This is a genomic window from Streptomyces sp. NPDC001868, from assembly GCF_040297125.1.
GTDB lineage: Bacteria > Actinomycetota > Actinomycetes > Streptomycetales > Streptomycetaceae > Streptomyces.
Window position 1 is genome coordinate 57,257 of record NZ_JBEOYO010000026.1, and the last position, 57,671, is coordinate 114,927.

A 57,671-nucleotide genomic window follows, 5' to 3' on the forward strand; every position below is an offset into this window, starting at 1 on the left:
CCGCCTTCCACGAGGCCGGTGTCTACGACCTGGCCGACGCGGTCAAGGTGGTGGTCCACCGCAGCCGGCTCCAGCAGCGGCTGGCCGGCACGGGCGGCATGCTCGCCGTCGCGCTCACCGAGGCCGAGGCGGTCCGTCGGCTCCGCCCGTACGGCGACGCCGTCTCGGTGGCCGCCGTCAACAGCCCCAGCTCGCTCACCCTCGCCGGGGACGTGGCCGTACTGTCCGAGCTGGCCGCCGTACTCACCGCCGAGCAGGTCTTCTCCCGACCGCTGGCCGTCGAAGTGCCGTACCACAGCTCCCGGATGGAGCTGATCAAGGACGAGCTGCTGGAGTCGCTCGCCGATCTCAAGGCACGTCCGGCCGTGGTGCCGCTGTATCTCACGGGGCGTGAGGGCACCGCGCACGGCACCGAACTGGACGCCGGCTACTGGTGGCACAACGTCCGGGACACCGTCCGCTTCCGGCAGGCGGCGGAGCGGCTGGCCGACGACGGGTACCGCCTGTTCCTGGAGATCGGCCCGCACCCGGTGCTCGGCCGGTCGATCGTCGAGACGGTCGAGTCCCGAACCGCCCACCCGACCGGCGCCGCCCGTCCCAGTGAGGCGCGGCCCGCTGACACACGGCCCGCTGACACACGGCCAGTTGACGCCCGCCCCGGAGGGACCGGTCTCCCCTCGGTACGCACACTGCCCTCGATCCGTCGCCAGGAGGACGAACAGGCCACGTTCACCGCGTCGTTGGCCGCCCTGCACAACCTCGGGGTCGAGATCGACTGGTCGGTGCTCCAGCCCGCCGGGCGGGTGATCCCGCTGCCGCGTCACCCGTTCCGGCGGGACCGGCACTGGGTCGAGCCGAGGCCGGTCGCACAGGTCCGGCGGGGCCTGGTGGACCACCCGCTGCTCGGTCGCCGGCTGCCCGGCGCCGAACCTGCCTGGGAGGCACGCTGGGACGCCGAGGCCCTGCCGTACCTGGAGGACCACCGGATCCAGGGCACCGTGGTCTTCCCCGCCGCCGGCTTCCTGGAGATGGCCGTCCAGGCGGTCCGCACGCTGACCGGCGGCACCGACGCCGCGCTGGCGGGCATCGAGCTGCGCAAGGCGCTGTTCCTGCCCGACGGGGAGAGCCGACCCGTCCAGCTCACCCTGTCCACCGAGAACGGCGGCTTCACCGTGGCCACTCCCGCCGGGGAGGGGGCCGAGCGGACCGTACATGTCGTCGGCACCGTACGGCCCGGCCAGCGCCGCCGCCCCGCCCGGCCGCTGGACACCGCGGCGATCCGCGAACGGGCCGCCCGCCGACTGCCCGGCCCGGACTGCTACGCGGAACTGGCCGCGCTCGGCTACCACTACGGCCCGGCGTTCCAAGGCATCGAGGACGTCTGGATCGGCGCAGGCGAGGCGCTGGCCAGGGTCCGCCCGACGGAGGCGATCGCCGGCCGGGGCGCGGACCACCAGGTGCACCCGGTGATGATGGACGCCTTCTTCCAGACCTTGCTGACGCCTCAACTGTCGGCACCGGACCCCGGCGACACCGCTCTCCGGCCCCGCACCGCTATCCGACCCAGCTCCGGCATCCGGCTGCCGGTCGCCATCGACGAGGTACGGCTGGACGCGGTCGGCGACCGGCCGCTCTGGGTGCACGCCACCGTCGTCCGGGACACCGGCGCCGAACTGGTCGGCGACCTCGCGGTGTACGACGAGGAGGGCGTGCCGCTCGGCGGGATCATCGGCTTCCGTGCCGCCGACGTCGAGCGGGCCGCCACCGCCGTCGGCCCGGCGACCATCGACGGCTGGCTCGCCGAGCCGGTCTGGACGGAACTGCCGGACATCCCCGAGCCGACGGCCCGACACCCCGACGACTGGCTGCTGCTCGCCGACCGGCAGGGCGTCGCGGAGGCGCTGGCCGAGCGGATCGCCGCGCGCGGCGGCAGCAGTCTGCTGGTCCTGCCGGGCACCGGATACCGACCCGCCGAGGGCGACCGCCCGGCCGTAGTCGACCCCGGCTCCCCCACCGACCTCACCCGACTACTGGCCGACCGCCGGGCCTCCGGCGCACCCGACCCGGCCGCCGTGGTCCACCTGTGGAACCTCGACCACCCGAACCTGACGACCACCGCCCACACCGACGCGTACGACCACACGGGCCCGGCCGACGGCAGCACCACGCCCCGCCACCCCAACACCGCCCACACCACCCCGCCCACCCACGTCCCCACCCCCACCACAGTCACCTACAGCCTCATCCCCCTCGCCACCCTGCTCGCGGACGAACTCCCCGGCTGTCGGCTGCACATCGTCACCCGGTCCGCGCAGGCCACCACCGACGGTGAGCCGGTGGAACCGCTCGGGGCGCCCGCCTGGGGAATCGGCCGAGTGCTGCGTCACCAGGAGCTGCCCGGTCACCCCGGCAAGCTGGTCGACCTCGGCCCGGCCGGGCGAACCGGGCACGCCGGGGACGCCGCCGGCGAGGCGACCGCGTTGCTGCGCGAGTTCGCGCTCGCCGACGAGGACGAGATCGCGCTGCGCCCGGGCCGCAGGCTCACCTGCCGGCTGCGCCCGGCCGAGGGGCTGAGCCGACCGCTGCCGCCCAGCCTGCGCCCGGACGCCGCGTATCTGGTGACCGGTGCCTTCGGCGCGCTCGGCCGGCTGCTCTGCCGGACCCTGGTCCGGCGCGGCGCCCGGCGGCTGATCCTGGTCGGCCGGAGCCCGTTGCCGCCGCGCGAACGGTGGCGCGACCTCGACCCGGCCGGACCGGAAGGACGACGCACGGCCTTCCTGCGCGAGCTGGAGGCGCTCGGCGCCGAGCCGGTCCCGGTGACGCTGGACATCACCGACGAGTCCGCGCTCGCCGCCTGGCTGGCCGCCCACCGGCGCCTGGACCGGCCGCCGATCCGCGGGGTCTTCCATCTGGCCGGGCAGGTCCGCGACACCCTGGTGGGCGATCTGGACCGGGAGACCTTCGACGCGGTGCACGACCCCAAGGTGCTCGGCGCCCTCGCCCTGCACCGGCAGCTGGCCGCCGAACCCCTCGACCACTTCGTGCTCTTCGCCTCGATCGCCTCCCTGCTGACCACCGCGGGGCAGACCAACTACGCCGCGGGAAACGCCTTCCTGGACGCGCTGGCCCACCACCGCCGGGCACTCGGCCTCCCCGCACTCAGCCTCGACTGGGGCCCCTGGGCCACCGGAATGATCGAGGAACTGGGGCTCATCGACCACTACCGGAACAGCCGGGGCATGAGCTCGCTGGCCCCGGGGACCGGGATGGCCGTACTGGAACGGGTGCTCGGGCAGGACCGGGCCCAGCTGCTGGTCGCCACCGTGGTGGACTGGCCGGTCTTCCTCTCCTGGTACCCGGCCCCGCCGGCGCTGGTCGCCGACCTGGCCGCGACCGCCGGTGAGGCGGCCCCCGCGACCGAGCGGACCGGTCTGCTGGAGACACTGCGGGCGGCCGGGGAGACGGAGCGCCACGCGCTGCTCACCGAGGTGTTCACCACGCTGGTCGCCACCGTGCTCCGTGTGCCGGCCGAGCAGGTCGACCCGAGCGCCGGGCTCGGCGGCATCGGCCTGGACTCCCTGCTCGCGATGGAACTGCGGGCCCGCCTCACCACCGAACTCGGCACCACCCTCCCGGTGGTGGCGCTGCTGAGCAATGAGCCGGTGGCCGACCTGGTCACCCAACTGCACGCGTCGCTAGCCGAGTTGCTCGACGAGGAGGAGGCCGACCCGGGCGGGGCCGAGGTCGAACGGTACGAGGACGAGACGGCGTACCCGCTGACGCAGAACCAGAAGGCGCTCTGGTTCCTCAAGCAGCTCAACCCGGACGGCTTCGCCTACAACATCGGCGGCGCGGTCGAGGTCCGGGTGGAGCTGGAACCCGAGCTGATGGCCGTCGCGTTCCGGACCATGGTCGAACGGCACCCCAGTCTGCGGGCCAACTTCGTGCTGGACGGCGGCCGGGCGGTGCAGCGGATCTCCGCCGAGGCGGAGCCGGACTTCGGGGTCCTCGACGTCGAGCACCTGGAGTGGGACGAGATCCACGCGCTGATCGTCCGGGAGTACCGCAGGCCCTACGACCTGGAGCGCGACCCGCTGGTACGGTTCCGGCTGTTCCGGCGCGGCCCCGCCCGTTGGGTGATCATGAAGGCCGTCCATCACATCGTCTCGGACGCGATCTCCACCTTCACCTTCATCGAGGAACTGCTCGCGGTCTACGAGGGACTGCGGCGGGGCCGGGCGCCCGAACTGCCCCCCGTCACCGCGCGCTACCTGGACTTCCTCAACCGGCAGACCGAGTTCCTGGCCGGGCGCGAGGCGTCCAGGATGCTCGACTACTGGCGCTCGCACCTGCCGGCCGAGGTGCCGACCCTCAATCTGCCCCTCGACAAGCCGCGCCCGGCGGTGCAGACCCACAACGGGGCCTCCGAGTTCTTCGTCCTGGACGAGGAACTCAGCGCCCGGGTCCACGCACTGGCCCGCGAGCACAACGTCACCGTCTTCATGGTGCTGCTCAGCGCCTACTACCTGCTGCTGCACGCCTACTCGGGCCAGGACGACATCATCGTCGGCAGTCCGGTGACCGGCCGGACCGACGAGCGGTTCGCCGGTGTCTACGGCTACTTCGTCAACCCGCTGCCCCTGCATGTCTCGCTGGCCGGCGAGCCGACCGTGGCGGAGCTGCTGGACCGGGTGCGGACCACCGTACTGGGCGGGCTGGACCACCAGGAGTACCCGTTCGTGCTGCTGGTGGAGAAGCTCGGGCTGCAGCACGACCCGAGCCGCTCGGCGGTGTTCCAGGCGATGTTCATCCTGCTCCACCACAAGGTCGCCACCGAGAAGTACGGCTATCGCCTGGAGTACATCGAACTGCCCGAGGAGGAGGGGCAGTTCGACCTCACCCTGTCCGCGTACGAGGACGAGTCGGAGCGCCGGTTCCACTGCGTCCTGAAGTACAACACCGACCTCTTCCGGCCGGAGACCATGACGCGGCTGGCCGGTCATTACGTCAACCTGCTGGCGGGGCTGACCACGGCCGGCCCGGAGCGCGCGGCGACCGGCCTGGAGCTGCTCGGGCGCGAGGAACGGGCCCTGGTGCTCGGCGGCTGGAGCGGCGCGGACCGGCGGGTGCCGTACGGGGAACCGGTGCACGAGCTGATCCTGCGGGCGGCGGCCACCGACCCGGCGGCGCTCGCGGTGGCGATGCCGGCCGGGTCCGGCCCGACCGCCCGGCTCAGCTACGGCGAGCTGGCCGAGCGTTCGCGGCGGGCCGCCGCCCGGCTGCGGGCCCTGGGCGCCGGGCCCGGCACGGTGGTGGCACTCTGCCTGGAGAAGTCGCCGGAGCTGATCGTCACCCTGCTCGCGGTGCTCCGCACCGGCGCCGCCTACCTGCCGCTCGACCCCGGCGACCCACCCGACCGGCTGGCGTACCTGATCGAACACGCGGGCGCCGGCCTCCTGATCACCGAGGACCGGACCCGTCCCGGGCAGCTACCGGCCCGACTGATCACCCCCGCCGAACTCGGCGCGGTCGAGTGCACCGCGCCCGAACTCGACGCGGGCGAACTCAGCACGGCGGACGGCGAGTTCACCCACGAACCCGACGAACCAGACGAACCCGTGGCCCTGGACGCCCCGGCCTACGTCATCTACACCTCCGGATCCTCCGGCCGCCCCAAGGCCGTCCGGGTCGCCCACGGCAACCTGTCCTCGGCCTACCACGCCTGGCGCGCCGAGTACCGGCTGGACACCGACGCCAGGGTCCACCTCCAGATGGCCGGTCCCTCCTTCGACGTCTTCACCGGGGACGTCGTGCGCGCGCTCTGCTCGGGCGGGACCCTGCTGCTGGTCGGCCGGGAGGTGCTGTTCGACACCGCCCGGCTCCACGAGGTGATGCTGAGCGAGCGGGTGGACGCCGCCGAGTTCGTCCCGGCGGTGGCCCGGCTTCTGGTTGAGCACTGCGAACAGGCGGGGCTGCGGCTGGATTTCATGCGGTTGCTGGTGGTCGGCTCGGACCTGTGGAAGGTCGAGGAGTACGAGCGGCTGCGCGCCCTCTGCGGACCCCGGACCAGGCTGGTCAACTCGTACGGTCTCACCGAGGCCACGATCGACAGCGCGTACTTCGAGGGGCCGGTGGACGGGCTGGAGCCCAGCCGGACGGTGCCGATCGGGCGGCCGTTCCCGAACAGCGCCTGCTATCTGCTCGATCCGCACGGCCGTCCGGTCCCGCCCGGTGTCACCGGCGAGCTGTGGATCGGCGGCTCCGGGGTGGCGCTCGGCTACGTGGCCGACGAGGAGCGGACCGCCCGCCGGTTCGCCGCCCTGCCGCTGGGCGGCGCCGACGGCACCGAACCGGTCCGGCTCTACCGCACCGGCGACCTCGCCCGCTGGGACGCGGACGGCGGGCTGCATCTGCTCGGCCGGGCCGACGCGCAGATCAAGGTGCGCGGCCACCGGATCGAGCCGGGAGAGATCGAGAGCCGGCTCGCCGAGTGGCCCGAGCTGCGGCGGGCGGTGGTCACCGTCCGTACCGACCACGGTGGCGAGAACGTGCTCTGCGCCTACTGCGTACCGGCCCCCGGCCGGACCCTCGACCGGCGCGAACTCCGCCGCCGGCTGGCCGGCTCGCTGCCGACCTTCATGATCCCGACGCACTTCACCGAGGTGCCCGAGCTGCCGCTCACCGCCAACGGCAAGGTGGACCTCGCCGCGCTGCCCGCCCCCACGGCGGACACCGCGCAGCGGACCGCCGAGCCACCCGCCACGCTCTACGAGATCCGGATGGCCGAGCACTGGCGGGCCCTGCTGGGCATCGAGAAACCCGGGCTCCAGCACGACTTCTTCGAGTGCGGCGGTTCCTCGATCAGGCTGATCGAGCTGATCCACGGCCTCCAGGCCGAGTTCAACATCACCGTCCCGGTCAGCCGGCTGTTCGAGATCACCACCCTGCACGGGATGGCCCGGACCGTCGAGCACATCATCACGGGCCGGATCGAGGGCGGCCGACCGTACCTCTGGTTCAACCGGGAGCAGGGGCGGACCCTCTTCTGCTTCCCGCCGGCCGGCGGCCACGGTCTGGTCTACCGGCGGTTCGCGGCGCATCTGCCGGAGTACCGGCTGGTCGCCTTCAACCATGTGCCGGGGGACGACAAGGTCGACCGGTACGCGGACCTGGTCGAGTCGCTCCAGCCGGAGGGGCCGTACGCCCTGCTCGGCTACTCCCTCGGCGGCAACCTCGCGTTCGAGGTCACCAAGGAGCTGGAGCGGCGCGGCCGGACGGTCTCCCATGTGGTGATCGTCGACTCGCATCGCATCCCGGAGTCCTTCGACCTCGCCGACGAGCACATGGAGGCGTTCGAACGCGAGCTGGCCGACCATCTCGGCCGTCACACCGGCTCGGCCGTGGTCGCCGAGGAGACCCGCGCACAGGCCCGGGACTACCTGCGGTTCTGCGGCAGGACACCCAACGTCGGGGTGGTCACCGCCGTGATCGGGGTGATCGCCGACGCCGAGAAGGTGACCCTCCACGAGCCCGGCCGGCCCGGCGCCTGGCACGGCAGTTCGGCCACCCGGACGGCGGTCGTCCAGGGTTCCGGCACCCACGCAGAGATGCTCGACCCCGAGTTCATCGCCCACAACGCCGGCCTCACCCGGTCGATCCTCGACGGAGCCCCCCATGCGTCCTGAGAACGCCCTGCCCTACCCCTTCGCACCGAACGGACTTGAACTCCACCCCGTCTACGCCGAGTTGCGTGAGCGGCCGCCGGCCCGGATCCGGATGCCGTACGGCGACGGCGCCTGGCTGGTCACCCGGTACGAGGACGTCCGGGCGGTGCTGGCCGACCCCCGGTTCAGCCTGGCCGCCGCGATGGGCCGGGACCAGCCGAGGATGCGGCCCGTGGCCCGTACCGGCGCCGGTCTGTTCTCCACCGAGCCGCCCGAGCACACCCGGCTCCGCTCTCTGGTGGCCCGGGAGTTCGGCGCCCGCAGGGTCGAGCGGCTGCGTACCCGGGCCGTGGAACTGGCCGACGAACTGCTCGACGGGATGATCGCGGCGGGCCGACCGGCCGATCTGGTCGAGGACTTCGCCATCCCGATGCCGACCACCATCATCTGCGAGGTGCTCGGGCTGCCCGCCAAGGACCACCGGATGCTCTGGCACTGGGCCGAGACGGTCCTCTCCGCCATCACCCCGGGCGAGGTGCTCGCCGCCGAGGGCCTGGCGTTCATGGACTACATGGCGGGCGTGCTGGAGCTGCGCGGTCGCGAGCCGGGCGACGATCTGCTCACCACCCTGGTCCGGGCCTGCCGTGAGCAGGGCCTGATCAGTGAGGAGGAGCTGCTCTCGATCGCCTGCGACCTGCTGATCGCCGGCTTCGTCTCCACCACCAACCAGATCGGCAACTTCTTCCATCAACTGCTCTTCAAACCCGAGGAGTTGGTCCGCCTGAGGGAGCGGCCTGAGCTGATCCCGAAGGCCGTCGAGGAGCTGATGCGGTACGTGCCGCTGCTCACCGGTTTCAGCCTGCCCCGGTACGCGACCGCCGACGTCGGGCTGGGCGGGGTCACCGTCCGGGCCGGTGAGGCGGTGATGATCGCCACCGCCGCCGCCAACCGCGATCCGGCGGTCTTCCGGGACCCGGAGCGCCTCGTCCTGGACCGCCCGGTCAACCCGCACATCGGCTTCGGGCACGGCGTGCACTACTGCGTCGGCGCCCATCTGGCCCGGCTGGAGCTCCAGGTGGCGATCGAACGGGTCCTGGCCCGGCTGCCGGGCCTGCGGCCGGCCGTCCCCGAGCACGAACTGCGCTGGAAGGAGGACGCGATGGTCAACGGCCTCCAGGCGCTCCCGGTCACCTGGTGAGCGGGGGCCCGGACCACCGCTCGTACGACAACCGAGGACGACGCGAGACCAGAAGGGCGAGGGAATTGGCGCGACGGAACGACGCTGCCCACCGAAGCACTGATCGCCGAAGTACCGATCACGGAAGTACTGATCGCCGAAGCGCCGGCCGCCGACGAGAAACGATGATCATCATCGGCGGCGGTCTCGGCGGTCTGTCCACCGGGTGCTACGCCCGGATGAACGGCTACCGGACCCATGTCTTCGAGATGCACGAGATCCCCGGCGGCTCCTGCACCGGCTGGGACCGCAGCGACTTCACCTTCGACTGGTGCGTCAGCTGGCTGCTCGGCAACGGTCCGGGCAACGAGATGTACCAGATCTGGCTCGAACTGGGCGCGCTCCAGGGCAAGGAGATGCGGCACTTCGACGTGTTCAACATCGTCCGGGGCAGGGACGGCCGAGCGGTCCGCTTCTACTCCGACCCGGACCGGCTGGAGGCGCATCTGCTCGGGATCTCGCCGTCCGACGCCGCGCCGATCCGTGAGTTCTGCGCCGGTGTGCGGACCTTCCGCAAGGCGCTGGCGGTCTACCCGTTCCTCAAACCGGTCGGGCTGATGGGCCGCCTGGAGCGGTGGCGGATGATGGCGTCGTTCGTCCCGTACTTCAACACGGTCCGCAAGTCGATCGCCGTCCTGATGACGGACTACGCGCAGCGGTTCCGCGACCCGCTGCTGCGCGAGGCGTTCAACTTCATCCTCTACGAGAAGCATCCGGCCTTCCCGGTGCTGCCGTTCTACTTCCAGCTGGCCTCGCACGCCAACCGGGCGGCCGGTGTGCCCGAGGGCGGTTCGCTCGGGCTGGCCCGCTCGGTCGAGGAGCGGTACCGGGGGCTCGGCGGTGAGATCACGTACAACGCCAAGGTCGAGGAGATCCTGGTCGAGCGGGACCGCGCGGTGGGCGTACGACTCAGCGACGGCCGGGAGCACCGCGCGGACATCGTGGTCTCCGCGGCCGACGGCCACACCACGGTGATGAAGCTGCTCAAGGGCCAGTACCTGAACGACACCTACCGCAGGCTCTACACCTCGCTGATCGACCAGCCCGGCCAGCTGTCACCGGGGTACGTGTCCCTCTTCCTGGGCCTGCGCAAGCCGTTCCCCGAGGGCGACCCGTGCACCACGTATCTGCTGACGGAACGGCAGGCGAGCGAGCTGACCGGGATCCGCTGCCCGTCCATGAACGTGCAGTTCCGCACCCGGCACTATCCGGAGCTGGCGCCGCGCGGGTCCACCGTGGTGTTCGCGACGTACTTCTCCGACATCGGCCCCTGGCGGGAGCTGCACCAGGGGCCGGAGCAGTCCTCCCGGGTGCGGCGCGGGCAGGAGCTGCACACCCTGCCGGTCCGGCACGGCAAGGAGTATCTGACGGCGAAACGGCGGGTCCGCGGCGGCATCGTCTCCTTTCTGGACGAGCGGTTCCCCGGCTTCGCGGACGCGGTGGCCGTCGCCGATGTCTCGACCCCGCTCACCCAGGTCCGCTACACAGGCGTCCACGACGGCGCCTTCCCGGGCTGGAACCCGTTCGTGGAAGGCGCGGAGACGCTGGAGGAGGAGATCAGGCGGAGCGGCCCGGTGCTGCCGGGACTCTCCGACTTCTATCTCTCCGGGGTCTGGGCGACCATCGGCGGCCTGATCCGCGCGGCGGCCGCCGGACGGCATGTCACGCAGTTCATCTGCCGGGACGACGGCCTGGAGTTCACCGCCGACATCGACCGGAGCGCGCCACCGCCGACCCATCGGGTCATCCCGGTCGGCGAACCGTCGCGGCGGCCCCGGCCGTCCGGCGGGGACGGCGACGCCTCGGGCACGACGACCATCGAGACGGGAGCCCTGACATGAGGATCGAGAAATGGGTCGTCCGCGAGCACCTGGGCGGGGTGCCGGACGTCGACCGCGTCTACGAGAAGGCGGTCGAGGAGGTCGAGATCGACCTCCGCCCGGACGAGATGCTGTTCCGGACGCGGTACGTCTCGGTCGACCCGTACCAGAACGGGCTGGCGCTGGAGACGCCGGTCGGGCACCACATGGGCGCGGACTCGATCATGGAGGTGCTGGAGGCGGGCCCGGAGGCCGCGTTCCAGGTCGGCGACCTGGTCCAGGGCTTCGGCGGCTGGCGCAGCCACGTCGTGCACAACGGCGCCGAGGAGTTGTGGCGGACCGGTGCCTTCCCGATGGTCTTCCCGGCCTATCGCCGGCTCGACCCGAGCCGGTACGACGAGCGGCTGCCGCTCTCCACCGCGCTCGGCATCATGGGCGCGCCCGGGATGACCGCCTGGGGCACACTCACCACGTTCCTGGCCGTACGCCCCGGGGACACCGTGGTGATCAGCGGCGCGTCCGGCTCGATCGGCACCCTGGTGGGCCAGTTGGCGAGGCGCGCGGGCGCCGGCCGGGTGGTGGGCACCACCTCCTCACCGGGCAAGGCCGGCTATCTGCGCGGGCTCGGCTTCGACAAGGTGGTGCTCTACGACCGGGCCGACGACGCGGAGAAGGTCCGGCAGGAGCTGCTTCTCGCCGCCCCCGACGGGGTCGACCGGTACTTCGACAACCTGGGCGGGACCCTCACCGACGCGGTGTTCACCATGCTCAACGTGGACAGCCGGGTGGCCGTCTGCTGGCAGTGGGCGACCACGGTGAACGGCGAGCTGACCGGCCCCCGGCTGCTGCCGTACATCATGTTCCCGCGCACCACGATCCGTGGGATCTTCGCCCAGGAGTGGTTCACGGAGCCGCTGTTGGCGCGGATGCACGAGGAGCTGGGCGGGCTGGTCCGGAGCGGGGAGATCCGCTACGACCAGACCGTGCACCACGGCTTCGACGCGATCCCGCACGCGTACCGGACCCTCTATCTGGACCGGGAGGGGAACCGGGGCAAGGTGCTGGTCGAGGTCTGAGCGGTCTCCGGTGGCGCGTCGTCAGTCGGCCCGTAGCGGATGGGTGAGGTTCGCTCCGGTCGCCGGGTCGAACACATGGGCCTTGCCCATGTCGACCCGCAGTTCCACGGGTTCGCCCTCGCGGGCCCGGCTGGCGGCGTCCAGGCGGGCCACGATGTGATGGGTGTCGGCGCCGGTGTCGCGCAGGCCCGAGTCCTTGGCGAGCTCCTCCAGTTCGGTGGTCGTCGCGGGCCCGCCCTCCGCGGTGAAGTAGACGTACACATCGGAGCCCAGCGACTCCAGTACCTCCACGGTGGGGGTGAAGACGGGACCCGTCCGGCCCTGGTCGTGCGCCAGGGCCACATCCCCGAACGCCTCGGGTCGCAGCCCGACGATGACCTCGCGGGGCGCGTTCTGGCGTTCCAGCGCCTGCCTCGTACGGTCGTCGAGGGTCAGGTCGCCCAGGGGCGAGCGCAGGGCGCCCTCCTCCAGGGTGGCGTTGAGGAAGTTCATCGCCGGGGAGCCGATGAAGCCGGCGACGAAGATGTTGCGCGGCAGGTCGTACAGCTCGGCGGGGGTGCCGATCTGCTGGACCAGGCCCTGTCGCATGACCACGACCCGGTCGCCGAGCGTCATCGCCTCGGTCTGGTCGTGGGTGACGTACACGGTGGTGGTGCCGAGGCGGCGCTGCAACCGGGAGATCTGGGTGCGCATCTGCACCCGGAGCTTGGCGTCCAGGTTGGACAGCGGCTCGTCCATCAGGAACGCCTTGGGATCACGGACGATCGCCCGCCCCATGGCCACCCGCTGGCGCTGGCCGCCCGAGAGGTTGGCGGGCTTGCGGTCCAGGTGCTCGGTCAGGTCGAGGACGCGGGCGGCGTCCGTCACCTTGGCGTCGATGGTGGCCTTGTCCACCTTGGCCAGCCGCAGCGGGAAGCCCATGTTCTCCCGGACGTTCATGTGCGGGTAGAGGGCATAGCTCTGGAACACCATGGCGACGTCGCGTTCCTTGGGAGCGAGGTCGTTGACGACCCGGCCGCCGATGCGCAGGGTGCCCTCGGTGATGTCCTCGAGCCCGGCGATCATGTTCAGGGTGGTGGACTTGCCGCATCCGGACGGACCGACCAGGATCACGAACTCGCCGTCGGCGATGTCGAGGTCCACGTCCTTCACGGCGAGGGCCCCGTCGGGGAAACGCTTGGTGACTCCCTCGAGGATGATCTCGGCCATGGGTGGTGCCTCCTTGCCTTCCCCGTTCAGCCCTTGACTGCCCCGGAGGTCAGTCCGGCGACGATGCGCCGCTGGAAGAACAGGACGAAAACGATGATCGGGATGGTGATGACCACAGCGGCGGCGGCGATCGACCCGGTGGGCTGTTGGAACTGGGAGCTCCCGGTGAAGAACGCGATCGCGGCGGGCACCGTGCGCGCGGACTCGGTGGACGTCAGCGAGATCGCGAACAGGAAGTCGTTCCAGCAGAAGATGAACACGAGGATGGCCGTGGTGAAGACTCCCGGCGCGGCCAGCGGCACGATGACCAGCCGGAACGCCTGCGCGGGCGTCGCCCCGTCGACCTTGGCGGCCTTCTCCAGATCCCAGGGGATCTCCCGGAAGAAGGCCGACAGGGTGTAGATCGCGAGCGGCAGCGAGAAGGTCATGTACGGGATGATCAGCCCGATCCAGGTGTCGAAGATCCCGATGATCCGCTCGATGTTGAACAGCGGTGACACCAGGGAGATCGGCGGGAACATGGCGATCAGCAGGGACATACCGATGAGCACCCGCTTGCCGGGGAAGCGGAGCCTCGCCACCGCGTAGGCGGCCATGGTGCCCAGCGCCACCGCGATCACCGTGGCGATCAGGGCGATACCGATCGAGTTGATCAGCGCACGGGTGAACTCGGCGGTCTCGAAGATGCCCCGGTAGTTCTCCCAGGTCCAGTCCGTGGGGATGTAGTTGCCGTCGGTCAGGGTGGCGGGGTCCTTGAACGACAGCGCGGCGATCCACCACACGGGGAACAGCGCGTACAGCACCACCACGACGTTGATGACACCCCAGCGGGCGGCGTGCGACTTCCCGACCGCGGCCATCAGCGCTTCACCTCCGCGCCGGGCGCCGCCGTGCCGAACAGTTTGACGAAGGTGAAGGCGATGATCCCGACGCAGAGGAAGATCAGGACCGAGATCGCCGACCCGATGCCCAGGTTCAGCGCGGTGAACAGGTTGTCGTACCCGAGGATCGACAGGGAGCCGGTGTTCTGGGCGCCCGCGGTCAGGATGTAGATGTTGTCGAAGATCCGGAACGCGTCCAGGGTGCGGAAGAGCAGGGCCACCAGGATGGCCGGTTTCATCAGCGGCAGCATGACCTTGGTGAAGCGCTGCCAGGCGGTGCCGCCGTCCACCATGGCCGCCTTCAGGGTCTCCTCGGGGACCAGCGCGAGGCCCGCGAGCAGCAGCAGTGCCATGAACGGCGTCGTCTTCCACACCTCGGCGAGGATGATCAGCCAGAGGGCGGGCCACTGTTCGGTCAGCGGGGCCTCTCCGCTGGGCAGCAGTTCGGCGAGGTATCCAAGATCCGGGGTCCAGGCGTACTGCCAGGAGAAGGCGGCGACCACGGTGACGATCCCGTACGGGACGAGGACCGAGGTGCGGACGACGCCGCGCCAGAAGATCGTGCGGTGCATCACCAGGGCGAGCCCCATTCCGAGGACCAGTTCGATCGTCACGGACACGGCGGTGATGAACAGCGTGACCCAGAAGGCGTCCCACCAGAACGGGGAGGACAGCACCGCCCCGTAGTTGCTCAGGCCCACGAACTCGGCCCGTCCGGGAAAGCGCAGGTCGTATCGCTGGAGGGAGAGATAGACGGCGTACCCGATGGGGTAGGCGGTCACGGCGATCATGACGACGACGGCGGGTGCGCAGAGCAGCCAGCCGAGCCGCCGCTCCTGTCTGGCGCCGGCCGAGAGCGCCGCCCGGTCCGGCTCCGTCGGTTCCTTCTGCTCCGCTTGCTCCGTCTGGTTCACGGGATCACACCCTCGGATCGCAGGGCATCGTCGATCTGGTCCCTGATGGTGTCGACCGAGCTCACCGGCTCGATCCCGGACGGCGGGGACAGCGTGTGGGAGACCGCGATCGACACGTTCTGGTAGACCGGCGTGATCGGGCGCACGCTCGCCGACTCCAGGGCGGCCAGCACGTCCTTGGAGAAGGGGTACTCCTTCATGAACGCGGGCTCGTCGTACAGGGCGCGCAGGGTGGGCGGCAGGCCGCCTTCGAGCGCGGCGGTGAGCTGGTTCTCCCGGTTGCGCAGACACAGCGCCGCCTCGAAGGCCAGGCCGGGGTGGCGCGAGTAGGCGCTCACCGCCAGGTCGATGCCGCCGATGGTGGGCCGGGCCGGACGGTTCGCGTCGACGCGGGGGTACGGCGCCCAGCGGAAGTTCTTGAACAGTGCCGGGTTGTTCGCCTTCATCGACGGATAGACGAACGGGTAGTTGAGCTCGAACGCCGCCGTCCCCGACTCCATGGCGAGCCGGTTCTGGTCCTCCATCTGGTTGGGCAGGGAGGGGTCCGCGGCCGGGGACTTCGCCAGGTCACGCATGATCTCGGCGGCCCGCACCGCGGGAGGCCCGAGGGAGGGCTCGGTCGCGCTCGCGTTGAGGATGGAGCCGCCCGCGCTGTTGATGAGGGTGTTGAACCAGACGGTCAGGCCCTCGTACTGCGCGCCCTGGATCTCCACGAAGTGCGGTTTGCCGTCCCGGGCGAGGGCTTCGGCCATGTCCAGCATCTCGGCCCAGGTCCTGGGCGGGGTGGGCACCAGGTCCTTGCGGTACCACAGGAGCTGGGTGTTGGTGTTGTACGGGACGGCGTAGAGCCTGTCCTTCCAGGTCGAGGTCTGCAGCGGTACGCGCAGGGTGCCCTCGACGGCCTGCCGCTTGGCCTCGCCCGTCCATTCCCGGATCCAGCGCGCCTCGGCGAACTCCGCGGCCCAGGTGACGTCCAGGCCCAGGATGTCGAGCGAGTCGTCCTCGGCGGCGAGTCTGCGGACCATCTGCTGACGCTGGCCGTCGGCCGCGCGCGGGAGCTTGTTGTAGCTGATCCGGTAGCGGCCGCCCGACGCCTGGCTGCACCGGTCGGCCGCCTTCTGCAGCGCACCGGAGTCGTCGGGGAAGTTGTACCAGTTGAGCGTGGGCCTACCGGAGTCGTCGTCACCGCCACACCCGGCGAGCGCCGACGCCAGCAAGGGCAGTACGGCGAACGCCCGCAGCCATCGCGTCCCTCGGGGACTCGCGTGCACGCGCTCCACACCTCGTTTCCGGACGGTGGGACGGGAGTCGAACCAACAGCGTTTCTCTCCCGGCGAACACTAAAGACCGCATAAAGGAACATCAAGGACATATCGCATCGAATCACCCATCGGAGGGTCACCCCCGAGAATGACGAAGAGGTCATTCCCGGTTACCCGGAAATGACCTCCGACCTGCTACGACCTGCTACTTCGCAAGTCGGGACGACAGGATTTGAACCTGCGACCCCTTGACCCCCAGTCAAGTGCGCTACCAAGCTGCGCCACGTCCCGTTGCCCGTCTGACCTGGTGTTTCCCCTGGTTGAACGCGCACGGAAACAATACCGCACTCGGGCCAGTGGTCGCGCACCCGTTTATCGGGGGTGGAGGGTCACGGGCCGGGTCAGTCGGCCGCCGGGAGCCCCAACTCCGGGTAGGAGTCGAGGAGTCGGGTCGGGGCCGCCTGGCGCCAGGAGTCGGCGAGGATGTCGCGCAGCTCCGGCTCGCCCTCCAGGGCGGACAGCCGCACCCGCACCCAGGCGAAGCCCGCCTCGTGGTCGGCGATCCAGAACTTGTCGGGCTCGGCGAGCACCAGCTCGTCGCGCTCCTCCTTGGGGCAGCGCACGGCCATCGACGTCTCGTCCTCGGGCAAGGTCGCGAACATCTTTCCCGCCACCCGGAAGGTGGGCATGTTCCAGGCGACCTGCTCCGTGGTGTCGGGCAGGGAGAGGGCGGCACGGCGTACGTCTTCTGCGTCGGACATGAAACGCACGGTAGCGCCGACCACTGACAATCATCCGCCGGTTCGGTCACCCACCTGCTTGTAGTAAAGAGACGTCGGCCGCAGCGTCCCCTGCGGGTCGGCCGCGTAGTCCGGGATCGTCCCGATCCGGGTCCATCCGGCGGCGCCGTAGAGGCGCTCGGCCGGGCTGTCGGTCTCGGTGTCCAGGTGGAGCAGGGTGACGCCCGCGTCGGCTGCGGCCCGCTCGGCGGTCGCGAGGAGCGCCCGGCCGAGGCCCTGTCCACGGCCGTCCCGGTGGACCATCAGTTTGACGAGCTCGGCCCGGTGGCGGCTGTTCGGCTTGTCCGGGAAGGCCAGGCTGACGGTGCCGGCCACCCGGTCGCCGTCGCGAGCCACCCAGACAGCGAGCCCACCGGCCGCCACCGCGTCGACGCGTTCATGCCACCAGGCGACGGCCACCGCCCGGTCGAGCGGCGCGAGGAAGCCGATCGAGGCACCGCCGTTCACGGTGTCGACCATCAGATCCGCCAACTCCCCGACCAGGGAACGGAGTTCCGGGCCGTCGGGCCGGGAGATCACGGCCCCGGACGCGGGCGAGGACGCGGACACAGGCGAGGTCCCGGGCGCGGGCGCGGACACAGGCGAGGCCCCGGGCGCGGGCGCGGACGAAGGCGCGGGCACGGACCCCGCCACGGACTCGGGGCGGGATCGGGGATCGGTCATGGATTCGGTCATGGATTCGCTCACGGCTTCACCACCACCAGCGCGTACCGCGCGTCCTCGGGCCCCGGGCACCGGAACCGCGTCGCGCCCCACACCCGCATCCGCAGACAGTCCCCGGCCGCCAACCGGTGCTCGACCTCCCGGTCGGTGACGTGGAGGGTGCCGTCCAGGACCCAGAGGTGCTGTTCGAGGCCGGGTACGGACGGCCCGTCGTAGGCGAGGTCCGCGCCCGCCGTGAGCCGTCCCTCGACGAGTTCGCCACGCAGCCCGGCCGCCGGCGGTGACACGGAACGCCGTACGAATCCGGAGGCCGGGTCCTCCCAGACGGCCTGCTCCCCCGCGCGCACGACGGGGACCGGCTCGGACTCGACCTCGCTGAGCAGCTGGGACATCGTCCTGCCGTACACCCGGCAGAGACGGTTCAGCAAGGCGGCCGTGGGGCTGGTCTCCGCGCGCTCGGCCCGGGAGAGGGTCGAACGGCTCGCACCGCTGCGGTCCGCCAACTCCCCCAGGGACCAGCCGTGTTCGGCCCGCAGCTCGCCGAGGCGGGCGGCCAGACGGAGGTCGACGGAATCCAGTACGGAATCCAGTACGGAATCCAGTGCTGTCACTTCTTCGGCCACTTCTTCGGCGTCTCCCACATCCGGGATGCTATCCCGAATACGGGACGCACTCCCTACGGTGTGCGCCGGCTCACTCCGCCGCCTCCCCCAGCGCCTCCAGCGCGTCCAGCACCGGCCGGATCAGCGGATGCCCCTCCGCGCCCCGGCGTACGGCGGCGAAGACGCGGCGCGTGGGGGCCACGCCGTCGACGGGGCGTACGACCACGCCCGTGAGGTCCGTGCCGCGCAGCGCCGAGCGGGGTACGAGGGCGACGCCCGCGTCGGCGGAGGCGAGGGCGACGACGGCGCGGAAGTCGTCGGAGGAGTGTTCGAGGCGGGGCTGGAAGCCGGCGTTCTCGCAGGCCAGGACGACCACGTCATGGCAGGGGTTGCCGGGGTAGGGGCCGATCCAGGGGTCCTTGGCCAGTTCGGCGAGCGGCACCTCGGCGGCGTCGGCCAGACGGTGGGTGACCGGGACGACCGCGTCGAAGGGCTCGGCGTACAGGGAGACGTGGGTCAGGCGGGGGTCGTCGGCGGCCGGGGCGCCCCGGTACTCGACGGCGACGGCGATGTCGACCTGCCGGTCCAGGACCATCGGGAGGCTGGCGTCGCCCTCGGCGTCCTGGACGCGGAGACGGATGCCGGGCGCGGACCGTGCGAGGCGGGCCAGCGCGGGCGCGACGACCTGGGCGATACCGGTGGCGAAGGAGGCGACCGTGACGGTGCCGGCCGCGCCCGAGCTGTACGCGGCCAGTTCCGCCGCCGCCTGCTCCAGCTGGGCGAGGACCGCGTGGGTGTGGCCGAGGAGGATCTCGCCGGCCGGGGTGAGCCGTACGCCCTTGGCGCCGCGCTCGACCAGACGGTGGCCCGTCTCCTGCTCCAGGGCGGTCAGCTGCTGGGAGACGGCGGACGGGGTGAGATAGAGCGCGGCGGCAGCCGCCGTCACCGTGCGGTGGTCGGCCACCGCACGGAGGATGTGGAGCCGCCGCGCCTCGATCATGTGACCGATTCTCTCAAATGCGCGCTTTCCCTGACCGGGGCGGGCTCGGACGATGGGGGCGGGCTCGGACGATGGGGGCGGGCTCAGGCCTCCAGCTCGGCCCGCGCCGCCACGAACGCGTCGACGGCCCGGTCGACATCCGCCGTCGAGTGCGCGGCGGAGAGCTGGACGCGGATCCGGGCCTTGTCCTGCGGGACGACCGGGTAGGAGAAGCCGATCACGTACACGCCGCGCTCCAGGAGCAGTTCGGCGAGACGGGCCGCCTTCGCCGCGTCGCCGATCATGACGGGGGCGATGGGGTGGTCGCCGGGGAGGAGGTCGAAGCCCTCCTCGGTCATCCGGCGGCGGAACAGCGCGGTGTTCTCGGCGAGGCGGACCCGCAGGTCGTCGGCCGACTCCAGGAGGTCGAGCACCTTCAGGGAGGCCGCCGCGATCACCGGGGCGAGCGTGTTCGAGAAGAGGTACGGGCGGGAGCGCTGGCGCAGCAGGGCGACGATCTCGGCGCGGGCGGCGACGTAGCCGCCGGAGGCGCCGCCGAGGGCCTTGCCGAGGGTGCCGGTGACGATGTCGACGCGGTCCATGACGCCGTGCAGCTCGGGGGTGCCGCGTCCGCCGGGTCCTGTGAAGCCGACGGCGTGGGAGTCGTCGACCATGACCATGGCGTCGTGGCGGTCGGCGAGGTCGCAGATCTCTCGGAGCGGGGCGACATAGCCGTCCATGGAGAAGACACCGTCGGTGACGATCAGCTTCCGGCGGGCGCCGCCCTCGGCGGCCTCCTTCAACTGCCGTTCCAGGTCGGCGAGATCACGGTTGGCGTAGCGGAAGCGGCGGGCCTTGGACAGGCGGATGCCGTCGATGATCGAGGCGTGGTTGAGGGCGTCGGAGATCACCGCGTCCTCGGGGCCGAGCAGGGTCTCGAAGACACCGCCGTTGGCGTCGAAGCAGGAGGAGTAGAGGATCGTGTCCTCCTGGCCGAGGAACGCCGACAGCCGCGCCTCCAGCTCCTTGTGCACCTCTTGCGTACCGCAGATGAAGCGGACGGAGGCCATGCCGTAGCCCCAGCGGTCGAGGGCCTCGTGGGCGGCGGCGATCACCTCGGGGTGGTCGGCGAGGCCCAGGTAGTTGTTGGCACAGAAGTTGAGGACCTCACCGGGACGGCCGCCGGCGGTGACGGCGACCGTCGCCGACTGCGGGGTGCCGATGACCCGCTCGGGCTTGTGCAGGCCGGCGGCGCGGATCTCGTCGAGGGTGGTGCGGAGGTCGTCGCGCACGGAGTCGAACATCAGAAAGCTCCTAGGAATACGGGTGACTTGAGCGGTCCGGCTGGCTTACACGGTCCAGTTGGCTTGCGCGGTCCGGCTGTCCTATGCGGTCCGGTTGTCCTACACGCTCCAGTCGAGGATGACCTTGCCGCCGGTGCCGCTCGCCGCGTCCGCGAACGCCGCCTCGTGGTCGCGGTAGCCGTAGCGGCCGGTGATCACGGGGGCGAGGTCGAGGCCGCCCTCCAGGAGGACCGTCATCGCGTACCAGGTCTCGAACATCTCGCGGCCGTAGATCCCCTTGATGGTGATCATGGAGGTGACGATCCGGGACCAGTCGACGGCGAACTCCTCGGACGGCAGTCCGAGCATCGCGATCCGGCCGCCGTGCGTCATGTTGGCGATCATGTCGCGCATCGCGACGGGGTTGCCGGACATCTCCAGGCCGATGTCGAAGCCCTCCCGCAGGCCCAACTCCCGCTGGCCGTCGGCTATATCGGACTCCGCCACATTCAGGGCGAGGCTCACACCGATCTTCCGGGCCAGCGTCAGCCGCTCCTCGCTGACATCGGTGACCACGACATGCCGGGCGCCCGCGTGACGGGCCACCGCCGCCGCCATCAGACCGATGGGGCCCGCCCCGGTGATCAGGACGTCCTCGCCGACCAGCGGGAAGGACAGCGCGGTGTGCACGGCGTTGCCGAACGGGTCGAAGATCGCGGCCACGTCGAGGTCGACGGGGACGCGGTGCACCCAGACATTGGTCGCGGGCAGGGCCACGTACTCCGCGAAGGCCCCGTCGCGTCCGACCCCGAGGCCGACGGTGGCCCGGCACAGATGGCGGCGGCCGGCGAGACAGTTGCGGCACTTGCCGCACACGAGGTGGCCCTCGCCGCTGACCAGGTCTCCCGCCCGGATGTCGGCGACGGCGCGCCCGGTCTCCACGACCTCGCCGACGAACTCGTGGCCGGCCACGAGCGGGGTACGGATGGACTGCCGGGCCCACCCGTCCCAGGACCGGATGTGCAGATCGGTGCCGCAGATCCCGGTCCGCAGGACCTTGATCAGTACGTCACCGGGGCCGATCTCCGGCTCCGGGACGTCGACGAGCCACAGCCCGGGCTCCGCCTTCTCCTTGACCAGCGCCTTCAACGCTACGGCTCCTGTGGGTGCGCCCCCGGCGCCGGGCATGACGAACGGCCCCGTACCGGGGAGAGGGGTGGGATCGCCGATCAATCTGCCGTACGGCGGCACCCCGGGTCCATCGAGGTTTTCTTAACCTCCGCCGCAGCTTTCCTTCACACCCCGCCGGGCCAGGGGATCCGCCCCGACGCACCGGCCGCGTCCCGCCTCACGCGTCACGCGTCACGCGTCACGCGTCACGCGTCACGCGTCACGGGAACGTCTCACGCCCCTCGATCCGCGCGGCCAGCTCCGCCGCCATCGACTTGATGGTCTCCAGGCCGGCCCTGCCCCAGGGGCGCGGCTGGACGTCGAGGACGCAGACCGTGCCGAGGGCGATGCCCGTGCGGTCGAGCAGGGGGGCGCCGAGGTAGGAGCGGATGCCGTGGTCGTCGACGACGGGGTTCCCGGCGAACTTCGGGTATTCGCGTACGTCTTCGAGGACGAGTCCCTTGCGGCGGACCACGACGTAGGGGCAGAAGCCGTGGTCACGGGCGAGGTGACGATCGACCCCGAGCACCGTGGTGTCCGCCGTGGGCTCCGCCGACACATGCAGGCCGGCGAAGAACTGCCGGTTCTCGTCGATGAAGTTGACCATCGCGTACGGCACCGAGGCGACCTCGGCGAGGCGGTCCGCGAACGCGTCGAAGGCCGGTTCGGCGTACTCACCGAGGCCCAGCAGCCGCAGCCGTCCGACGCGCTCGGGTGCGTCCCGGTCCTCGGGGGTGAGCAGCAGCCGGCCGACCGGACGCGGCGGGTCGTACGTCACGTGTGGGCTCCGTGGCTCGGGAGCTGGGCCGGGGTGTGGTCGAGGAGGTGCCGTACGAGGGTGAGCAGGGTCTGGACGCCCGAGCTGGAGATCCGGGCGTCGCAGCAGACGACGGGGATCTCGGGGTCGAGGTCGAGGGCCGCGCGGACCTCGTCGGCGTCGTAGCGGAAGGAGCCGTCGAACTCGTTGATGGCGACGATGAAGCCGAGGCCGCGCTGTTCGAAGAAGTCGACGGCGGCGAAACAGTCCTCCAGACGACGGGTGTCGGCGAGGATGACGGCGCCGAGGGCTCCCTCGGAGAGTTCGTCCCACATGAACCAGAACCGCTGCTGTCCGGGTGTGCCGAACAGATAGAGCACATGGCGCTGATCGAGGGTGATGCGGCCGAAGTCCATCGCGACGGTCGTCTCGACCTTGTTCTCGATGCCGTCGAGATTGTCGGTGGCGGCGCTCACGGTGGTGAGCAGTTCCTCCGTGCTCAGCGGCGCGATCTCGCTCACCGCGCCGACGAAGGTCGTCTTGCCGACCCCGAACCCTCCCGCCACCAAGATCTTCAGTGCGGTGGGGAAAGGGTCAGAGCTGTCGTCGTAGTCCATCGAGCACTGCCTCCAGAAGAGACCGGTCTGTCGGGTTGTGGTGGAAAACCGGGGGCTTGGTGGTGAGGGCCCCGCAGTCGACGAGGTCGGACAGCAGCACCTTGGTGACCGCCGCCGGCAGCTTGAGGTGAGCGGCGACCTCGGCGACCGAGACGGGTGCCCGGCACAGGTCGAGCGCCTGTGCGTGCTCGGGGCCGAGATAGCCGAGGGGGGTCGCCCCGGTGGCCATCACCTGTGAGAGGAGATCGAGCGCGGTGGTCGGCCGGGTCCGGCCGTTGATGACGGTGTAGGGGCGTACCAGACGCCCGGCGGCGTCGTCGTACAGAGGTCCGTCGCCGGCCGCGGACACGGTCAAGGCCTCATCGCTGAGGGTTCGACGGCTTGGCGGGGCTGGGTGACCAGGTAGGGGCGGACGCTCTTGACGAGCATGGCCATCTCGTAGCCGAGGACGGCGGCGTCGGCCTCGCGTCCGGCGAGCACGGCGAGGCAGGTGCCGGAGCCCGCGGTGGAGACGAACAGCAGGGTCGAGTCGAGTTCGACGACGACCTGGCGGACGTCGCCGCCGTCACCGAAGCGGACGCCCGCGCTGCGGCCGAGGGAGTACAGGCCGGAGGCCAGGGCCGCCATGTGGTCGGCGCTGTCCGGATCGAGGCCGTGGACCGACTTCACGAGGCCGTCGCAGGAGAGCAGCACCGCGCTGGAGGTGTGCGGTACACGCTGGACGAGGCCGCTCATCAGCCAGTCGAGATCGGATACATGGCCGGTCGGCGCATCGCTCGCCATGGTGGATCGACTCCTTGGGGTGCGTTGGTCTGCGGGAGCGCAGGGGGTGGGGACCGTGGTGGGGGTGGTGAGGGGGGCGGTCATCCGGCCGGTGTGCTCCCGTCCTGCCGGGGCGTGAGGTCGTGTGCCGCGTCGAGTGCCGACGGCGGTACGGCTATGGGGGCGACGCCCCTGGGGTGTCCGCCCAGGGGTTGGGCGGCGTCCTTGTGGGGCGCGTCCATGGGGGCCAGTTCCATGCGGAGCGCGTCCGGGCGGAGCGCGTCCGGGCGGTCCGTGCCGCCGGGTGACATCGGGGCGGGGTGGCCCGTGTTCAGCCGGCCCGTGTTCAGCTGCCCCGTGTTCAGCTGTCCCGTGTCGATGCGGGACGCGGCGTCGGGGGCGGGCGGTGCGAGGTCCGCGGTGGCCGTGTCCAGCGTGGAGGTGTCCCAGTCGGAGGTCTCCATCTGGCGGGCCTCGGCGAGTCCGATGCCGCGCTGGAAGGCGGCCATCAGCCCGGGGTCGTGGCCGATGTAGTGGTCGGGGTCCTGGCGGGGCGTGGGCGCGGGGCCGCCGCGGAGCTGGGGCACGATGTGCTGCTGGGCGCGGCGGCGCGGCAGTTGGGGCTTGCCCATGGTGCCGCGCACGGCGCCGCCGACGCGCGGGGTGGGGGGCGTCCCGGCGTTCTCGGCGACGGTCCGCCGGTCGTCGGGCCGGATGCCGGGGACGGCCTCGGCCGGGTTGGGCCGCGCGTCCCGGGCGCCGCGCACCGGCAGCGGGGTCGGGCCGGAGCCGCCTCTGCCCGGACTCTGCTGGCCGCTGCCCCGGCCGGGGCCCTGCTGCCGGGGCACGGAGGCGCGGGCCGGGGTGGAGCGGTGGCCAGGCTCGGGGCGCGCGGGCTGCGCGGAGGACGGGCGGCCGGGTTGCGCGGGGGCGGGCCGGCCGGTGGTGGTGCGGCCGGGCCGCTCGGTCGTCGGGCGGTCGGCGGGGCCGGGTGCGGACGCCCGCTGTGGAGTGGCGGGCTGGACGAGGCGGGGCCCGTCGGGGCGGCGGGCGCCGGTGTGCTGCTCGGTGTGGGGCTGGGTCTGCGGCAGATCGCCCGGGTCGTTGCCGAGCAGGCCCTGGGGGACGACGAACGCGGCCTGGACGCCGCCGTAGATGTTGCTCTGGAGGCGGACCTGGATGCCGTGGCGGCGGGCCAGCTGGGAGACGACGAAGAGACCGATGCGGCCGTCCTGGAGGAGGCTGGCGACGTTGACCTGGTCGGGGTCGGCGAGCAGGGCGTTCATCTTGTTCTGCTCGGTGACGGGCATGCCGAGGCCTCGGTCCTCGACCTCGACGGCGAGCCCGGAGGTGACGAGGTTGGCGCGGAGCAGGACCTGGGTGTGCGGGGCGGAGAACACCGTGGCGTTCTCGACGAGTTCGGCGAGGAGGTGGATGACGTCGGCGACGGCGTGCCCGCGCAGGGTGCCGTCGACCGGGGGCACCAGTTTGACCCGGGAGTACTGCTCGACCTCGGCGATCGCGGAGCGCAGCACCTCGGTCATGGAGACGGGGTTGCTCCACTGGCGGCGGGAGACGGCGCCGCCGAGGACGGCGAGGTTCTCGGCGTGACGGCGGATTCGGGTGGCGAGGTGGTCGACGTGGAAGAGGCCCTTGAGGAGATCGGGGTCCTCGATCTCGTTCTCCAGGTCGTCCAGGATGGAGATCTCGCGCTGGACCAGGGACTGCAGCCGGCGTGCCAGGTTCACGAAGACTTCGAGCTTCTGTTCGCTGCCCGCGTGGCTGGAGAGCTGGGAGGCCTGGACGACGGCGGTGACGGCGCTGTCGTGGGCGCGGGCCAGGTCGGCGGTGAGCAGCTCGAAGTCGTCGGCGTCCGCGGCGGGTTTGGCCCGGGGGCCGCGCGCGGGCGGCTGGTCGCCGCGCCGGAGCGCGTCGACGAGGGCGCGCAGATCGTCCTCGCTCTTGGTGCTGATCTGCCGCAGGGCGCCCAGGCGTTCGCGGACGGACCTGGCGGTGCGGCCGGCCGCGACGGCGGCGATCGCGATGCCGGCGAGGGCCACCGCGGCGGCTCCGGCGAGGACCGCCCACAGGGTGAGGCTGGGGCGGGCGCCGCCGGCGCGGAAGGTGAAGAGGACGGCGGCGCAGGCGCTGAGGGCGACCGCGGTGGGGGGCAGGACCGCGAGGCGCACCAGCTGTGGCCGTATGTGGATCTCGGGCAGCGAGGGGACGGCACGGGTGGCCGATCGCCCGTGCCGCCCGCCCTCACGGCGGTCTGCGCGTGCGGCCGGTGCGCGAAGGTGAGACATCAGCGTCCTCGTACTGGTCCGTCTGGGCGTGGGGGGTGCCGCGTCTGGGCGACTTGGGCATGCGCCATCGCGTGTCGGTCGCGAGAGTCGAAGAATTCAGCCCTGCGTCGTCCGACGGCAACTCACAGTAGTCGCCAACGCGTCATGTGCGGTGCGCAGTTGACAAAGACCGCCGTAATGCGTCCCGCTCTGGTATGAGGCTTCGTGCGACAGTCCGATAATTCTTCGGACGCTTGTTCCTGCCGGCTTCTCTCTCTGCCCGAATTTCGATCAGAGCTGTTCAGAAAAGGTCGACAATATGCATCGAGGGCCGGGGAGCGCATTGCTCCCCGGCCCTCGACGTCAATCGAAAAATCACCCTGTCGGGAGAATTCTCGATCGGCTCTCGATCGGCTCTCGATCGGTTTCTCAGCTCTCCGCCACCAGGTCCAACCGCTCCCCCACGGGCGGCCAGGCGGGCCAGCCGCCGACCGGTCCCTGGGACACCGCACGCCACCACGGGTCGACCGGCGGCGTGTTCTTCGGCTCGAACGGCTCCCCCGGGCGCGGCGCTGCCATCGTGACCCCCGCGCCGTGCGTGGCCCACAGCATCCGCTCGCCCGGCTCGGCCCAGGCGTGCATCGCCAGGTTGAACGTCGCCCAGTGGATGGGCAGCAGCACACCGGTGGGCTCGCCGCCCTGCAGATCGAGGTGGGTCCGCAGCCCCTCGTCGGGCGTCATGTGGATGTCGGGCCAGAACTCCGAATAGGCGCCGACCTGGATCATGGTGATGTCGAACGGGCCGTGCTCGGCTCCGATGTCCTTGAAGCCGTCGAAGTACCCGGTGTCGCCGCTGTGGTAGATCCGGTGCTCGTCACCGGCGACGACCCAGGAGGCCCACAGGGTGTGCTGGGTGTTGCGCAGACCCCGGCCGCAGAAGTGCCGGGCGGGGGTGGCGGTCAGGGTGAGACCGCCGACCTTCGTGGTCTCCTGCCAGTCCAGCTCGCGGATCCGGTCCGCGGAGACACCCCAGTGCTCCAGGTGGGCGCCGACGCCGAGCGGCACGGCGAAGACCGTGTCCGTCCCCGCCAGCTCCTTGATCGTGGGCATGTCCAGGTGGTCGTAGTGGTCGTGGGAGATGACGACGACGTCGACCGGGCCGAGCGCGGCCAGCGGCAGCGGCACGGGGTGCAGCCGCTTGGGCCCGGCGAAGGCGAACGGGGAGCAGCGCTCGCCCCAGACGGGGTCGAAGAGCACCCGGTGCCCGTCGATCTCGGCGAGCACACTGGAGTGGCCCATCCATGTGATCCGCAGCCCGCTCGCCGGGGGCCGGGCCAGGTCGGCAAGGGTGGTGGAGTGCACGGGAATCAGCCCCGCCGGGGTCCGCCGCGCCCTCTCGTCCTTGCGGAAGTAGCTCTTCGCCATCTCCACGGCGGCGCTGCCGGAGGGACGGACCTGCGCGCTCTCGGGGTTCACGAAGACCCCGTTCGCGAAGTGCGGGGATCTACGGATCCGCTCCAACCGGGCACCGCTCGGATCCGCGCCGAAGGCGGCGGGCCGCGCTGCGCGCAGCCCCGAGCTCAGAGAACGGGAACCGGAACCGGACACGGCACCTCCTGGTTGATTCGCTCAGGCATCCCATTATGGTCCGCCCCTCGGACAGCGCCGGGCCCAACCCGTCACCGGCCGATGTCATACTGCCCAACCATTCAGTAGCCCCGTCTGTTCCCGCCGCCTCCACCCCCCTCAACCTCTCCGCCCGGCCTCACCGGGCCCTCCGAGGAGCCCCATGACCAGCACCCCCTTCATGTCCCTCACCTGGACCGACCACGTCACAGGTCGGCGGGGCTTCCTCGTCGTGGACCGGCTGGTGCGCGGGGTCTCCAGCGGCGGCCTGCGGATGCGCCCCGGCTGCACCCTGGACGAGGTCGCCGGACTCGCCCGCGGCATGACCATGAAGGAGGCGCTGCACTACGCCCCCGAGGGCCGTTACGTCCCGCTCGGCGGCGCCAAGGGTGGCATCGACTGCGACCCCCGGGACCCGGAGGCGTACGGCGTCCTCGTCCGCTATCTGCGTGCGACGCGCCCGTACATCGAGACGTTCTGGACCACCGGCGAGGACCTCGGGCTCACCCAGGACCTGGTGGACCGCGCGGCCGCCGAGGCGGGTCTCGTGTCGACGATCCAAGCGGTGTACCCCCTCCTCGACGACGAGGACACGGCCCGGCGGCGCCTCGCGGACGCCTTCGCGGTGCGGGTGGACGGCATCGGCCTCGACGAGCTGGTCGGCGGCTGCGGTGTCGCCGAGTCCGTGCTCACGGCCCTGGACCGGGCCGGCGCGCCGTACGCCGGGACCCGGGTCGCCGTCCAGGGGCTGGGCACCATGGGCGGGGCCACCGCCCGTTTCCTCGCCAGCGCCGGCCTCACGATCGTCGCCGTCGCCGACATCAAGGGCACGATCACGAACCCGGCGGGTCTGGACGTCGAGACGCTGCTCGCCGCCCGCGACCCGCACGGCACAATCGACCGCTCCGTGCTCGGCCCCGACGACCACGAGGCCCCCGGAGACGCCTGGCTGGCCGCCGAAGCCGACGTCCTGGTCCCCGCGGCCGTCTCCTACGCGATCGACACCACCAACCAGCACCACATCACCGCCCGGCTGATCGTCGAGGCGGCCAACATGCCCGTCCTCCCGGCCGCCGAGCAGTCGCTCGCCGCGCGCGGGGTGACCGTCCTGCCCGACGTCGTGGTCAACTCCGGGACGAACGCCTGGTGGTGGTGGACGCTGTTCGGCGACATCGGCCCCACCGCCGCCGAGGCGTTCGCCCACACCCGCCGCTCCATGCGCGCCCTCGTGGACCTGATGCTCGCCCGGGCCGAGGCCGACGGCACGACGCCCCGGGCCGCCGCCCACGCGATCGCAGCGGACCGCCTCCCGACGATCACGGACCGGTTCGGCTGGCACCGCTGACACCGGAGAGGTGGCTCGAACACCACGGCGGCCGTCCGGGGCGTGGGTAGGGTTGCCGCGTGGGCAGGGTGCGGTTGAGTGTGGCCGAGCGGCGTACGGAGCTGCTGCGGGCCGCCATCGGGCAGATCGAGGCGCGGGGCGTGGCGGCGGTAAGGATCGCCGACGTGGCCGCCGTCCTCGGGGTGAGCAACGCCCTGGTGCTCTACCACTTCTCCACCAAGGAGAGACTGGTCGCCGAGGCCTTCCGGTACGCCGCCGAGGACGACCTCGCCCATCTGCGCAAGCTGCTCGGCCGCCGCACCACGGCCCTGCGCCGGCTCCGGGCGGCGGTCCGCTGGTACGCCCCGACGGGCCAGGCCAAGGGCTGGCGCCTGTGGATCGAGGGCTGGGCGGCCGCCCTGCGCGAACCGGCTCTGCGCGAGGTCACCCGCGACCTGGACCGGCAGTGGAAGGCCGCGCTCACCGAGGTCATCGAGGCCGGCGTGGCGGCCGACGAGTTCCACTGCCCGGACCCCTCGGCGACGGCCCTCCGCCTCACCGCCCTCCTGGACGGCCTCGCCGTCCAGCTCACGGCCTACGACGGAGCCGTCTCCCGCACCCGCGCCCACGACTGGGCCGAAGAGGCCCTGGCCCACGAACTGGGCCTGACCCGGGCCTCGTTGACAGCGGCAACCCGCTGACCGCGCCCTGTCAGCAGCGCTGGGCACCGCGCCCCGTCAGAGCGCCGAGGAACCGCGCCCCGTCAGGGGCGCGGGGAACTGCGCGAGAAGCCCCACCGGACCGCACCCGCCAACGAACCCGAACCCCCGAGCTACTAGGCGCCCACAGCCCCGGCCGCCCCATGTCCCGGCCCCCGCACTCGAACCGGCCAACCGCCGGAGGCCACGCCCTCAGGCCACCGACCCGATCCGCATCTTGATGTCCCCCGGCGACAGATGCCCCTTCGCCGACACATGATCCCCGGACGACTCCCCCCGCAGCCGCCGCCCGATCCACGGCACCAGATACTCCCGCGCCCACTGGATGTTGTCGCGCCGCATCTCCAGCGTGCCGCGCGGCGGCAGCGGAGGCCACGGCTGATCGGGATCGGCGGGTATGTCGACGCCCAGCACCTGCCCGGCCCGCAGAGCGACCCGCGTGTGCCCCTCCGGCGACAGATGCAGCCGGTCGAGGTCCCAGGCCCGCCGGTCCTGCACCGTCTTGAGGGACCACAGATCCAGGACGGGACACCCGTACCGGTCGGCGATGGCCCGTACATGCAGGTTGTACGTGGCGATCTTGCCCCGCAGATGCCTCAGCACCGGCACGTCACGCGTGTCGAAGCCGGTGGTCACCAGCACGGTGCCCACGGCCGAAGTGAGCTGGGACACCGCCCGCTCGAACCGCTCGGCGACCTCGTCGGGATCGGTGCCCGGCCGGATGATGTCGTTGCCGCCCGCGCAGAAGGAGATCAGGTCGGGCGCGAGCTCCAGCGCCCGCGGCACCTGATCCTCCACGATCTGGTCGAGGAGCTTCCCCCGCACGGCCAGGTTGGTGTAATCGAAGTCGCCCTCGGGCACCCGGTCCGCGAGGAGCACCGCGAACCGGTCGGCCCAGCCGACGAACCGCCCATCGGGCCCGGGGTCGCCGACGCCCTCGGTGAAGCTGTCCCCCACCGCCACGTACGACCCGATCATTGATCTGCTGTCATTCTTCGAATCGTCTGCCACATCGGCCCATGATTCACCTTCGGATGTGACCTACGCGACCGTAATAAAGGGTTGACGGACGGTGAGATAGACCACGCGTCAAGTGTTGGTCAACCCGGAATACGCCAGGTCGAGCCGGCCGGTCGCCACACCCGGAAGTTCTCGATCCGGAAGTGACTCCATGTGGTCCGGAAGGCGAAATGCCCGCTGGTGTACGGCTGCGGGTCCGTGTGGTCGAACACGAGCCGCCCGTTGTTCCACCACCGCACGGTGGAGCCGTCCGAGAGGATCCGGACGCGGTGCGGCTCGTTCGCGACGAGCAACGGCTCGGTGTAGTCGTAGATCAGCGGCCGTACGCCCGCCTCACCGACGTACCTGCGCAGCCTCGTCGTCGTATTGGTGTTCGCGCCGTATCCGACGTAATACGTCTTCAGATGGTCGTACTCGGCAAGCGCGCCCCCTCGTGGAGTGGCGAAAAGATCATCGGGCGACCGCACATCGACGGCGTTCCAGAAGTTGTTGAGGTCCGAGACGCGGTCGTTGACCCCGCCCGCGGAGACCGGGGTGGCCGTGTACTCGATGACGTACGGCCCTTCCAGCTTCCTCCTGAACCACACCGTGGCCCCGGCCGGTACGTCGACCTCCAGCACCCCGCGCGAGGCCGTGACCGTACCGCCCCTCTCCAGCTCGACGGCCCACTGCCGGAGCCCGTGCCGGAAGTCGTCGGCGGCGATCAGCCGGCCGCGGCGCCGGTGCGGGGTCGCGGACGCGGGCCCCGCCGGGGCGAGCGCCCCGAGGGCGGCACCGGCGGCGAGGGCTCCGAAAGCTCTGCGGGTGGTCATGACGCTCCTTCTGTTCGGCCTGTGCGGTGGGGTGTCGTGATGGCCGGCGTGGGGATGCGGCGGGTCTCGGTGCCGAGGTAGTAGTCCGTGTACGTCGACTGGAGGTAGCCGCGGACGGTCCAGCCCAGCCGGTACGCGGGGTTCTGGGCGAGCGTGTAGAGCCGGGTCCCGGTGGGCTCGGTGGTGGTGTACAGCCGCAGGGCGGTGTGGTCGGCGGTCTCGGCGAGGATCTCCTCACGCCAGTCGCCGACGATGTCGCCGTAGAAGGGGGTCGCGTTGCGTGCCCCGGAGACGACACCGGCCGGGTCGAAGATCTTCGTGCTGGTCTCCGTCGCCGGGTCCCACTCGGAGACATGGGTGAAGTCCAGCAGCTCCGAACCCTTGTCGCCGTCCCACCAGATACGGAAGTTGACGCTCGGGGTGGTCGTGGCGACCTTGCCGTCCTGGACGTTGTAGACGCCGGCGCCGGGCGCGGTGACGTCGGCGGTGGAGGTCCAGTACTCGTAGCCGGGGTGCTCCGGGTCGATGTCGCCGGTGCTGCCCCGGCCGACGTCGATGTCGGTGTCGTTCTCCCAGTCCGCCGGGTGCCGGCCGGTCACCAGGCGCTCGCCGGTGTCGGCGTCGTAGTAGTACCAGGGGAACTTCGGGATGACGCCCAGCTCCGCCTGCTGAATCGCGAAGCCCTCCAGACCGGGGCGGTCGGGGTCGAGGTCGGCGATGTGGAAGCGGTCGCCGTGTCCGGCGCCGTCGACGACGTACCGGAGCGTGCCGTCGCCGTTCACCACGTAGTTGCCGTCGGCGATCTCGTCCTTGCCGTCGAGGTCGACGTCGACGGTACGGATCTGGTGGAAGCTGGTCGCGCCGCTCGCGGCGGGGACGACGTACTTCCAGCGCCGGTTCAGGTTCGTGCCGTCGAAGTCCCAGGTCTGGAAGAGGACGCGGAAGGCGCCGCGCCGGGCGCCGACGCGGGTGACCAGCTTGGTGACGAGGCTCGGGCGGACCCCGTCGAGATGGGCGATGCCGAAGTGGCCGCCGGACGGGCCGTCGGCGACGAAGTCGTCGGGGACGGGCTGCCGGGTGCGCTCGGCGCCGGTCGCGCCGTCGATCACGGAGACGAACTGACTCGCGGGCGAGTCCGCGGTGACCCGTGTCCCGTCCGCGAAGGTCGTCCCGGCGGCCGTGTGCACCAGCACCTCGGCCCGGCCGTCGCCGTCCAGGTCGAACACGGTCACGTTGTCGTCGTTGCGGTAGCCGCCGATCGCCGTCGAGCCGCTGATCGCGGCGGGCGCCGGATCGTTGGCGCCGTTCCCGCCGGCCTGCGTGTACGAGCCGGGGCCGAGGTCGACGCGCCACAGCCGCTCGCCGGTCAGTGTGTACGTCTCCAGCAGGTCGGGCCGGTCCCGGGTCCCCGAGAGCCGGCTCACGACCAGCTCGTACCGCCCGTCCCCGTCGAGGTCGCCCGGCCAGGCATGCTGCACGGTGTAACCGTCGGCGGCGGCGAGGGGAATCTCGGCGTACCCCCGGCGGAAGTCCAGCCCCGAACTCGGCTTGCTCTCCCGCCCGTTGACGACGGCCCGCACGCTGTACGCGCCCGTGCCACGGCTGTTGTCCTGGTACGTCGTCGACCGGGTGACCGGCGCCCGGTTCAGCCTCCTGCCGCCCTTGTAGACGTTGAACGCGATCGCGTCGCCGTACCGGGCGTACTCCGTGCCGAGCAGCCGCCAGCTGAGGAAGGTCCCCTTTCCGGACGGCACCGCGACCAGGCCCCGGTCCAGGTTCTCCACGACCCTGCGCGGTGTCCCGGCGGCGTGTCCGGCGGGTACGGAGAAGAGTCCGGCCAGCAGGGCGGTCGCGGTGAGGATGACGGTTCTTCGGCGTCGGGCGGTACGCACAACACTCCTTCGACGAGGCAGAAAGCGCTTGTGCGGATCACTCTTCCCGCGCCTCGCGGACGTGTCGAGGTATTGATCGGCCATGCCACAAGACCGCAACACGGTGATCATGAAACGCCGAAGGCCGGCCCCCGATCACGGGAACCGGCCTGCGCCGCGGACGGCGGGCGGAGGTGCCGTCAGACGCTGACGCCCTTCGAGCGAAGGTAGGCCAGCGGGTCGATGTCCGAGCCGTAGTCGGGGCTGGTGCGGATCTCGAAGTGGAGGTGCGGGCCGGTGACGTTGCCGGTCGCGCCGGAGAGGCCTATCTGCTGGCCGCCGCTCACGGACTGGCCCGCGGAGACGGAGAGCGAGGACAGGTGGGCGTACTGGGCGTAGTAGCCGTCGGCGAGCTTGATGACGACCTGGTTGCCGTACGCGCCGCCCCAGCCGGCGGAGACGACGGTGCCCGCGCCCACAGCCTTGAGGCTGGTGCCGGTCGGGGCCACGAAGTCGACGCCCGTGTGGTAGCCGCTGGACCACATGCTGCCGGCGGTCTTGTACGCGGTGCCGACGGTGGCGCCCTGGATGGGCACACTGAAGCCGGAGCCGTTGGACGACGAGGCCTTGTCGCTCGACGTGGAGGTCGAGGCCTGGGTGTCCTTCGCCTCCTGCTTCGCGGAACCGGAGGACTTCGAGGACTGGGACGAGTCAGACGACTCGGACGACTTGGCGGACTTCGAGGACTGCGACAGCTGCGGCTTCGACGACTGCGACGTACCGCTCGACGGGGCCTGCCCGCCGATCGACAGCTTCAGCCCCGGGTGGATCAGCGACGGGTCCGACCCGATGGCCTCACGGTTGTCCGAGTAGAGCTGCTTCCAGCCCCCCTCGACGTCCTGCTCGTCCGCGATCTTCGCAAGGTAGTCGCCGACCTTCACCGAGTAGGTCTCGGTCGCCGTCTTCTTGGTGGCGGTCTTCTCCGCCTGCGCGGCCTTCTCGACGGTGATCGTGGCCGTCTTCTCGGACACACCGGAAACGGCGGTCGCCGGGGTCGCGGCCTGGGCGCCGGCGGCTCCGATCAGCGGCAGCGCGAGCGCCGCGCCACCGGTCCCGGCGGCGGCGATGGAGCGGGTGAAACGCTGGGACTTCGGACGGCGGTGCTTACCCTTCGCGGGCATGGCGAATTCCTCTCCGGCGCCTACGAGGTGAGCTGTCGGGTGCGGACTGGAGATGTCCGGCCGTGTTTGCGCACGGCTTTACCCCTAGCCTGTTCCGGAGACCGGAACAGGCGGTGATTCCTGTGGGTCCCCCGCTCCTGCCGTGGATCGGGTCGGTATGCGGCTCCGGTCGGCGGCAGGATTGGGCGTCCGTCCGGATTGACGCCGAACGTAAGCGACTTGTGCCCACAGAGACAACCATTGGGACTTCCTGTGCGTCTTCCTACCTGATCCTTACATCAATCCACCCTCACGCTCCGTAAAAGACCGGTCCTGATTGTTTTCCAACCGCCCTGGAAACGCCTAAGAATTACGTGAACATGGCGACAGCGGAACGTCACGAATATGACGCTGCTCACGCGGCTACGACCCAGTAGGCTTTATTCCAGGGCTTGTTGGAATTACAGCTCCATTTCGGACAGTTCGCTCAAGTGCGACGCAGGCGGATAACTGCCGCATCAAAGTCACCACGCAGCCCCGTCCGCACCCCGTGATGCAACAGCACCGCCCCTCGGTACCGTTCGCCCGTTTCACGGCATTCGTACACCCCTGCCGGGTCGAGCCCGCGCAGCCGGAGCGGGGCGAGCGGCTCGCCGTACCGCTGGGCCTGGAGCCAGGCGAGGACGACGACCTCGTCACCATGGACGTACTGGACGGCGCTCAGCCCGCCCGTGGGAGGCCGCAGCCGGTAGAGATCGCCGCGCTGCACGACCGGCCGGATCTCCTTGTACCGCTCGACCCACTCCCGCGCCTCGGCCAGCTCCTCCTCCGTCCACCGGGTGAGGTCGCCGCCGACGCCGAGCACACCCGCCATGGCGCTGACGAAGCGGAACCGCAGCGAGCTGACCCGGCCGTTGAGCTGGTTGTTCGGGCTGTCGGTGACCCAGGCCGCCATGACCCGGGCCGGATGGATCTGGCTGAAGCCGTGCTGGATGGCGAGCCGGTCGAGTGGATCGGTGTTGTCGGACGTCCACACCTGGTCCGTCCGCGCCATCACCCCGAGGTCGATACGGCCGCCGCCGCCCGAGCACGACTCGAACGCCACCCCCGGATGCGCGGCCCGCAGCCGGTCCAGCAGGGCGTAGAAGGCGCGCACGTGCTCGACCCACAACTTCTGCGGATACTGCTCCCCGGGCCAGCCGGCATCCGTGAAGCAGCGGTTGAAGTCCCACTTCACATAGTCGATCGGCGCGCTGGAGAGAAGCGAGTCCAGTCGCTCCCACAAATACTCCTGGACGTCCTCGCGCGCGAGATTGAGGACGAGCTGATTACGCAGTTCCGTCTGCTTTCGTCCCGGTTGGAACTGTGCCCATTCGGGGTGCGCCCGGTACAGCTCGCTGTCCGGATTGACCATCTCCGGCTCCACCCAGATGCCGAAGCGCATACCGAGGGCGTGCACCTGGTCGGCAAGCGGCTTGAGCCCCTCCGGGAAACGGTTCGGATTGGGCGTCCAGTCGCCGAGGCCCGCCCGGTCGCTCGTCCGCGCCCCGAACCAGCCGTCGTCGACGACGAACAGCTCGACCCCGATGGCCGCCGCCAGCCGCGCGAGCGTCCCCTGCTGCTCCTCGGAGATGTCGAACTCGGTGGCCTCCCAGGAGTTGAAGAGCACCGGCCGGTCCTGGTCGGCGTCCGGGATGACGTACGCCCGCTGGTACGCGTGCCAGGCCCGGCTCGCCCCGCCGTGACCGCCGTCGCTCCACAGGCCGGCGAAGACGGGCGTGGTGAACGTCTCGCCCGTGTCCAGCCGCAGCAGACCGGACTCGTCGTATCCGGCGCCGCCGGTGATCTGCACGCGCGCGTCCGGGAGTTGGGCGACCGCGATCCGCCAGGACCCCGACCAGCCCAGCGCGCAGCCGTAGACCTCGCCGCGTTCCTCGGTGGCGTCGGTGTCGAGGGCGACCCAGGGCAGGTGCTGGTGCCCGGTGTGCCCGCGCCGGCTGCCGATGACCTTCTCGCCGTAGGTGAGGTCCCCGCGCACCAGCCGCGACTCGGCCGCCCACCGCCCGTGCAGCTGGGACAGCCGCCAGGGCTCCTCCGCGCGCGACGGCAGCGTCCAGGTCGCCGAGTCGGCGCGCAGCAGCTCCACCGCCGGCCCCTCGTTGGTGAGGGTCACCCACCGCTCGATCACGTCGTCGCGCATCCGGTAGTGCAGGGTGATCCCGAGGCCGTCGTCCGTGAACCGCAGCCGCAGCTCCTCGCCGTCGGCCTCGTGCCCCTGGAAGGTCCACTCGGTGCCGCGCCGCTCGTCCGTGCGCACGGAGAGGGCGGGCCGGGTGAAGCGGGGGCCGCCCTCGACGGGGTACTCCTCGTGCCCGTCGACCGGGGCCTCGAACGGCCAGTACGGCAGCTGCTGCCGGGCCGCCAGCTCCTCGGCGTCGGCGAGCGTGATGCCGGGGCCCCAGTGCAGGTGCAGCAGCTCGTCGTTCTCCGTGAGCCGCAGGGCATAGCTGCTCCTGGGCCCCGTAAGAAGCCAGGTACGGCCGTCGGCGCCGATTTCCAACATCAGGTCCCCACAGATTCGAACAGGTGCGATCGGGCTCCGACATCATGGCAGGTCGTCACGGGCGCTCGCGGACCCTGTGGACAACTCCGGACGGGTCGTCCGCGACCCCCTGTGGACAACCGCCTCGGGCCCGCGCAACGGCCCCTGTGGACAACTCATTGGTGTACGCACCCATGTCGTATCGTCGAGTGCGCGCCTCGGTGTCGAGTGCGTGTCCGTCGACGAGCGGCGCCGACGGCCGGAGGGGAGGAGCCCCAGTGACGCAGCAGATCCCGTCGACCGAGCCCGAGCTGACCGGAGTGCGCAACTTCCGCGATGTGGGCGGCCTGCCGACCGTGGACGGTCGCCGGGTGCGGCACGGGGTCCTGTTCCGCAGCGGCCACCTCGCGCACGCGACCGACGAGGACGCCGCGTTCCTTGCCTCGCTGGGTCTGCACACGATCTTCGACTTCCGCAACGCGGCCGACCAGAAGCTGGAGGGCCCGGACGTCGAGCTGCCCGGCGTCCTCAATGTGAACCTGCCGCTGAGCGACCCGGCGGACGGCGCCGAGTTCTGGAAGATGGTCCGGGACGGCGATCTGGACCAGCTGCGCGCCCTGCTGGACGACGGCAAGGCGGCCGGCCGGATGATCGCCTCCTACCGGACGATCATCAAGCACCGCACGTCCGAGCACTCCCGTGTGCTGCACGCCTTGGCCGAGGACAGCGTGCCCGCGCTGATGCACTGCGCGGCGGGCAAGGACCGCGCGGGCCTCTCCATCGCCGTCACGCTCCTCGCCCTGGGCGTCGAGCGCGAGGCCATCGTCGCCGACTATCTGGAGTCGAACGCCAAGCACCGCCGCTACAAGGTGCATCGCAGCAGCACCTCCGCGAGCGCCTACTCCCCGGAGGTCATGGAGCTGCTGAGCCCGCTCTTCGACGCCCGCGCCGAGTACCTCCAGATGGCCTTCGACACCGTCGACGAGACCTGGGGCGATGTCGACACCTATCTGGAGCGGGGTCTCAAGGTGACCCCGCAGATCAGGGAGCGGCTGCGCGAGCGCCTGCTCGACTAGACGATCTGGACGACCGGGCCCGCCCCCGGCCGCGCGCTCACCGCTACTGCTTGGCGCCCAGTTCGAACAGCAGGTAGATGAAGGCCGCGAAGACATGGCCGACCGCGATGTAGATGATGAGCCGCACCCACAGGGCGCGGGGGAACTTCTCTTCCAGGTCGGTCACGGTGTCTCTCCGGGGGTGGTCGGCCCGAGGCACAGCGCGGCGGTCGGGCTCTGCAGCAGGGTGTGGACGAACAGGAGGTCGGCGCCGTCGTGGTCGGCGGCGGCGATGCGGTGCGGGGTCAGCGAGTCGAAGTGCGCGCTGTCCCCGGGCGCGAGGAGATGCGCGGTGTCCCCGAGGCGCAGCCGCAGCCGCCCCTTCAGGACGTAGAGCCACTCCTCGCCGGGATGCACCCGCACGATGTCGCCCTGCGAGCCGTGCGGCACATGGACGCGCAGTGCCTGCATCCCGCGCCCGGACGCGCCCGCCTGCCAGTACGTCCAGCCGCCCGCCCGGGTCGGCTCCATGTCGGGGGCGCGCAGCACGGCGTCCCGCTCGGCGACGGTCTCGCCGAGCAGCTCCGAGACCGTCGTACCGTAGACGCGGGCCAGCGCGAGCAGCATCGGCAGCGAGGGCTGGCGCTGCCCGGTCTCCAGCCGGGAGAGGTGTGCGGGCGACAGCCCGGCGGCGCGGGCCGCGGCCTCCAGGGTGAGGGCGGCCCGGCGGCGCAGGGCCCGCAACCGCGGGGCGACGGCGGGCAGTGGCTCGTCCCTCGGGGACGCGGGCGGTGGCTCGTCCGGTGGGGGCTCGGGAGGGTGCGTACCCTCGGAGGGGCTCATGCCTCCATTCAGCCTCAGCTTTGCCTCTGCGGCAAACTTCTTGCCTCAGAGGCAAAGCCACGCGCCCGCGCTGCCGTGGGCTCCTCTATCGGTTGGCGACCGCCTGCTTCACCAGCGTCTTCCCGAAGTCCCACATCAGTCCGCCCCCGCTGTGCGCGTCGTCCATCACCTCCGTGAAGGCCGCCACGAACCGGTCCACCTCCCGCTCCCCGATGACCAGCGGCGGGATCAGCTTGATCACCTCCAGATGGTCGCCGGAGACCTGGGTGAGGATGCGGTGCCGCTGCAGCAGCGGGACGACGACCATCTGCGCGAACAGCCCCTTGCGGGCCGCCTGGAGCATGGTCCAACGGCTGCGCAGCTTCAGCGACTTGGGGCGGCCGAACTCGATGCCGATCATCAGGCCCCGGCCGCGTACCTCGCTGAGCAGCTCGTACTTGTCGATCAGTGCGGTCAGCCGGGTCTTCAGCAGCTCACCCGTGGCCCGGGCGCCCGCCACGATCTGCTCGTTCTCCATGACCGAGAGGACAGCGAGCCCGGCGGCCATGGCCTGGGCGTTGGAGCCGAAGCTCGCCGAGTGGACGAGGACGCGGTCCATCGACGAGTAGACCTTCTTGAAGATCCACTCCTTGCCGAGGGTCGCGCCGACCGGGACATAGCCGCCGGAGAGCGCCTTCGCCACGCACACCAGGTCCGGCTCGGCGCCGTCCTCGTGCTGGTAGGCGTAGAAGTCCCCGGTCCGCCCGAGCCCGGTCTGCACCTCGTCGACGATCAGCAGCGCCTTGTGCCGGTGCAGCAGCTCCTGGGCGGCGCGCAGATAGCCGGGCGGTGCCTCGTGCACGCCCTTGCCCTGGATGGGCTCGACGACGAGGGCCGCGACATCACCCTTCTTCAACTCCCTTGCCAGCGCGTCGAGATCACCGAGCGGTACGGCCGTGTCGGGCAGCAACGGCGCGAAGCCGTCCCGGAAGCCGTCCTCGCCGTTGACCGAGAGCGAGCCGGTGGTGAGCCCGTGGAAGGCGTGGTCGCAGTACAGGACGCGCGGCCTGCCGGTGGCGTACCGGGCGAACTTCAGCGCGGTCTCGACGGCCTCCGTACCGCTGTTGCCGAAGAACACCCGGTCCAGATGCTGACTGTGGGCGAGCAGCTTCTCGGCGAGCAGTCCGGGCAGCGGCTGGCAGTCGAAGCGGGTCAGGTCGGCGAGCTGTGCGTCGAGCACGTCGTGCAGCGCCTTGCGGACCACGGGGTGGTGGCGGCCGAGCCCCATCACCCCGAACCCGGCGAGCATGTCCAGGTAGTCGGCGCCGTCCGCGTCCCAGAAGTACGCGCCCTCGGCCCGCTCGTAGACCTTGTCGAAGCCGATGGTGTGCAGCATGCGCGGGAGTTGGTGGTTGAGGTGCCGGGCGTGGAGTTCGTAGCGCTCGGCGCCGCGCTCGGCCAGGAGTCTGCCGAGGTCGAACTCCCCGGTGCCGGCGGCGGGTTCCACGGTGGTCATCTACGGTTTCTCCTTGGACGGTTCGGCCTCGGACAGGTCCCCCTTCACGGACTCGTCCCGGGCGGCCAGTGAGGCGCTGATCCGTCCGGCGATCTCGACCGGTGTCAGCCCGATGTCCGCCAGCACCTCCCCGCGCTTGGCGTGCGCGAGGAACTGCTCCGGGATCCCGAACCGCCGTACGGGTACGTCGATCTCGGCGTCCCCCAGCGCCAGGGCCACCGCCGAACCGACCCCGGCCGCCCGGCTGTTGTCCTCCACGACGGCCACCAGCCGGTGTTCGTCGGCGAGCCAGGGCAGTGCCGGATCGACCGGCTTGACCCAGCGCGGGTCGACGACGGTGCAGCCGATACCCCGTGCCTCCAGCAGCTCGGCGGTCTGGAGGCACACCGACGCCATGACGCCGACGGCGACGAGCAGCACCGCCGGGCCGTCCGGGGAGGAGGTGCGGTGCAGGACGTCCATGCCGCCCACCCGCTCCTGGGACGGGATCTCGGGCCCCACGGACTCCTTCGGGAAGCGGATCAGCGTCGGGGCGTCGTCCACGGCGACCGCCTCCCGCAGCTGTGTCCGCAACTGCTCGGCGTCGCGCGGCGCGGCGATCCGCAGCCCCGGCACGACCTGGAGGATCGACATGTCCCACATACCGTTGTGCGACGCGCCGTCGACACCCGTCACACCGGCCCGGTCCAGGACGAAGGTGACCCCGCACCGGTGCAGCGCCACATCCATCAGCAACTGGTCGAAGGCCCGGTTGAGGAAGGTCGCGTAGACCGCCACGACCGGGTGGAGGCCGCCCGTCGCGAGCCCCGCCGCGGAGACCGCCGCGTGCTGCTCGGCGATGCCGACGTCCCACACCCGGTCCGGGAACTTCTCCGCGAACCTGCCGAGCCCGACCGGATGCAGCATCGCCGCCGTGATCGCCACGACGTCCTCGCGCTCGTCGCCGATCCGGACGATCTCGTCACCGAAGACCGAGGTCCAGGAGGGTCCGCCGGAGGGAGTGAGCGGCTCGCACGTCAGCGGGTCCATCACACCGACCGTGTGGAAGTGGTCCTCCTCGTTGGCGAGCGCGGGCTCGTACCCCCTGCCCTTCTGGGTCAGACAGTGCACGAGGACCGGCCCGTGGAAGCGCTTGGCGCGGCGCAGCGCCGACTCGACGGCCTTGGTGTCGTGCCCGTCGATCGGGCCGACGTACTTCAGGCCCAGGTCCTCGAACATCCCCTGCGGTGCGAACGCGTCCTTGAAGCCCTTCTTCGCCCCGTGCAGCGCCTCGTAGACCTCCTTGCCGACGACGGGGGTGCGCAGCAGGACCTCCTTGCCCCAGGCGAGGAACTGCTCGTAGCCGTCGGTGGTGCGCAGGGTGGCCAGGTGGTTGGCGAGGCCGCCGATGGTCGGGGAGTAGGAGCGTTCGTTGTCGTTGACGACGATGATCAGCGGCCGGTCCTTGGCGGCCGCGATGTTGTTGAGGGCCTCCCAGGCCATGCCGCCGGTCAGGGCGCCGTCGCCGATGACCGCGACCACATGGCCCTTCTCCCCCCGCACCTGGCGGGCCTTGGCGAGGCCGTCCGCCCAGCCGAGGGCGGTGGAGGCGTGGCTGTTCTCGACGATGTCGTGCTCGGACTCCTCGCGCGAGGGGTAGCCGGACAGGCCGCCCTTGCCGCGCAGTTTGGAGAAGTCCTGACGCCCTGTCAGCAGCTTGTGGACATAGCTCTGGTGACCGGTGTCCCAGACGATGCGGTCGACGGGTGACTCGAAGACCCGGTGGAGCGCGACGGAGAGTTCCACCACCCCCAGGTTGGGCCCCAGGTGACCACCGGTCCTGGCGACCGCGTGCACCAGGAACTCCCGGATTTCTTCGGCCAGTTCACCGAGTTCCGCCTCGGTCAGCGCCTTCAGGTCGCGCGGTTGCCGGATGCTCTCCAGAATCGTCACGTCGGGCCCCCTCTCGATCCGTGCTCTCTCAGCCCGTTGTCAACTCACGGTGACCGCCGGCTCCCCCGACGCGACGCCGTCCTTCTCCATCCGCTCGGCGATCTTCATCGCCTCGTCGATGAGGGTCTCCACGATCTTCGACTCGGGCACGGTCTTGATGACCTCGCCCTTCACGAAGATCTGCCCCTTGCCGTTGCCGGAGGCGACCCCCAGGTCCGCCTCCCGCGCCTCCCCGGGCCCGTTGACGACACAGCCCATGACAGCCACCCGCAAGGGCACCTCCATGCCCTCGAGACCGGCGCTGACCTCGTCCGCGAGGCGGTACACATCGACCTGCGCCCGCCCGCACGAGGGGCACGAGACGATCTCCAGCCGCCGCTGCCGCAGGTTCAGCGACTCCAGGATCTGGATGCCGACCTTGATCTCCTCGACCGGCGGGGCGCTCAGCGAGACCCGGATCGTGTCCCCGATCCCCTCGCTGAGCAGCGCCCCGAAGGCCACGGCGGACTTGATCGTGCCCTGGAACGCCGGACCGGCCTCGGTCACCCCCAGATGCAACGGGTAGTCGCACTGAGCGGCCAACTGCCGGTACGCCTCGATCATCACGACCGGGTCGTTGTGCTTGACCGAGATCTTGATGTCCCGGAAGTCGTGCTCCTCGAACAGCGAGGACTCCCACAGCGCGGACTCCACCAACGCCTCGGGCGTCGCCTTCCCGTACTTCTGCAGGAGCCGCCTGTCGAGCGAGCCGGCGTTGACCCCGATCCGGATCGGGGTCCCGTGGTCCTTCGCCGCCCGCGCGATCTCCTTGACCTTGTCGTCGAACTGCTTGATGTTGCCGGGGTTCACCCGCACCGCCGCGCACCCGGCCTCGATCGCCGCGAACACGTACTTCGGCTGGAAGTGGATGTCCGCGATCACCGGGATCTGCGACTTGCTCGCGATGGTGGCGAGGGCGTCCGCGTCGTCCTGCGTGGGGCAGGCGACACGGACGATCTGGCAGCCGGACGCGGTGAGTTCGGCGATCTGCTGCAGCGTGGCGCCGATGTCCGACGTACGGGTCGTCGTCATCGACTGCACCGACACCGGGGCCCCGCCCCCGACCGCCACCGACCCGACCTGGATCCCCCGCGACACGCGCCGCTCGGCGATCGGCCGGACCGGCAGCGCGGGAACGCCCAGCGACACGGCGGTCATCCCATCACCCCTGGTTCCCGGAGACGGTCTCGCGCAGGGCGCGCAGGGACTCCTTCAGCGATCCCATGGTGGCGAGGACGGCCGTCGGCTCGTAGCCGCAGTGCGCCATGCAGTTGGCGCAGCGCGGGTCCTTGCCCCGGCCGTAGGCGTTCCAGTCGGTGTCCTCGATCAGCTCCCGGTACGTCGTGACGTACCCGTCGCTCATCAGATAGCAGGGCCGCTGCCAGCCGAAGAGCGAGTAGTTGGGGATCGCCCACGCCGTGCACGGGAAGTCGACCTTGCCCTCCAGGAAGTCGAGGAACAGGGGCGAGTGGTTGAGCCGCCAGCGTCGCCGGTTGCCGCCCGCGAAGGCCTTCTTGAACAGCTCGCGGGTCTGCTCGACGCCGAGGAAGTGCTCCTGGTCGGGCGCCTTCTCGTAGGCGTAGGCGGGCGAGATCATCATCTCGTCGACCTTCAGGTCGTCGTTGAGGAAGTTGAGGACCTCGATGATGGTCTGCGGGGTGTCGGTGTTGAAGAAGGTCGAGTTGGTGGTCACCCGGAAGCCGCGCTTCTTGGCCTCCTTGATGGCGGCCACGGCCTCGTCGAACACCCCCTCCTTCGCCACCGACTCGTCGTGCCGCTCCCGCAGCCCGTCGATGTGCACGGCGAACGCGAAGTACGGCGAGGGCTTGAACTTCTCCATCTTCTTGCGCATCAGCAGGGCGTTGGTGCACAGGAAGACGTACTTCCTCTTCGCCACCAACTGCCGCACGATCTCGTCGATGTGAGGGTGCATCAGGGGCTCGCCGCCGGCGATGGACACCATCGGCGCACCGGACTCCAGGACGGCGCCCACGGCCTGCGCCACCGGCATGCGCTGCTTGAGCACGCCCGCCGGGTGCTGGATCTTCCCGCAGCCCTCGCACTTCAGATTGCAGGCGTAGAGCGGTTCCAGCTCGACGATCAGCGGGAACTTGTCCCGCTTGCGGAGCTTCTGTTCAGCGAGATACGTCGCCACCTTGATGGACTGGCGGAGCGGCATGGCCATCTGGCTCACCTCCTGGGGAGCAGCAAGGAACGGTGCCATTCGTAGTAAGCGGGAAGGACGGCACGAAGAACGCGGAAGGCTGATATTCCACCGCGTACCGTGCCGATCCGGACCAGTTCATGTTCTGGAGCGTCCACGACCACCCGGACGGCCGCAACCGGGCGTGCGCCGGATCGCACGGCGCAGTGGAGCGTGACGGCGGACTCCATGTCGACGGCGAGTGCGCCCGTCGCGAAGAGGCCGGACCGTTCCTGGCCGCGTACGACGTGATCGGATCCGATGAGCGGGCCGGTGTGGACCGTGCGCCCGGGCACGGCACGCTCCAGCTCCTTGACCAGACGTGCGGTGGAGACGCACGGTGTGACGACACCGCCGGGCCCCCGCGTCTCCTCGGCGACCACCAGGTCACCCGGGTGCATGCCCGGGGCGAGTCCGGCGCAGAACCCGGTGGCCAGGACGGCGGCGTCCCGCAGCTCCGGGTCGGCCAGCAGCCGGGTGACGGACCGCTCGGCGGCCCTCGGCCCCATGCCGGTGCGCAGCACGGTGACCGGGCCCCCGGCGCCGCCCCGGTCGCCGCTGCGCAGGGCGAGCTGCTCGATGCCGAGCGCGCAGGCGATCAGCAGCGGGGCCGGGGCGGCGGACGCGGTCATCGGCGTCCCTTGGCTTTCAGGACGGCCGGCTCGCCGTGGACGTACCGGCCGAGCGCGGTGAGCGGGAAGACCTGCCGGTAGAGGTGGTAGTTGATGGAGAAGTCCCAGGGGAAGCCGGTCCCGGTGAAGTACGGCTCGTCCCAGCCGCCGTCCTCCCGCTGGGTCCGGGCCAGCCACTCGACGCCGCGTTCGGTGGCCTTGGTGTCCCGCTCCCCCGCCGCGAGCAGCGCGAGCAGGGCCCACGCGGTCTGGGAGGCGGTGGAGGCGCCCTTGCCGCCCCATTCGGCGGGGTCGGGGTAGGAGCGCAGGTCCTCGCCCCAGCCGCCGTCGTCGTTCTGCACGGTCTCCAGCCAGGCCACGGCCCGGCGGATCGCGGGGTGCGCGGCGGGCAGTCCGGCGGTCACCAGCGCGGGGACCACCGATCCGGTGCCGTAGACGTAGTTGACGCCCCAGCGGCCGAACCACGCGCCGTTCGGCTCCTGTTCGGCGAGGAGCCACTCGATGCCGCGCCGGGTGCGCGGGTCGTGGGCGAGGCCCTCGACCGCGAGCATCTCCACCACATGCGCGGTGACGTCGGCGGACGGCGGGTCGATGACCTCGCCGAAGTCGCAGAACGGCAGCCGGTTGGGGAACGGGCTGGTGTTGTCGACGTCGAAGGCGCCCCACGCCCCGTTCCTCGACTGCATGCCGACGGTCCAGCGCACCCCGCGCCGGACGGCCTTCTCCACCCGCTCCGGGTCGTGGTGTCTGACCCGGCGCAGCGCGAGGACGACCTCGGCGGTGTCGTCGATGTCGGGGTAGTTGTCGTTGTGGAACTCGAACGCCCAACCACCCGGCGGGAGTTGGGGCCGCTTCACGGACCAGTCGCCGGGGCGGACGATCTCCTCGCCGAGCATCCAGTCGGCGGCCCTGACGAGTTGGGGATGGTCGGGGGGCAGGCCCGCGTCGGCGAGCGCGATGGTGGCGAGGCAGGTGTCCCACACCGGGGACTGGCAGGCCTCGATCATCCGGGCCCCGTCCTCCCGCCACACGGCGAACCGGTCGAGGGACTCCAACCCGGCCCGCATCACGGGGTGGTTGAGGTCGTAGCCGAGCAGGTGCAGCGCGATGATCGAGTACACGGCCGGCGGCTGGATGCCGCCCCAGCAGCCGTCGTTCTCCTGCCGTTCGACGATCCAGCGGGCGGCGCTGTTCATCGCGGCCCTGCGCAGCCGCTTCAGTGCCACCTTGTGGTAGCCGTGCAGCAGCTTGTCGAGCCGCTGGAAGGCGCCTTCCCAACTGCCCAGTGGATCAAGGGGCCTGGGCGGGTTGGGCCGCCCGGGGTCGGTGTGCAGCTCGTCGAGGGGGAACGGCGCCGGCCGTACCGGGCGCTTGGCGGAGACGACGGTCAGCGGCACGATCGTCTGCCGGGCCCAGCATCCGAAGTCGTAGATGTTGAGGGGCATCCACTTCGGGAAGAAGACGATCTCCGGCGGCATCTCCGGCAGGTCGTCCCACTTCCACCAGCCGAACAGCGCCAGCCAGATCCGGGTGAAGACCCGGGCGGCGGCGATCCCGCCCCGCTCCCTGATCCACGCGGACGCCTTCGCCATGTGCGGCTCGTCCGGGTCGTCCCCGGCCAGCCGCAGCGCCACGTACGCCTCGACGGTGGCGGAGAGGTCGGGCGGGCCGCCGTGGAAGGTGGCCCAGGTGCCGTCCGGGCGTTGCTCGCCTCTGATGAACAGGCCCGCGGCCCGGGTGGTCTTCTCGTCGCGGATGCCCAGGAACTGACGGAGCAGCAGGTCCTCGGCGTCCATGGTGACGTTGGTCTCCAGGTCGCCCTTCCACCAGCCCTGGACGTCCTGGAGGGAGAGCAGGAAGTCGGTGGCGCGCCGGACGGCGTGCGCGGCGGCGCCCCGGCCCCCTGCCGTCACCGGGGTGTCGTGGTCGGTGTCGCTGGCCGCGGCAGCGCGGGGCGGCAGAGCCCCGGTGCTTCCGTCGGTCGTCGCTGTCATGGCTTCCCCTTCGTGCAGTGGACGGATCTCTCTGCGGTGGGTCAGCCGTCGGCCGGTGCGTGTCCGGTGACGGGCACCGGCCGGCGACTACGCGAGGGCTATTCGACCGATGTCGGCCGGCTCCTGGGTGATGGCGGTCATCTCTTCCGTACGACGACGAAGTCGGCGAGCGCCGCGAACTCGTTCCGCACCCGCTCGGGCATCCGGATCGAGTCCAGCGCCTCGATGGCGATGGTGTGCTGGCGGCGGGCCTCCTCGGCGGTCCACCGCCGGCCGCCCGCCTCCTCGATGAGGGCGGCGCGCGCGGCGAACTCCTCCTCGGAGAAGTTCTCGAAGTCGTTGCTCTTGGCGTCGGCGGCGAGGAGTTCACCGAGCTGCTCGGAGGCCGGGCCGCCCGCCGCGAGCGCGGCCACGACCGGCAGGGACTTCTTGCGCTGGCGCAGGTCGCTCCAGGTCTGCTTGCCGGTGGAGACCGGGTCGCCCCAGATGCCCAACAGGTCGTCGACCGCCTGGAAGGCGAGGCCCAGGTGGTAGCCGTACTTCTCCAGCGTGTCGGCGGTGCGGTCGTCCGCGCCGCCGAGGACCGCGCCGATGGAGCAGGCGCAGGCGAGCAGGGCGCCGGTCTTGTTGCCCTCCATCTCCAGGCACTCCTCGACGGTGACCCGCTCGCGGTGCTCGTAGGAGATGTCCTGGGCCTGTCCGTCGATGAGCGCGCGGGTGGCCCTGGTGACGCGGCGGGTGGCGCGGGCCGCCTCGGCGGTGCCCAGTTCGAGGAGGATCTCGTTGGCGAGGACCATCAGTGCGTCGCCGACGAGGATGGCCTGGGCGGGGCCGTGCACCTTCCAGACGGTGTCGCGGTGGCGGCGCTGTTCGTCGCCGTCCATCAGGTCGTCGTGCAGCAGCGAGAAGTTGTGCACCAGTTCCACCGCGACCGCGCCGGGGACGCCGACCTCGGGCGCGGCGCCGGTGACCTCGGCGGACATGACGGCGAGCGCGGGACGTACGGCCTTGCCGCCGTCGCCGTCGGCCGGGTTGCCGTGGGCGTCGATCCAGCCGAAGTGGTAGGCGGCGACGGTGTCCATGGGGGGCGCCAGCCGGTCGACGGCCGCCCGCAGCACGGGGGTGGCCAGGGTCCGCCCGCGCTCCAGGAGCGCGGTCACGTCCACCGCGGTCCTCGCGGCGGCCGTCACGGCCGGGGGCACAGTGGGCACAGTCTCTCCAGATGTCGATGTGTTCGTGGTACCGAGAGTGGGGGGATCGGTCCGGTGCGCTTCGAGCGTCACGCCGCCTCCTCGTGGTCGAAGAGATGGTCTCGGGGCCGGCCCAGAGCGGCGAGGGCGCACTCCGCCGCACCGATGCCGCTGCGGACCGCACTCTCCATGGTCGCGGGCCACCCGGTGGCGGTCCACGCTCCGGCCAGGTACAGGCCGGGTGCCTTGGTGCGGGCGCCGGGCCTTAGCCGTCCGACGCCGGGGGTGGGAGCGAAGGTCGCGGTGCGCTCCCGGGTCACGAAGAAGTCCCTCACCTCGGCGCCCCGGGTGCCGGGCAACAGCCGTTCCAGCTCGGGCAGATACCGTGCGCGCAGTGCGGCCACGGGCGCGTCGATCTCGTCCTGGGCGGCCGACTGCGACAGCGCCAGATACTGGCCCTCCCGCAGCCCGGACGCCTCGGTGCGGTCGAAGACCCACTGCACCGGGGAGCCGAGCGCCGCGAAGAACGGCCGGCTCAGCACCTTCCGGTCGTACACCACATGGACGTTGAGGATCGGCGCGGTGCCGATCTCCAGCAGCCGCTCCGGCGCGTCGAGCGCGCCCTCGGGCAGCAGGTCGTACGTCTCGCGCTGCGGTACGGCGACGACGACCGCGTCGGCGTCGAGGCTCTCGCCTGGCACCTCGACCCGCCAACCGCCGTTGCCCAGGCGGGAGATGGAGGTGGCGCGGGTACGGAGTTCGGTGCGGACGCCCGCCGAGTCGAGTGCCTTGCGGGCCAGCCTGTCGTGCAGTTCGCCCAGCGGGACATGGGCCCAGCCGATGTCGGCCGCGCCCGGCTCGGACAGCAGCCCCGTCTTGAACACCATCGCGGCGAGCCCGAGGGAGGCGTCCTGGGCGACCGCGTTGAGGGTGGCGACCCCCACGAGGTCCCACAGCGCCTCTACGGCCCGCGGCGACTGGCCGTGCGCGGCCAGCCAGCCGCCGAAGTCCCGTTCGTCCAGCGCGGGATCGGCGAGGTCGAGTGCCTTGAGCGCCAGCGCGGCACGCCCCACCTTCGCCCGCTCGGCGAGCGAGAGATGGGTGTACGTGGCGAGGCTGCGCCCCAGATGCAGGGGGACGGGCAGCGCGTCGCGCCGCAGCCTGCCGAGGCGCCGCCCGGGACGGCCCTCGGCGTCGAGAACGGGCACGTCGAGACGGTCCTGCAGCGGCGCGAGCGCGGCCCCGTCGACACGGTCGAGGAACCAGCGGTAGGCGGTGCAGCACCGCAGATACACATGCTGTCCGTTGTCGACGGTCAGCTCGCCGCGCTGGAAGGAGAAGGCGAGCCCGCCTAGGCGGGGCCGTCCTTCCAGCAGCGTGACCTGTACGCCGGCGTCGGCGAGCGAGAGCGCGGCGGTGATGCCCGCCAACCCTCCGCCGACCACCACGGCCGTGCTCCGGGGGCGGCCCGTACGGTCCGCGTCCGGCAGTCCCTCGGACTGTGCGCCGTCGGTCATCGTGCACCCTCCCCTGCCGGTCCGCCGGCGAGCCGGATCGGTCCACGGGCGGCCGTCGCAGTCAGGGACGCCCCCGTGTGGCGGAGGGTTGCGTACCACTTTTCCCCGATGGGTTCTCCTTGGGCCGGATTGTCCATCAGACGCGCCTCCTGACGGTACGGCGCGACACATGGCGGGCGTCCAGACCGGACAGGCCGCGTACGGCGACATACGCCTTCTCGCGGCCGGGCAGCGAGACCCGGCCGCGCAGAACGGCCTCCGGCTCGCGTTCGATGCGGTCGAGGAGGCGGCGGTAGATGCCGGCCATGGCGGCGACACAGGCGCCGCTGCGCCGGTCGAGCATCGGGAGCAGTCCATAGCCCTCGGCGAAGAGGGCGCGGGCCCGGCGCACCTCGAAGTGCACCAGACCCGCGAAGTCGGAGTCGGCCGGCGGGAGCGGCCCGGCGAACCCGGCCGAGCAGCCGAATTTCGCGAGGTCGTCGGCGGGGAGATAGGTGCGGCCCCCCTCCGCGTCCTCGCGAACGTCTCTGAGGATGTTGGTCAGTTGGAGCGCGAGCCCGAGGGTGTCGGCGTACTCCGGCGCGCGTTCCGCACCACGCGCCCCCGGTTCCGTGCCGAAGACGCCGAGCGAGAGGCGTCCGATGGCGCCGGCGACACAGCGGCAGTAGACCTTCAGGTCGTCCCAGGTCTCGTAGTGCTCGCCGTGGACGTCCATGAGGACGCCGTCGATGAGTTCGTCGAGGGCGTCGAGCGGGATCGGGAAGGCCGTCGCGGCGTGGGCGAGGGCGACCGCGACGGGGTCGGTGTCGTCCTCGTCGACGGAGCCGTCCCGGACGCGGGTGAGCAGCGCTCTGGTGTCCTCCAGCCGGGCCGCCTTGACCTGGACCGCGAGGGCGCCGTCACCGATGTCGTCGACGCGCCGGGAGAAGGCGTACAGCGCGGACATGGCGCGGCGTTTGGGGGTCGGCAGCAGTCTGATGCCGTAGGCGAAGTTGCGGGCCTGCTGTCCGGTGACGGCCTCGCAGTAGCTGTAGGCGGCGAGTACCGGCGCGGCCGTGTGCGGTTCCGACTCCACGGTCCGGATCACCCCTCTCCTCGCAGGGTCGCGCCCACCTCGCGCAGCAGCCGGAGCTTGCCGGACTTGGGCGGGCCGGGAAGTACGTCGAATTCGGCGGCGGTGATCGCGTGGACGGCCGCCCTTCCTCCCGCCACGAACCCCGCGAGGAGCAGCCTCAGCCTGCCGTGGACGCTGCTCACGAGGGGAGTGCCGTCATCGAGGAGATTCCGGGCGCGTTCCGTCTCGTACGCGACCAGCGCGCGCACCGACGCGTTCGCCGTGGGCATGGCGAGGTCGGCCTCCTGGACATGGAAGCGCTTCATGTCCGCGGCGGGCAGGTAGATCCGGTCGCGGCCCAGGTCCTCGGCCACGTCCTGGAGGTGTTCGACGAGCTGCAGCGCGGTGCAGATCGCGTCGGAGTGCCGGATCCGCTCGGGGGTGGTGGCGCCGGTGACGGCGAGGACCAGATGGCCGACCGGGTTCGCGGACAGGGCGCAGTAGGCGAGCAGGTCGTCGTAGGTCTCGTACCGCTTGACCAGCTGGTCCTGGCGGTTGGCGGCGATCAGGGCGAGGAACGGCTCGGGGGTGAGGGAGCGGCGGCGGACGGTGTGCCGGAGCCGGCGCAGCAGCGGGTGGCGCGGGGTGCCGTCGAAGACCCTGGCGAGGTCGGCCTCGAAGGCGTCGAGGAGGAGCAGCCGGTCGTCGGCGTCCTGTGGGGAGACGCCCAGGAGGCGGGCGTCGGCGCCGCCGGGGGCGAGGTCGCCGTCGCCGATGTCGTCGACGAGGCGGGCGAATCCGTAGACGGCCATCAGGTCGTCGCGCCAGGCCCTGGGCAGGAAGAACGGGGCGACGGGGAAGTTCTCGGCGCCGGCCTTGTCGAGGGTGTCGCGCTCCGGGTCCCCGGTGCTCGCCGTCCCGGTCTCGGTCACCGCTCGTCACCCGGCGCGGGAACGGCAGAAGCGTGCTTGAGCTGGGGAGTCTCCGTAGCCATGGCCGTCACATCTCCCGTTCTACACTGCCGACCCAATACGCACTATTTCGGACACGCCGCCCGGTGGGCGGCGTCTGCGGCTGATGCCGGGTGTCGCGCATTATGGACCCACTTGCCGCGATTCGGCACCGGTACAGCTTACGTTGTACAACGCCCCCTGCTTCGTCGGGGTGTCCTGCACATCACAAGAACGCACCGATTGCCCCTAAGAATCCTATGGGTGGCCGGAGTTGACGCAGTCCTTGCCGGAGTTGGCGTTTCCTTTGCGGATTCCGGGCTCCGGCCCCTCAGGGAGGCCGGGTCCCGGTATCCCTCGCAGACGCCGGGCCCCGCCGGAGCAGTTCCAGCGGGGCCCCGGTCGTTTCGGGCTACTTGCCCGTGAACTTCTCGTATTCCTTCAGGACCTCGTCCGTGGGTCCGTCCATGCGCAGTTCGCCGCGTTCCAGCCACAGGACGCGGTCGCAGGTGTCGCGGATGGACTTGTTGTTGTGGCTGACCAGGAAGACCGTGCCGGCCTCCTTGCGCAGCTCGCGGATGCGGGCCTCGGAGCGCTTCTGGAAGGCGCGGTCGCCGGTGGCGAGGGCCTCGTCGATCATCAGGACGTCGTGGTCCTTGGCCGCCGCGATGGAGAAGCGCAGGCGGGCCGCCATGCCGGAGGAGTACGTGCGCATCGGCAGGGTGATGAAGTCGCCCTTCTCGTTGATGCCGGAGAAGTCGACGATCCCCTGGTAGCGCTCCCGGATCTGCTCGCGGGACATGCCCATCGCGAGGCCGCCCAATATGACGTTCCGTTCGCCCGTGAGGTCGTTCATCAGGGCCGCGTTGACGCCGAGCAGCGAGGGCTGGCCGTCGGTGTAGACCTTGCCCTGCTCCGCCGGGAGCAGACCGGCGATGGCGCGCAGCAGGGTGGACTTGCCGGAGCCGTTGGAGCCGATCAGGCCGATGGCCTCGCCCCGGTAGGCGATGAAGGAGACGCCCTTGACGGCGTGCACCTTGCGGACGCCCCGCTCCTCGCCACGCTTGAGGATGCGGCTGAGGGCGGCGGTGGCACTGCCCTTGCCGGTCTTGGCGCCGTTGACGCGGTAGACGATGTGCAGTTCGTCCGCGATGACGGTGGGGATGAGTGACTCAGCCACGGCCGTACCTCTCCTCGGCCTTCCAGAAGTACACGAAGCCGCCGAGCGCGATCAGCGCGGCCCAGCCGCCGGCGACCGCCCATACGTGCGGGGGCAGGTTCTCCGAGCCGTAGCCGTCGATCAGGGCGAAACGCATCAGGTCCATGTAGATCGCGGCCGGGTTCCACTGGAGGATGTCGGCGATCCACTTGGGATGGTCGGCGAGCATCACCGGGATGGAGAACATGACGCCGGAGGCGTACATCCAGGTCCGCATCACGAACGGCATCAGCTGCGCGAGGTCCGGGGTCTTGGAACCCATGCGGGCCATGATCAGCGCGAGGCCGGTGTTGAACAGGAACTGCAGCACCAGCACGGGGACGATCAGCAGCCAGGACAGCCGCGGATAGCTGCCGAAGCCGACCGCCACGCAGAACAGCACGATCATCGAGAACAGCAGCTGCTGGAGCTGCTGGAGCGCGAAGGAGATGGGCAGCGAGGCACGCGGGAAGTGCAGGGCGCGCACCAGGCCCAGGTTGCCGGAGATCGCGCGGACACCCGCCATCACCGAGCTCTGCGTGAAGGTGAACACGAACACGCCCGTGACCAGGAACGGGATGTACACCTCGCGCGACATGCCCCGGTCGGCGTTGAGGATCAGGCCGAAGATCAGGAAGTACACGAGTGCGTTGAGCAGCGGGGTGGCCACCTGCCACAGCTGGCCGAGCTTGGCCTGGCTGTACTGCGCGGTGAGCTTCGCCTGGGAGAAGGCGAGGATGAAGTGACGCCGCCCCCACATCTGGCGGACGTACTCGGCGAGTCCGGGCCGGGCGCCGCTCACGGCGAGCCCGTACTTGGCGGCCAGTTCCGTGGCGGAGAGCCCGTCGTCGGGCGACGGACGGTCGCTCACCACAACCCTGCCGTCATGCGTTGTCTCACTCACAAATGGAAACTTTCGTCCTCAAAGTGCGCAGCCTGGTCGGGCCGAGGCGGAAACCTGGACCGGGTACGGCCGAATGCTCTCAGATTTCGAGCTTGTCAGATGACGGGCGGCCGGCCCAGCCGGGTCAGCCGCCACACCGTACGCCACTTCATGGGCCGGCGGGGGCCGCACGGGCTCGTCCACCCCTCCTTGAAGCCGCCCAGCCAGGCTCTCAGAGCGGGGCGGGAGGGCTTGCGCAGCAGCGTCAGCAGCAGCCAGACGCCCAGATAGACCGGGACCAGGGGGGCCGGGAGGTTACGGCGCGCGAGCCAGACGCGGTTGCGCGCGACCATGCGGTGGTAGACCGCGTGCCGGGAGGGCGCGGTCGTGGGGTGGTACAGCACCATGTCGGACCGGTAGTCGATCATCCAGCCCGCGTCGAGGGCCCGCCATGCCAGGTCGGTTTCCTCGTGTGCGTAGAAGAATTCGTCCGGGAGGCCGCCGACTTCGGCGAAGACCTGGGTGCGTACGGCGTTGGCGCCGCCGAGGAAGGTGGTGACCCGGGAGGAGCGCATCGGGTCGGCGGCCCGCAGCCGGGGCACATGGCGCCGCTGGGTCTCCCCGCTGTCCGGGTCGGCGATACGGAAGCTGACGATGCCGAGCTTCGGGTCCGCCTCGAAGGCGCGGCGGCAGAGTTCGGCGGTGTCGTGGTGGGCGAGCAGGCCGTCGTCGTCGAGGAAGAGGAGGACGTCGACGTCCCGGCCGCTGGGGCCGAACGCCTCGATGCCTATGTTGCGGCCGCCGGGGATGCCGAGGTTCTCGGGCAGCTCGACCGTCCGTACGCCCTCGGGGACGTCCGGGACGGGCGAGCCGTTGCCGACGACGACCGCCTCGACCCGGTCGCCCTCCTGCTTGGCGACCGAGTCGAGGAGGGCGCGGAGTTCGTCGGGGCGGTTGCCCATGGTGATGATCACCGCGCCGACCTTCATGGCGCCGCTCACTTCAGCCTGCTGGAGGCGAGGATGGACACCAGGTGCAGCAGTGTCTGGAGCAGCGCGATGCCGGCGAGTACGGCGACGCCGAGCCGGGAGAAGAAGAGGTCGCCCCGGGCCTGGTCCACGATCGCGAGGACCAGGATCAGCAGGGAAGCCTCGACGCCGAGGATGAGCCGGTGGAACTTCAGCGCGGCGGCGGCCTTGCGGGCCAGTGCCATGCCGGAGGAGCGCGGCTCGGAGGCCGACTCCTGGACCGGCGGCTTGCCGGTCTGGTGCCGGGCGACCCCGACGAGGTCCGTCTCGGCCTTGATCAGGATGGCGCCGAGGGCGGCGAGGGTGCCGAGGAAGGCCCACAGCCAGTCGATCCGGCCGGTGCCCCACAGGTCGGCGGCGCGCAGCCCGAAGCCGACGAGCACGGCCGCGTCGCACAGATAGGCGCCGACGCGGTCGACGTAGACGCCCGCCATCGAGAACTGCTTGCGCCAGCGGGCGATCTCGCCGTCGACGCAGTCGAACAGCAGGTACAGCTGGACCATCAGCACACCGAGGACGGCGCCCGTGATGCCCGGAACCAGCAGGGCCGGGGCGGCGAGGACGCCGAAGACGGTCATCAGGTAGGTCAGCTGGTTGGGCGTGACCCGGGTGTTCACCAGGTGCCGGTCGATGCGCAGGGAGATCTCGCGCATGTAGAGCCGGCCGGCCCAGTGCTCGCCGCTCCGCCGGTCCTTCACACCCGGGGGGTGAACGACCGGGCGGAGTTCAGCTACCGATGGCTTTGGCATAGTCGGCGTAGGCGTCCTTGATCTGTTCGGTGCTCAGTTCGAGGTGTTCCAGGATGGTGTAACGGCCCGGCCGGGTCTGCGGGGCGAACTCCACGACCTGGACGAACTCGTCCACGGTGAAGCCGATCTCGTCCGGCAGGACGGGCAGCCCGTGGTGGCGCAGGACCTCGACCATCTGGCCGGCGACCTCGTGGTTGCCGCGCAGGAACGTGGCGAACGCGCCGCCGAGGCCGCACTGTTCGCCGTGCAGGGCGTTGCGCTTGGGGAAGCTGAGGTCGAACGCGTGGCTGATCTCGTGGCAGGCGCCCGAGGCGGGACGGCTGTCGCCGGCCACGGACATCGAGATCCCGCACAGGACCAGGGACTCGGAGAGCGTGGTCAGGAACTCGTCGTCGCCGACCCCGCCGGGGTGGCGAAGGACCGCCTCGGCGGCCTGGCGGGCCATGGCGGCGGCCAGTCCGTCGACCTTCTCGCCGGTCTCCCGGCTGGACAGCTCCCAGTCGGCCACGGCGGAGATCTTGCAGATCACATCGCCGATACCGGCCCGCACGAAGCGCACCGGGGCCTCACGGATGACGTCCAGGTCGATGACGATCCCGATCGGGTTCGGCACACCGTACGAGCCGCGGCCCGCGTCGTTGTCGAGCGTGGCGACCGGGGAGCACAGACCGTCGTTGGCGAGGTTCGTGGCCACGGCGACCAGCGGCAGACCGACCCGGGCGGCCGCGTACTTGGCGCAGTCGATGACCTTGCCGCCGCCGAGCCCGACCACGGCGTCGTAGTGACCGCCCTTCTTGATCGAGTCGGCGAGCCGCACGGCACCGTCGATGGTGCCGTCGGCGTCGCAGAACCAGTCGGCCTCCGGGAACGCGGGGGCGAACCGGTCGCGCAGCGCCGCGCCGGAGCCGGCGCTGATCGCGAAGGCCAGCCGGCCCGACGGCGCGATGCGCTGGTCGGACAGGATCGCCGCCAGGTCATCGAGCGCGCCGGGACGGATGTCCACCACGACCGGCGAGGGGATGAGCCTCGTCAGTACTGGCACGCGATCTCACGTCCCTTGGCGAGGTCGTCGTGGTTGTCGATCTCGACCCACTTGACGTCGCCGATGGGGGCCACGTCGATCCGGAAGCCGCGGTTCACGAGCTCCTGGTAGCCGTGCTCGTAGAACTGCTGCGGGTCCGTCTCGAAGACCGTCTTCAGGGCGTCGGCCAGCTCGTCGGCGGCCTCGCCCTCGATGAGGGTGACGCCGATGTACTCACCGGTCGCCTCGGCGGGGTCCATCAGCTTGGTGATCTTCGTCATGCCACCCTCGGGGCCGACGACGACCTTCATCTCCTCGTCGGCGAGGGACTTCACCGTGTCGAGGGCGAGGATGATCTTCTTGCCGTCGCCGCGGGCGGCGAGCAGGGTCTTCTCGACGGAGACCGGGTGCACGGTGTCGCCGTTGGCGAGGATCACCGAGTGCTTGATGGCGTCACGGCCGCACCACAGGGAGTAGGCGTTGTTCCACTCCTCGGCCTTGTCGTTGTCGATGAGGGTGATCTTGACCCCGTACTTGGCCTCCAGCGCCTCGCGGCGCTCGTAGACGGCCTCCTTGCGGTAGCCGACGATGATCGCGACCTCGGTCAGGCCGATCTCGGCGAAGTTGCCGAGGGTGAGGTCGAGAACGGTGAGGCTGTCCTCGTTGCCTTCGGGGCCGACCGGCACCAGTGCCTTGGGCAGGGTGTCGGTGTAGGGGCGAAGACGCCGTCCGGCGCCGGCCGCCAGCACGAGGCCGATCATGCGGGTTCTCCTTCATCGTGTACGGCGGGTGCGCCTGTTTTATGGGCGGTCACCCAGAAGCGGATGCTCTCG

48 protein-coding genes, 1 tRNA gene and 1 riboswitch (2 of these 50 running past the window's edge) are annotated in these 57,671 nt (G+C 71.0%); of the genes, 7 read left to right on the plus strand and 42 right to left on the minus strand.

Annotated elements, in window-relative coordinates; genetic code table 11:
• From ABT147_RS27375 to ABT147_RS27390, 4 genes are all read left to right on the plus strand, one after another.
• Positions 1-7,685, plus strand: the 3' portion of a protein-coding gene (locus ABT147_RS27375) for a non-ribosomal peptide synthetase/type I polyketide synthase (protein ID WP_351410775.1). It extends 2,560 nt beyond the left edge of the window; only the last 7,685 of its 10,245 coding nucleotides appear in the window; its start codon lies beyond the left edge, outside the window; its stop codon occupies positions 7,683-7,685.
• Positions 7,675-8,862: a cytochrome P450 gene (locus ABT147_RS27380; protein WP_351410778.1), complete on the plus strand. Its 1,188-nt coding sequence runs from the start codon at positions 7,675-7,677 to the stop codon at positions 8,860-8,862. The genes ABT147_RS27375 and ABT147_RS27380 overlap by 11 nt, the downstream gene beginning before the upstream one ends.
• Positions 8,863-9,026: 164 nt before the next feature.
• Positions 9,027-10,742: a phytoene desaturase family protein gene (locus ABT147_RS27385; RefSeq protein ID WP_351410780.1), complete on the plus strand. Its 1,716-nt coding sequence runs from the start codon at positions 9,027-9,029 to the stop codon at positions 10,740-10,742.
• Positions 10,739-11,797: an MDR family NADP-dependent oxidoreductase gene (locus tag ABT147_RS27390; protein ID WP_351410782.1), complete on the plus strand. Its 1,059-nt coding sequence runs from the start codon at positions 10,739-10,741 to the stop codon at positions 11,795-11,797. The genes ABT147_RS27385 and ABT147_RS27390 overlap by 4 nt, the downstream gene beginning before the upstream one ends.
• 21 nt (positions 11,798-11,818) lie before the next feature.
• Here the strand turns inward: ABT147_RS27390 and ABT147_RS27395 are convergent, their stop codons facing one another.
• The 17 genes from ABT147_RS27395 to ABT147_RS27475 all read right to left on the minus strand — a co-directional run bounded on the left by ABT147_RS27395 (position 11,819) and on the right by ABT147_RS27475 (position 27,589).
• The gene (locus ABT147_RS27395; protein ID WP_351410784.1) at positions 11,819-13,006 is read right to left on the minus strand and encodes an ABC transporter ATP-binding protein; all 1,188 of its coding nucleotides are present in this window, start codon (positions 13,004-13,006) and stop codon (positions 11,819-11,821) included.
• Positions 13,007-13,032: 26 nt separating this feature from the next.
• The gene (locus ABT147_RS27400; protein ID WP_351410786.1) at positions 13,033-13,866 is read right to left on the minus strand and encodes a carbohydrate ABC transporter permease; all 834 of its coding nucleotides are present in this window, start codon (positions 13,864-13,866) and stop codon (positions 13,033-13,035) included.
• Positions 13,866-14,801: a carbohydrate ABC transporter permease gene (locus ABT147_RS27405; protein ID WP_351410788.1), complete on the minus strand. Its 936-nt coding sequence runs from the start codon at positions 14,799-14,801 to the stop codon at positions 13,866-13,868. The genes ABT147_RS27400 and ABT147_RS27405 overlap by 1 nt, the downstream gene beginning before the upstream one ends.
• The gene (locus ABT147_RS27410) at positions 14,798-16,072 is read right to left on the minus strand and encodes an ABC transporter substrate-binding protein (RefSeq protein ID WP_351410790.1); all 1,275 of its coding nucleotides are present in this window, start codon (positions 16,070-16,072) and stop codon (positions 14,798-14,800) included. The genes ABT147_RS27405 and ABT147_RS27410 overlap by 4 nt, the downstream gene beginning before the upstream one ends.
• A gap of 208 nt (positions 16,073-16,280) precedes the next feature.
• Positions 16,281-16,354 (minus strand) — tRNA-Pro (locus ABT147_RS27415).
• Positions 16,355-16,464: 110 nt separating this feature from the next.
• A complete protein-coding gene (locus tag ABT147_RS27420; protein WP_351410792.1) occupies positions 16,465-16,824 on the minus strand; it encodes an MmcQ/YjbR family DNA-binding protein in 360 nt (119 codons plus the stop codon).
• Positions 16,825-16,854: 30 nt separating this feature from the next.
• Positions 16,855-17,322 carry a GNAT family N-acetyltransferase gene (locus ABT147_RS27425; protein WP_351410902.1) on the minus strand — a complete coding sequence of 156 codons (468 nt, stop codon included), beginning with the start codon at positions 17,320-17,322 and terminating at the stop codon, positions 16,855-16,857.
• A 224-nt stretch (positions 17,323-17,546) separates the two neighbouring features.
• Positions 17,547-18,128, minus strand: a complete 582-nt coding sequence (locus ABT147_RS27430) for a helix-turn-helix domain-containing protein (protein ID WP_351410904.1) — start codon at positions 18,126-18,128, stop codon at positions 17,547-17,549.
• Positions 18,129-18,219: 91 nt separating this feature from the next.
• Positions 18,220-19,128 carry a LysR family transcriptional regulator gene (locus ABT147_RS27435; protein ID WP_351410794.1) on the minus strand — a complete coding sequence of 303 codons (909 nt, stop codon included), beginning with the start codon at positions 19,126-19,128 and terminating at the stop codon, positions 18,220-18,222.
• An 83-nt stretch (positions 19,129-19,211) separates the two neighbouring features.
• On the minus strand, positions 19,212-20,411 hold the full coding sequence (locus ABT147_RS27440; protein WP_351410797.1) for a glycine C-acetyltransferase: 1,200 nt from the start codon (positions 20,409-20,411) through the stop codon (positions 19,212-19,214).
• 99 nt (positions 20,412-20,510) lie between these two features.
• A complete protein-coding gene (tdh, locus tag ABT147_RS27445) occupies positions 20,511-21,539 on the minus strand; it encodes an L-threonine 3-dehydrogenase (RefSeq protein ID WP_351410798.1) in 1,029 nt (342 codons plus the stop codon).
• A gap of 241 nt (positions 21,540-21,780) precedes the next feature.
• Positions 21,781-22,338 (minus strand): GAF domain-containing protein, encoded by a 558-nt coding sequence (locus ABT147_RS27450; RefSeq protein ID WP_351410800.1) that lies wholly within the window; start codon positions 22,336-22,338, stop codon positions 21,781-21,783.
• Positions 22,335-22,934, minus strand: coding sequence for a GTP-binding protein (locus ABT147_RS27455; protein ID WP_351410802.1), 600 nt, complete (start codon positions 22,932-22,934; stop codon positions 22,335-22,337). Before ABT147_RS27455 ends, ABT147_RS27450 begins: the two co-directional genes overlap by 4 nt.
• Complete coding sequence (locus ABT147_RS27460) at positions 22,912-23,283, minus strand: DUF742 domain-containing protein (RefSeq protein WP_351410804.1); 372 nt, start codon at positions 23,281-23,283, stop codon at positions 22,912-22,914. The genes ABT147_RS27455 and ABT147_RS27460 overlap by 23 nt, the downstream gene beginning before the upstream one ends.
• A 2-nt stretch (positions 23,284-23,285) precedes the next feature.
• Positions 23,286-23,717, minus strand: coding sequence for a roadblock/LC7 domain-containing protein (locus ABT147_RS27465; RefSeq protein WP_326574514.1), 432 nt, complete (start codon positions 23,715-23,717; stop codon positions 23,286-23,288).
• Between the two features lie 80 nt (positions 23,718-23,797).
• On the minus strand, positions 23,798-26,002 hold the full coding sequence (locus ABT147_RS27470; protein ID WP_351410806.1) for an ATP-binding protein: 2,205 nt from the start codon (positions 26,000-26,002) through the stop codon (positions 23,798-23,800).
• Between the two features lie 408 nt (positions 26,003-26,410).
• Entirely contained in the window at positions 26,411-27,589 is a 1,179-nt protein-coding gene (locus ABT147_RS27475) for an MBL fold metallo-hydrolase (RefSeq protein ID WP_351410808.1), read from the minus strand.
• Between the two features lie 181 nt (positions 27,590-27,770).
• Between ABT147_RS27475 and ABT147_RS27480 the strand changes: the two genes are divergently transcribed.
• Together ABT147_RS27480 and ABT147_RS27485 are read left to right on the plus strand one after the other, a co-directional pair.
• Complete coding sequence (locus tag ABT147_RS27480; RefSeq protein ID WP_351410810.1) at positions 27,771-28,952, plus strand: Glu/Leu/Phe/Val dehydrogenase dimerization domain-containing protein; 1,182 nt, start codon at positions 27,771-27,773, stop codon at positions 28,950-28,952.
• A 59-nt stretch (positions 28,953-29,011) separates the two neighbouring features.
• Entirely contained in the window at positions 29,012-29,632 is a 621-nt protein-coding gene (locus tag ABT147_RS27485) for a TetR/AcrR family transcriptional regulator (RefSeq protein WP_351410812.1), read from the plus strand.
• A 210-nt stretch (positions 29,633-29,842) separates the two neighbouring features.
• On the opposite strand, the gene ABT147_RS27490 is transcribed toward ABT147_RS27485, so the two are convergent.
• The 5 genes from ABT147_RS27490 to ABT147_RS27510 all read right to left on the minus strand — a co-directional run bounded on the left by ABT147_RS27490 (position 29,843) and on the right by ABT147_RS27510 (position 37,076).
• Positions 29,843-30,628, minus strand: a complete 786-nt coding sequence (locus ABT147_RS27490) for an SGNH/GDSL hydrolase family protein (protein ID WP_351410814.1) — start codon at positions 30,626-30,628, stop codon at positions 29,843-29,845.
• A 122-nt stretch (positions 30,629-30,750) separates the two neighbouring features.
• Complete coding sequence (locus tag ABT147_RS27495) at positions 30,751-31,482, minus strand: DUF6250 domain-containing protein (protein ID WP_351410817.1); 732 nt, start codon at positions 31,480-31,482, stop codon at positions 30,751-30,753.
• On the minus strand, positions 31,479-33,374 hold the full coding sequence (locus tag ABT147_RS27500; RefSeq protein ID WP_351410819.1) for a rhamnogalacturonan lyase family protein: 1,896 nt from the start codon (positions 33,372-33,374) through the stop codon (positions 31,479-31,481). Before ABT147_RS27500 ends, ABT147_RS27495 begins: the two co-directional genes overlap by 4 nt.
• Positions 33,375-33,553: 179 nt before the next feature.
• Positions 33,554-34,534 carry a M23 family metallopeptidase gene (locus ABT147_RS27505; protein WP_351410821.1) on the minus strand — a complete coding sequence of 327 codons (981 nt, stop codon included), beginning with the start codon at positions 34,532-34,534 and terminating at the stop codon, positions 33,554-33,556.
• Positions 34,535-34,538: 4 nt separating this feature from the next.
• Positions 34,539-34,698, minus strand: a riboswitch (cyclic di-AMP (ydaO/yuaA leader).
• Positions 34,699-35,000: 302 nt separating this feature from the next.
• Positions 35,001-37,076 carry an alpha-galactosidase gene (locus ABT147_RS27510; RefSeq protein WP_351410823.1) on the minus strand — a complete coding sequence of 692 codons (2,076 nt, stop codon included), beginning with the start codon at positions 37,074-37,076 and terminating at the stop codon, positions 35,001-35,003.
• 257 nt (positions 37,077-37,333) lie between these two features.
• Here ABT147_RS27510 and ABT147_RS27515 point away from each other — a divergent pair, with 257 nt between their 5' ends.
• Positions 37,334-38,131 (plus strand): tyrosine-protein phosphatase, encoded by a 798-nt coding sequence (locus ABT147_RS27515; RefSeq protein ID WP_351410825.1) that lies wholly within the window; start codon positions 37,334-37,336, stop codon positions 38,129-38,131.
• Positions 38,132-38,174: 43 nt separating this feature from the next.
• On the opposite strand, the gene ABT147_RS27520 is transcribed toward ABT147_RS27515, so the two are convergent.
• The 20 genes from ABT147_RS27520 to ABT147_RS27615 all read right to left on the minus strand — a co-directional run.
• On the minus strand, positions 38,175-38,297 hold the full coding sequence (locus tag ABT147_RS27520) for a DUF6126 family protein (protein WP_086753480.1): 123 nt from the start codon (positions 38,295-38,297) through the stop codon (positions 38,175-38,177).
• Positions 38,294-38,953, minus strand: coding sequence for a helix-turn-helix domain-containing protein (locus ABT147_RS27525; RefSeq protein ID WP_351410828.1), 660 nt, complete (start codon positions 38,951-38,953; stop codon positions 38,294-38,296). The genes ABT147_RS27520 and ABT147_RS27525 overlap by 4 nt, the downstream gene beginning before the upstream one ends.
• Before the next feature lie 85 nt (positions 38,954-39,038).
• Entirely contained in the window at positions 39,039-40,448 is a 1,410-nt protein-coding gene (locus ABT147_RS27530) for an aspartate aminotransferase family protein (protein WP_351410830.1), read from the minus strand.
• A complete protein-coding gene (gene dxs / locus ABT147_RS27535) occupies positions 40,449-42,380 on the minus strand; it encodes a 1-deoxy-D-xylulose-5-phosphate synthase (RefSeq protein ID WP_351410833.1) in 1,932 nt (643 codons plus the stop codon). It lies immediately after the preceding gene.
• Between the two features lie 39 nt (positions 42,381-42,419).
• The gene (gene ispG / locus ABT147_RS27540; protein WP_351410835.1) at positions 42,420-43,577 is read right to left on the minus strand and encodes a flavodoxin-dependent (E)-4-hydroxy-3-methylbut-2-enyl-diphosphate synthase; all 1,158 of its coding nucleotides are present in this window, start codon (positions 43,575-43,577) and stop codon (positions 42,420-42,422) included.
• A 4-nt stretch (positions 43,578-43,581) separates the two neighbouring features.
• On the minus strand, positions 43,582-44,604 hold the full coding sequence (hpnH, locus tag ABT147_RS27545) for an adenosyl-hopene transferase HpnH (RefSeq protein WP_351410837.1): 1,023 nt from the start codon (positions 44,602-44,604) through the stop codon (positions 43,582-43,584).
• Positions 44,605-44,609: 5 nt separating this feature from the next.
• On the minus strand, positions 44,610-45,254 hold the full coding sequence (locus ABT147_RS27550) for a phosphorylase family protein (RefSeq protein ID WP_351410840.1): 645 nt from the start codon (positions 45,252-45,254) through the stop codon (positions 44,610-44,612).
• The gene (gene shc, locus ABT147_RS27555; protein WP_351410842.1) at positions 45,251-47,248 is read right to left on the minus strand and encodes a squalene--hopene cyclase; all 1,998 of its coding nucleotides are present in this window, start codon (positions 47,246-47,248) and stop codon (positions 45,251-45,253) included. Before shc ends, ABT147_RS27550 begins: the two co-directional genes overlap by 4 nt.
• Positions 47,249-47,385: 137 nt before the next feature.
• Positions 47,386-48,438, minus strand: a complete 1,053-nt coding sequence (locus ABT147_RS27560; RefSeq protein ID WP_502983171.1) for a polyprenyl synthetase family protein — start codon at positions 48,436-48,438, stop codon at positions 47,386-47,388.
• Positions 48,439-48,527: 89 nt separating this feature from the next.
• Positions 48,528-49,955: a hydroxysqualene dehydroxylase HpnE gene (gene hpnE / locus ABT147_RS27565; protein ID WP_351410847.1), complete on the minus strand. Its 1,428-nt coding sequence runs from the start codon at positions 49,953-49,955 to the stop codon at positions 48,528-48,530.
• Positions 49,952-50,092: a DUF6380 family protein gene (locus tag ABT147_RS27570; RefSeq protein WP_351410849.1), complete on the minus strand. Its 141-nt coding sequence runs from the start codon at positions 50,090-50,092 to the stop codon at positions 49,952-49,954. The genes hpnE and ABT147_RS27570 overlap by 4 nt, the downstream gene beginning before the upstream one ends.
• Complete coding sequence (hpnD, locus tag ABT147_RS27575; protein WP_351410851.1) at positions 50,092-51,042, minus strand: presqualene diphosphate synthase HpnD; 951 nt, start codon at positions 51,040-51,042, stop codon at positions 50,092-50,094. The genes ABT147_RS27570 and hpnD overlap by 1 nt, the downstream gene beginning before the upstream one ends.
• On the minus strand, positions 51,039-51,941 hold the full coding sequence (hpnC, locus tag ABT147_RS27580) for a squalene synthase HpnC (RefSeq protein ID WP_351410853.1): 903 nt from the start codon (positions 51,939-51,941) through the stop codon (positions 51,039-51,041). Before hpnC ends, hpnD begins: the two co-directional genes overlap by 4 nt.
• Positions 51,942-52,371: 430 nt before the next feature.
• Positions 52,372-53,139: an ABC transporter ATP-binding protein gene (locus tag ABT147_RS27585; RefSeq protein WP_351410856.1), complete on the minus strand. Its 768-nt coding sequence runs from the start codon at positions 53,137-53,139 to the stop codon at positions 52,372-52,374.
• The gene (locus ABT147_RS27590) at positions 53,132-54,061 is read right to left on the minus strand and encodes an ABC transporter permease (protein WP_351410858.1); all 930 of its coding nucleotides are present in this window, start codon (positions 54,059-54,061) and stop codon (positions 53,132-53,134) included. The genes ABT147_RS27585 and ABT147_RS27590 overlap by 8 nt, the downstream gene beginning before the upstream one ends.
• Before the next feature lie 95 nt (positions 54,062-54,156).
• Positions 54,157-55,029 carry a glycosyltransferase family 2 protein gene (locus ABT147_RS27595; RefSeq protein WP_502983172.1) on the minus strand — a complete coding sequence of 291 codons (873 nt, stop codon included), beginning with the start codon at positions 55,027-55,029 and terminating at the stop codon, positions 54,157-54,159.
• A gap of 8 nt (positions 55,030-55,037) precedes the next feature.
• Positions 55,038-55,766, minus strand: a complete 729-nt coding sequence (locus ABT147_RS27600; protein WP_502983170.1) for a CDP-alcohol phosphatidyltransferase family protein — start codon at positions 55,764-55,766, stop codon at positions 55,038-55,040.
• A 28-nt stretch (positions 55,767-55,794) separates the two neighbouring features.
• Positions 55,795-56,859: an iron-containing alcohol dehydrogenase family protein gene (locus ABT147_RS27605; RefSeq protein ID WP_351410863.1), complete on the minus strand. Its 1,065-nt coding sequence runs from the start codon at positions 56,857-56,859 to the stop codon at positions 55,795-55,797.
• Positions 56,847-57,599: a phosphocholine cytidylyltransferase family protein gene (locus ABT147_RS27610; protein WP_351410866.1), complete on the minus strand. Its 753-nt coding sequence runs from the start codon at positions 57,597-57,599 to the stop codon at positions 56,847-56,849. Before ABT147_RS27610 ends, ABT147_RS27605 begins: the two co-directional genes overlap by 13 nt.
• On the minus strand, positions 57,596-57,671 hold the final stretch of the coding sequence (locus tag ABT147_RS27615; protein WP_351410906.1) for a DUF5941 domain-containing protein. 1,730 nt of this gene lie beyond the right edge of the window; 76 of the gene's 1,806 nt are visible here — the last part of the coding sequence; the start codon falls outside the window, past its right edge; the stop codon is at positions 57,596-57,598. The genes ABT147_RS27610 and ABT147_RS27615 overlap by 4 nt, the downstream gene beginning before the upstream one ends.

Excerpts from the sequence above, each read along its gene's own strand:
- ABT147_RS27380 (WP_351410778.1), top strand. The coding sequence starts at position 7,675 with ATGCGTCCTGAGAACGCCCTGCCCTACCCCTTCGCACCGAACGGACTT.
- ABT147_RS27385 (WP_351410780.1), top strand. The coding sequence starts at position 9,027 with ATGATCATCATCGGCGGCGGTCTCGGCGGTCTGTCCACCGGGTGCTAC.
- ABT147_RS27390 (WP_351410782.1), top strand. The coding sequence starts at position 10,739 with ATGAGGATCGAGAAATGGGTCGTCCGCGAGCACCTGGGCGGGGTGCCG.
- ABT147_RS27395 (WP_351410784.1), bottom strand. The coding sequence starts at position 13,006 with ATGGCCGAGATCATCCTCGAGGGAGTCACCAAGCGTTTCCCCGACGGG.
- ABT147_RS27400 (WP_351410786.1), bottom strand. The coding sequence starts at position 13,866 with ATGGCCGCGGTCGGGAAGTCGCACGCCGCCCGCTGGGGTGTCATCAAC.
- ABT147_RS27420 (WP_351410792.1), bottom strand. The coding sequence starts at position 16,824 with ATGTCCGACGCAGAAGACGTACGCCGTGCCGCCCTCTCCCTGCCCGAC.
- ABT147_RS27425 (WP_351410902.1), bottom strand. The coding sequence starts at position 17,322 with ATGGTCGACACCGTGAACGGCGGTGCCTCGATCGGCTTCCTCGCGCCG.
- ABT147_RS27435 (WP_351410794.1), bottom strand. The coding sequence starts at position 19,128 with ATGATCGAGGCGCGGCGGCTCCACATCCTCCGTGCGGTGGCCGACCAC.
- ABT147_RS27440 (WP_351410797.1), bottom strand. The coding sequence starts at position 20,411 with ATGTTCGACTCCGTGCGCGACGACCTCCGCACCACCCTCGACGAGATC.
- ABT147_RS27455 (WP_351410802.1), bottom strand. The coding sequence starts at position 22,934 with ATGGACTACGACGACAGCTCTGACCCTTTCCCCACCGCACTGAAGATC.
- ABT147_RS27465 (WP_326574514.1), bottom strand. The coding sequence starts at position 23,717 with ATGGCGAGCGATGCGCCGACCGGCCATGTATCCGATCTCGACTGGCTG.
- ABT147_RS27470 (WP_351410806.1), bottom strand. The coding sequence starts at position 26,002 with ATGTCTCACCTTCGCGCACCGGCCGCACGCGCAGACCGCCGTGAGGGC.
- ABT147_RS27480 (WP_351410810.1), top strand. The coding sequence starts at position 27,771 with ATGACCAGCACCCCCTTCATGTCCCTCACCTGGACCGACCACGTCACA.
- ABT147_RS27490 (WP_351410814.1), bottom strand. The coding sequence starts at position 30,628 with ATGATCGGGTCGTACGTGGCGGTGGGGGACAGCTTCACCGAGGGCGTC.
- ABT147_RS27495 (WP_351410817.1), bottom strand. The coding sequence starts at position 31,482 with ATGACCACCCGCAGAGCTTTCGGAGCCCTCGCCGCCGGTGCCGCCCTC.
- ABT147_RS27505 (WP_351410821.1), bottom strand. The coding sequence starts at position 34,534 with ATGCCCGCGAAGGGTAAGCACCGCCGTCCGAAGTCCCAGCGTTTCACC.
- ABT147_RS27510 (WP_351410823.1), bottom strand. The coding sequence starts at position 37,076 with ATGTTGGAAATCGGCGCCGACGGCCGTACCTGGCTTCTTACGGGGCCC.
- ABT147_RS27525 (WP_351410828.1), bottom strand. The coding sequence starts at position 38,953 with ATGAGCCCCTCCGAGGGTACGCACCCTCCCGAGCCCCCACCGGACGAG.
- ABT147_RS27530 (WP_351410830.1), bottom strand. The coding sequence starts at position 40,448 with ATGACCACCGTGGAACCCGCCGCCGGCACCGGGGAGTTCGACCTCGGC.
- ispG (WP_351410835.1), bottom strand. The coding sequence starts at position 43,577 with ATGACCGCCGTGTCGCTGGGCGTTCCCGCGCTGCCGGTCCGGCCGATC.
- hpnH (WP_351410837.1), bottom strand. The coding sequence starts at position 44,604 with ATGGCCATGCCGCTCCGCCAGTCCATCAAGGTGGCGACGTATCTCGCT.
- ABT147_RS27550 (WP_351410840.1), bottom strand. The coding sequence starts at position 45,254 with ATGACCGCGTCCGCCGCCCCGGCCCCGCTGCTGATCGCCTGCGCGCTC.
- shc (WP_351410842.1), bottom strand. The coding sequence starts at position 47,248 with ATGACAGCGACGACCGACGGAAGCACCGGGGCTCTGCCGCCCCGCGCT.
- hpnE (WP_351410847.1), bottom strand. The coding sequence starts at position 49,955 with ATGACCGACGGCGCACAGTCCGAGGGACTGCCGGACGCGGACCGTACG.
- ABT147_RS27570 (WP_351410849.1), bottom strand. The coding sequence starts at position 50,092 with ATGGACAATCCGGCCCAAGGAGAACCCATCGGGGAAAAGTGGTACGCA.
- ABT147_RS27595 (WP_502983172.1), bottom strand. The coding sequence starts at position 55,029 with ATGAAGGTCGGCGCGGTGATCATCACCATGGGCAACCGCCCCGACGAA.
- ABT147_RS27610 (WP_351410866.1), bottom strand. The coding sequence starts at position 57,599 with ATGATCGGCCTCGTGCTGGCGGCCGGCGCCGGACGGCGTCTTCGCCCC.